This window comes from Nostoc sp. (assembly GCF_036917095.1).
Lineage (GTDB): Bacteria > Cyanobacteriota > Cyanobacteriia > Cyanobacteriales > Nostocaceae > Nostoc.
The window spans coordinates 1-46,693 of the sequence record NZ_JBALFH010000004.1 but is presented as its reverse complement, the minus strand read 5'-3'; the positions used below and the strand labels follow the sequence as shown (position 1 = coordinate 46,693).

Annotated in this window: 33 protein-coding genes and 2 pseudogenes; 18 read left to right on the top strand and 17 right to left on the bottom strand. The window is 40.9% G+C overall.

The genetic code is table 11. The features are described 5' to 3' along the window. Nucleotides 1-200: hypothetical protein (locus V7L01_RS01415; protein WP_335031217.1), on the top strand; the 200-nt coding region annotated here is incomplete at its 5' end. A gap of 306 nt (nucleotides 201-506) precedes the next feature. Here V7L01_RS01415 and V7L01_RS01410 read toward each other — a convergent pair. Then, a complete protein-coding gene (locus V7L01_RS01410) occupies nucleotides 507-6,206 on the bottom strand; it encodes a PAS domain S-box protein (protein WP_335031215.1) in 5,700 nt (1,899 codons plus the stop codon). A 954-nt stretch (nucleotides 6,207-7,160) separates the two neighbouring features. On the opposite strand from V7L01_RS01410, the gene V7L01_RS01405 reads away from it, so the two are divergent. Then, the gene (locus V7L01_RS01405) at nucleotides 7,161-7,703 is read left to right on the top strand and encodes an Hsp20/alpha crystallin family protein (protein WP_335031213.1); all 543 of its coding nucleotides are present in this window, start codon (nucleotides 7,161-7,163) and stop codon (nucleotides 7,701-7,703) included. A 762-nt stretch (nucleotides 7,704-8,465) separates the two neighbouring features. Here V7L01_RS01405 and V7L01_RS01400 read toward each other — a convergent pair. After that, entirely contained in the window at nucleotides 8,466-8,825 is a 360-nt protein-coding gene (locus tag V7L01_RS01400; RefSeq protein ID WP_335031211.1) for a Rieske (2Fe-2S) protein, read from the bottom strand. A gap of 303 nt (nucleotides 8,826-9,128) precedes the next feature. On the opposite strand from V7L01_RS01400, the gene V7L01_RS01395 reads away from it, so the two are divergent. Then, nucleotides 9,129-10,976 carry a vWA domain-containing protein gene (locus V7L01_RS01395; protein ID WP_335031209.1) on the top strand — a complete coding sequence of 616 codons (1,848 nt, stop codon included), beginning with the start codon at nucleotides 9,129-9,131 and terminating at the stop codon, nucleotides 10,974-10,976. Nucleotides 10,977-11,130: 154 nt separating this feature from the next. On the opposite strand, the gene V7L01_RS01390 is transcribed toward V7L01_RS01395, so the two are convergent. The 6 genes from V7L01_RS01390 to V7L01_RS01365 all read right to left on the bottom strand — a co-directional run bounded on the left by V7L01_RS01390 (nucleotide 11,131) and on the right by V7L01_RS01365 (nucleotide 17,701). Beyond that, nucleotides 11,131-11,928: a peptidylprolyl isomerase gene (locus V7L01_RS01390; protein ID WP_335031207.1), complete on the bottom strand. Its 798-nt coding sequence runs from the start codon at nucleotides 11,926-11,928 to the stop codon at nucleotides 11,131-11,133. A gap of 477 nt (nucleotides 11,929-12,405) precedes the next feature. Further along, complete coding sequence (locus V7L01_RS01385) at nucleotides 12,406-12,918, bottom strand: calcium-binding protein (RefSeq protein ID WP_335031205.1); 513 nt, start codon at nucleotides 12,916-12,918, stop codon at nucleotides 12,406-12,408. A gap of 547 nt (nucleotides 12,919-13,465) precedes the next feature. Further along, entirely contained in the window at nucleotides 13,466-14,164 is a 699-nt protein-coding gene (locus V7L01_RS01380) for a DUF6745 domain-containing protein (RefSeq protein WP_335031203.1), read from the bottom strand. Continuing rightward, entirely contained in the window at nucleotides 14,164-14,505 is a 342-nt protein-coding gene (locus V7L01_RS01375) for a hypothetical protein (RefSeq protein ID WP_335031201.1), read from the bottom strand. The genes V7L01_RS01380 and V7L01_RS01375 overlap by 1 nt, the downstream gene beginning before the upstream one ends. Before the next feature lie 80 nt (nucleotides 14,506-14,585). After that, the gene (locus V7L01_RS01370; protein WP_335031199.1) at nucleotides 14,586-16,625 is read right to left on the bottom strand and encodes a LysR family transcriptional regulator; all 2,040 of its coding nucleotides are present in this window, start codon (nucleotides 16,623-16,625) and stop codon (nucleotides 14,586-14,588) included. 26 nt (nucleotides 16,626-16,651) lie between these two features. After that, the gene (locus tag V7L01_RS01365; protein ID WP_335031197.1) at nucleotides 16,652-17,701 is read right to left on the bottom strand and encodes an LLM class flavin-dependent oxidoreductase; all 1,050 of its coding nucleotides are present in this window, start codon (nucleotides 17,699-17,701) and stop codon (nucleotides 16,652-16,654) included. A gap of 575 nt (nucleotides 17,702-18,276) precedes the next feature. Here V7L01_RS01365 and sfnG point away from each other — a divergent pair. Both sfnG and V7L01_RS01355 read left to right on the top strand, forming a co-directional pair. Continuing rightward, nucleotides 18,277-19,374, top strand: coding sequence for a dimethylsulfone monooxygenase SfnG (sfnG, locus tag V7L01_RS01360; RefSeq protein ID WP_335031195.1), 1,098 nt, complete (start codon nucleotides 18,277-18,279; stop codon nucleotides 19,372-19,374). Nucleotides 19,375-19,685: 311 nt separating this feature from the next. Next, nucleotides 19,686-20,894, top strand: a complete 1,209-nt coding sequence (locus V7L01_RS01355) for an SfnB family sulfur acquisition oxidoreductase (protein WP_335031193.1) — start codon at nucleotides 19,686-19,688, stop codon at nucleotides 20,892-20,894. Nucleotides 20,895-20,958: 64 nt separating this feature from the next. Here the strand turns inward: V7L01_RS01355 and V7L01_RS01350 are convergent. Beyond that, a pseudogene (locus V7L01_RS01350) lies at nucleotides 20,959-21,312 on the bottom strand (iron uptake porin); the annotation flags it as partial. 186 nt (nucleotides 21,313-21,498) lie between these two features. On the opposite strand from V7L01_RS01350, the gene V7L01_RS01345 reads away from it, so the two are divergent. Together V7L01_RS01345 and V7L01_RS01340 are read left to right on the top strand one after the other, a co-directional pair. Continuing rightward, entirely contained in the window at nucleotides 21,499-27,018 is a 5,520-nt protein-coding gene (locus V7L01_RS01345) for a trifunctional serine/threonine-protein kinase/ATP-binding protein/sensor histidine kinase (RefSeq protein WP_335031191.1), read from the top strand. 490 nt (nucleotides 27,019-27,508) lie between these two features. After that, the gene (locus V7L01_RS01340; protein ID WP_335031189.1) at nucleotides 27,509-28,486 is read left to right on the top strand and encodes a bestrophin family protein; all 978 of its coding nucleotides are present in this window, start codon (nucleotides 27,509-27,511) and stop codon (nucleotides 28,484-28,486) included. Between the two features lie 133 nt (nucleotides 28,487-28,619). Here V7L01_RS01340 and V7L01_RS01335 read toward each other — a convergent pair whose 3' ends face one another. Then, nucleotides 28,620-29,786, bottom strand: coding sequence for a helix-turn-helix domain-containing protein (locus V7L01_RS01335; protein ID WP_335031188.1), 1,167 nt, complete (start codon nucleotides 29,784-29,786; stop codon nucleotides 28,620-28,622). Between the two features lie 442 nt (nucleotides 29,787-30,228). Here V7L01_RS01335 and V7L01_RS01330 point away from each other — a divergent pair, with 442 nt between their 5' ends. Beyond that, nucleotides 30,229-31,167 carry a GIY-YIG nuclease family protein gene (locus V7L01_RS01330; protein ID WP_335031186.1) on the top strand — a complete coding sequence of 313 codons (939 nt, stop codon included), beginning with the start codon at nucleotides 30,229-30,231 and terminating at the stop codon, nucleotides 31,165-31,167. 30 nt (nucleotides 31,168-31,197) lie between these two features. On the opposite strand, the gene V7L01_RS01325 is transcribed toward V7L01_RS01330, so the two are convergent. Next, nucleotides 31,198-31,821: a hypothetical protein gene (locus V7L01_RS01325; RefSeq protein WP_335031184.1), complete on the bottom strand. Its 624-nt coding sequence runs from the start codon at nucleotides 31,819-31,821 to the stop codon at nucleotides 31,198-31,200. Between the two features lie 269 nt (nucleotides 31,822-32,090). Then, nucleotides 32,091-33,056 (bottom strand): DNA polymerase III subunit delta', encoded by a 966-nt coding sequence (locus tag V7L01_RS01320; RefSeq protein WP_335031183.1) that lies wholly within the window; start codon nucleotides 33,054-33,056, stop codon nucleotides 32,091-32,093. A gap of 224 nt (nucleotides 33,057-33,280) precedes the next feature. Here V7L01_RS01320 and V7L01_RS01315 point away from each other — a divergent pair, with 224 nt between their 5' ends. Beyond that, on the top strand, nucleotides 33,281-33,886 hold the full coding sequence (locus tag V7L01_RS01315; RefSeq protein ID WP_335031181.1) for a DUF411 domain-containing protein: 606 nt from the start codon (nucleotides 33,281-33,283) through the stop codon (nucleotides 33,884-33,886). 207 nt (nucleotides 33,887-34,093) lie between these two features. Here V7L01_RS01315 and V7L01_RS01310 read toward each other — a convergent pair whose 3' ends face one another. Together V7L01_RS01310 and V7L01_RS01305 are read right to left on the bottom strand one after the other, a co-directional pair. Next, the gene (locus V7L01_RS01310; RefSeq protein WP_335031179.1) at nucleotides 34,094-35,041 is read right to left on the bottom strand and encodes a tetratricopeptide repeat protein; all 948 of its coding nucleotides are present in this window, start codon (nucleotides 35,039-35,041) and stop codon (nucleotides 34,094-34,096) included. A gap of 244 nt (nucleotides 35,042-35,285) precedes the next feature. Further along, nucleotides 35,286-35,675 carry a hypothetical protein gene (locus V7L01_RS01305; protein ID WP_335031177.1) on the bottom strand — a complete coding sequence of 130 codons (390 nt, stop codon included), beginning with the start codon at nucleotides 35,673-35,675 and terminating at the stop codon, nucleotides 35,286-35,288. A gap of 228 nt (nucleotides 35,676-35,903) precedes the next feature. Between V7L01_RS01305 and V7L01_RS01300 the strand changes: the two genes are divergently transcribed. Further along, nucleotides 35,904-36,026: a hypothetical protein gene (locus V7L01_RS01300; RefSeq protein WP_335031175.1), complete on the top strand. Its 123-nt coding sequence runs from the start codon at nucleotides 35,904-35,906 to the stop codon at nucleotides 36,024-36,026. Here the strand turns inward: V7L01_RS01300 and V7L01_RS01295 are convergent. Continuing rightward, nucleotides 36,023-37,978, bottom strand: a complete 1,956-nt coding sequence (locus tag V7L01_RS01295; protein ID WP_335031173.1) for a Rieske (2Fe-2S) protein — start codon at nucleotides 37,976-37,978, stop codon at nucleotides 36,023-36,025. The genes V7L01_RS01300 and V7L01_RS01295 overlap by 4 nt on opposite strands. 138 nt (nucleotides 37,979-38,116) lie before the next feature. On the opposite strand from V7L01_RS01295, the gene V7L01_RS01290 reads away from it, so the two are divergent. Together V7L01_RS01290 and V7L01_RS01285 are read left to right on the top strand one after the other, a co-directional pair. After that, the gene (locus V7L01_RS01290; RefSeq protein WP_335031171.1) at nucleotides 38,117-39,028 is read left to right on the top strand and encodes an SGNH/GDSL hydrolase family protein; all 912 of its coding nucleotides are present in this window, start codon (nucleotides 38,117-38,119) and stop codon (nucleotides 39,026-39,028) included. Nucleotides 39,029-39,299: 271 nt separating this feature from the next. Then, nucleotides 39,300-40,604, top strand: a complete 1,305-nt coding sequence (locus tag V7L01_RS01285; protein WP_335031169.1) for an O-acetylhomoserine aminocarboxypropyltransferase/cysteine synthase family protein — start codon at nucleotides 39,300-39,302, stop codon at nucleotides 40,602-40,604. Here the strand turns inward: V7L01_RS01285 and V7L01_RS01280 are convergent. Next, nucleotides 40,594-40,749: a hypothetical protein gene (locus V7L01_RS01280; protein WP_335031167.1), complete on the bottom strand. Its 156-nt coding sequence runs from the start codon at nucleotides 40,747-40,749 to the stop codon at nucleotides 40,594-40,596. The two genes, V7L01_RS01285 and V7L01_RS01280, sit on opposite strands and share 11 nt — an antisense overlap. Here V7L01_RS01280 and metX point away from each other — a divergent pair. Next, entirely contained in the window at nucleotides 40,737-41,816 is a 1,080-nt protein-coding gene (gene metX / locus V7L01_RS01275) for a homoserine O-acetyltransferase MetX (protein ID WP_335031165.1), read from the top strand. The genes V7L01_RS01280 and metX overlap by 13 nt on opposite strands. Nucleotides 41,817-42,260: 444 nt before the next feature. Beyond that, complete coding sequence (locus tag V7L01_RS01270; protein ID WP_335031163.1) at nucleotides 42,261-43,454, top strand: family 10 glycosylhydrolase; 1,194 nt, start codon at nucleotides 42,261-42,263, stop codon at nucleotides 43,452-43,454. 472 nt (nucleotides 43,455-43,926) lie between these two features. Here the strand turns inward: V7L01_RS01270 and V7L01_RS01265 are convergent. Then, a pseudogene (locus tag V7L01_RS01265) lies at nucleotides 43,927-44,267 on the bottom strand (sensor histidine kinase). Between the two features lie 185 nt (nucleotides 44,268-44,452). Here V7L01_RS01265 and V7L01_RS01260 point away from each other — a divergent pair. From V7L01_RS01260 to V7L01_RS01245, 4 genes are all read left to right on the top strand, one after another. After that, a complete protein-coding gene (locus V7L01_RS01260) occupies nucleotides 44,453-44,728 on the top strand; it encodes a UBP-type zinc finger domain-containing protein (RefSeq protein WP_335031161.1) in 276 nt (91 codons plus the stop codon). Between the two features lie 115 nt (nucleotides 44,729-44,843). Beyond that, a complete protein-coding gene (locus V7L01_RS01255; protein ID WP_335031159.1) occupies nucleotides 44,844-44,984 on the top strand; it encodes a hypothetical protein in 141 nt (46 codons plus the stop codon). Between the two features lie 6 nt (nucleotides 44,985-44,990). Beyond that, nucleotides 44,991-45,479, top strand: a complete 489-nt coding sequence (locus tag V7L01_RS01250) for a TIGR00725 family protein (RefSeq protein ID WP_335031157.1) — start codon at nucleotides 44,991-44,993, stop codon at nucleotides 45,477-45,479. Between the two features lie 414 nt (nucleotides 45,480-45,893). Then, complete coding sequence (locus tag V7L01_RS01245) at nucleotides 45,894-46,349, top strand: DUF1392 domain-containing protein (RefSeq protein WP_335031155.1); 456 nt, start codon at nucleotides 45,894-45,896, stop codon at nucleotides 46,347-46,349. Nucleotides 46,350-46,693 lie beyond the last annotated feature (344 nt).

Genomic DNA, 46,693 nt, shown 5'->3' with positions numbered 1-46,693 from the left:
ATGGGAGAAATGATTTTGCTGTCTGGCGACCCAATAATGGTACTTGGTATGTAATTCAAAGCTCTACAGGTCAAATTACTACTCAACAATGGGGGGCAGCTGGTGATATTCCAGCCCCTGGCGATTATGATGCTGATGGAAGAAATGATTTTGCTGTCTGGCGACGTAATAATGGTACTTGGTATATATTAAGGAATTAACAATATTGAGCAAGTAAGAAATATCGTTTCTCAGTTTTTTCTTACTTGCGCTCTGTTCGATAATTAAATCCTTTAAAACAAGTTCGCAAGGTACGCAGGGACTCTGCCAAACCCAAATAGCTACCCCTGTTTGAAACGCCTAACTCTGAATCAACAGAGCCTAAAAGGAGACAATATTGCACTCACATGGGCAAACGCGATGTGCCTGGGAACTTCGGAGTTCAATTGGATCTGTTCTTCCAAGATAACAACGATGGTGCTGTCGCACCTCGTTGTGAATCTCTCGGCTTCTAGCCGGGTAGAGCGTCAATAACTAGATAATACTCCTGTAATACTCGTCAATTCCATAATTTTCTCAAACTGAAAATCATGAGCTAAATTCTTGATAAAATTTTCCAGTGCAACATTTTCTGAAGGGATTTGCTCAATCAATTCTAGAATCAGGTCATCACTACATTGGGCTGCGGCAGTGTATACCTGTTTCACCCATTCAGCCGACATTTCAGATAATAGAGTCACTAAATCCGTAAGCGTTAGCATTGATTCTATTTTGTGTTGGTTTGCGTTTGCTATCTGATAGCCTTCTTCTTGATAAATATATTTAACTCCTAAATATTCGCTCAATTTTTCTAGTAATTGTTCCTCTCGGAAGGGCTTGTTAATATAATCATCACAACCGGCTTTGCTCATTGCCTCTCGCTGTTCCTCAAAGGCATTAGCAGTTAAGGCGATGATAATAGTCTTGCGATTTGGGATTGAGATTTCTTCTCTAGCTTTAATAATTTTTGTGGCTTCATAGCCGTCCATAATCGGCATCCGCATATCCATTAAGATTAAGTGTGGTTGCCATGTCTGCCAGAGTGCGATCGCTTCAGTGCCATTTATTGCTTCCTGTACTGCAAAGCCGATAGATGTCAAAATTTTCATTAGCACTAAACGGCTATCTGTAGCGTCATCAACCACCAAGATCCGGTATTCGCTTTGATCGGGCGCTAAACTAATAACTTGGCGTCTAATTTGCTCGATCTGAATTTCGCTGGCTGCGGCTAAATCGATTTGAATATCAAACGCAAATTTACTTCCCTTGCCAATAATGCTGGAGACGCTAATATCTCCCCCCATTAGTTGCACGTATTTGCGGCTAATTGCTAAACCTAGTCCTGTACCTTGTTGCGATTTCCTTCCGGTTTCAGTTTGCCCAAAAGCTTCAAACAGCAAGTCAATTTCTTGTGGGGCAATACCGCGTCCAGTGTCTTGTACCTCAAAGATTAAGCAATGGGATGAAGAAGCAGAGGGGCTTTTAGCAGGGAGCAAGGGGGAAAATGAAGAATTACCTGTTTCCTCTTTCTTCTCTACTCCCCAATCCCCAGTCTCCATCCCCACCCGCAGCGTTACCCTCCCTGTATCGGTAAATTTGATTGCATTTCCCAGCAGGTTAAGCAACACTTGACGCAGTTTACTTTCGTCAGCTTGGATGTATTGGGGAAGGTAAGATGTATATTCAAAGACCAATTCTAATCCTTTGGAGGTGGCGCGGAAGCGTAACATCTCTTCCAGGTTTTCTAAGAGGCAAATTAAGTCAAAACAGTTGAGATTTAATGTTATTCTGCCGGCTTCGATTTTAGTCATTTCCAAAATGTCGTTGATTAAGTTGAGGAGATGTTCGCCAGCACGATTGATGATTGTTAGGTTTTGCTGATGTTCAGTAGATAAAGCACGATCGTGACTCATGATTTGGGTAAAACCGAGGATGGCGTTGAGTGGGGTACGCAGTTCGTGGCTCATGTTGGCGAGGAATTCGCTTTTGGCGCGGTTGGCAGTATCAGCAACGATCGCAGCTTCTTGCAATGCTTGTGACTGTCTTTGGGTTTGGGCGAGCAATTGTGCTTGCTGTAAAGCCACACCCAACTGATTGCCAATTTGAACTACGATGTTGATTTCTCCTGATTTCCATTGACGGGGAGCGGAATTTTGATAACTCGCCAATAATCCCCAAAGCTGATTACCATATAAAATCGGGACAATAATGTAGGCTTTAGCCTGAAAGCGCTCTAAGAGGTTGATATAAGAAGGATGAAACCCAGCGTTGTAAATATCTGGCACAGAGCGGAAACTTCCACCTTGAGTTCTTTGCAGATAAGGATCTTCCACCTGGTTATCCGCGCTATCCAAAATTTTTGCTAGGCAATGGCCCTCTTGTAAGACACCTTCTGTGAGATGGGGGTCATTGTTGTGTTCTTCTATCAGAGAAATCCAACCATTACCCACCGATTCGGAAACAAATTCGCCATTCCACTGGGGATTGAAACGATAGACAACAACGCGATCGCAGTTTAGCACTTGCCGTAATTCTTGGGTTGTAGCTGCAAATATAGTCTCTAAATCTAGTGTTTCGCGCATCCTTTGAACTACTTGGGCGATCGCTCTTTCCCGTTCTGCACCCTCATACAAGGCTTCTTCTGCCAATTTCCTCTCGGTAATATCTGTAATTGTACCGATGTAACCTTTAATTTCTCCATTATCTCCAAATTCTGGCAAAGCATGGCAAATTACCCAGATGACTGTACTATTTTCCCGCAAGAAGCGATGTTCGTATTTATATGATGACCTAGCGACTGTTGCTTGATTCCATGCCAACAGTAGCTGCTCGCGGTCGTCTGGATGTACGGCATTTGCCCAACCTGTTCCCAAAGAATCTTCTAAACTACATCCAGTAATCTCACTCCAGCGTTGATTAAAATATAAGACATTGCCATCAACATCAGTGTGAAAGATACAAGCAGGTGAGGCTTCGGCTAAAAGTTGATATCGCTGCTGACCTGACTGCAAAGCTAATTCTGCTAATTTGCGATCGCTAATGTCTGCCCAATAACCAACACATTCTATAGAGTTACCAACTTCATCACGGATTAACCTCATCTTTTCGTAAAACCAGTGATAAGTTCCATCAGCGTGTAACCATCGGTATTCGTAAGAGCTATACTCTCGCTCAACAAGCTCTTGAAATTTCCCCAAGATGAGTTCAACATCTTCTGGGTGGACATGATGGAGCCAGAAACTGGGATTTTCGAGAAATTCCTGCGCTTCGTACCCAACCATTGTCTTAACGTTTTTGCTAATAAAGGTAGTGCTAAAAGCTCCTGAGGTTTTTTTGCTGCTATAAATAACCACAGGGCTAGAAGTGAGCAGATATTGTAAGCGTTCGTTGGCTAAACGCAGTTCTTGTTCGACGTGTTTGCGTTCGCGCAGCGCAGCTTCCAGTTCGCTAATTTCTACTAAAACTGTCCCCACACCAGAGGGGCGATCGTTCTCACCAGGAATCGGAAAATAAGAAGCTAAAAAGTGACGGATGATATCTGGTTGTTTAATTGAGGCGCTGCTTAATTCTTGATTGAGAATGGGTTGGCCAGTCAACAGAACCTGTTGATAGGTTCCTTCTACTAAGGGAGCGATGTGGGGTAAGACTTCATGGATGGTTTTGCCAATATGATCTTGCTGGGGTAGTCCATTAATCTCCGCTAGTAGTTGGTTGATTTGCACAAACCGCAGCTGGTTATCTACAATGTTCATGCCGACGGGAGCGCTGCTAAAAAAGGCATTGAGGCGAGCTTCTCTGAGTGCTAGTTTTTGTTCTAGGGTTTTGCGCTCAATCAACCCACCTAACTGAGCAGCAACAGCACTTACTAGCAACAGCAAACGTTTATCTATCAATACTGAGCTACGTTTAAAAAATACTAAAACAGCTAATACTTGCTTTCCTGCCAGTATGGGAACACCAAAACTAGCTTTTAATCCTACTTTGGCAGCTTGTTGCGATGCCTGCGGCGGGCGCAAAAAAACTGACTGTGCAACTTCCGAAACATCCTCTATCCATTCTGGTTCCTGACTCTGCCAAACCCTTCCTGGTAGTCCCACTCCCAGAGCAAATTTCACAGTTTGGCTTTGGCGACAGAATTGTTCTAAACTACTTTCCTCACCATACCAGCCCAGACTGTGTTCTAAAGTACCATCTTCATTAGGTATCCATGCTTCACCAAAATCCCAACCAATCGTGTGACAAATTAAGCGCAAAACCACTGCTAAAGCGCTGTTGACATCATTGGCGCGAGTGATAGCTTGGGTTGTTAACAACAGCAAACGGCTTTCATTTTCTGCCTGCTTGCGTTCAGTAATGTCTTTCGCTGTGCCCAGTACATACCATTGTCCATCAATCTCAATCATTTCCGCACTAAACAGTGTTGTCTTGATTTCTCCTGTTGAAGTGCAGACATCAACCTCATAGTTGCGGATGGCTTTTGTTTGTTGCAGCGTGTGGGCCAGGAAATTATATTCTTCTGGATTCGTCCAAATATTCAATTCTTCATCGGTGCGATCGATAACCTGAGAACGAGAATAACCAAAAAATCGACAAAAGCTGTCGTTCACTTCGACATAGCGTTTATTGAGAACAGTAATTAAGGCAATTGGATCGGGAGATGACCGAAAAGCTGATGCTAACTTTTCTTCAGAAGCCCGCCGCGCTGCTTCTGCGCGTTGGCGTTCTTTTGCCTCCAACACCAAGGATACTAAATTACCCAGAGAACGAGCGAAATTTTGGTCTTCTAGCGTCCAATGATGAGCAACTCCCACAGCCTCCATACATAAAACTCCTACAGTTTTGCCCTCAAGCCTAATGGGTGTATCAAGTATGGAGGTAATGCTTAATCTTGAGTAAAATGCAGAAAATTCTCTAGTTCTGGGATCGGTATGGGCATTATCTGCGGCGATTGGTTGGTCTTGCTGCAAAGCTGCAAAATAAGCTGGATAGTCTTCCGCTGCCAAGGAAAGTCCTTGGCTATGTTGATTTCGGCTAGCCTCAAATAGGTCAAAACACTCGATTTTCGTGCCTGTTTCCTCATACAGCCAGATACTGGTTCGTTCCACCCCAATATTTTTGACAGATGTTTCTGTGATTTTACTCAAAGCGGCTTTCAAGTCACCCTGATAAAGCGTCTGATTTTGCGCGAGTTTGGTTAGCACTAGGTTATGATTGCGGAGCTTAATCGCGCTTTCTTGGAGTAATTTTTCTATACCTCTACGCTGTGTAATATTACTAGCAGTGCCTGTCATGCCTATAACCACACCCTCTTCGTTGCGTAAGGCGATCGCATTAAACATTAGATAAAGTAAAGTACCATCTTTAGCTATACAAGTAGTTTCATGCTGAAAGATAGTCTTTCCCTGAAAAACACGCTCAAAGGCTACTTTATCTTTAGCAACTTGTGTAAACGAGATGAAATCAGTTAAGGCACGCCCGATCATTTCCTCGGGTTCGTAGCCATAAATCTGCTTGACTGCCGGGTTGACAAAGGTAATTAGTCCATCAATATCCACCGACCAGATCATATCCTGGGATGTCTCCACTAGGTGGCGATACTGACTTTCGCTCTTTTTCAGAGCGGCTTCGACTAAAAGGTGTTCGCTTTGGTAAACTTCTCTACAAATGGCTTTGCCAATGTTAACGGGAATTTCTTTGAAAATTTTTTCTATTCGTTTGTTCCGAATATTTAACTCAACAGCAAGCTGTTGACGCTCTCTAATCTCCTCTTGTAGTTGGGCATTTTGTTCTTTTAACTGTTTTTTTAGCCTTTGGAGAGTAAGTTGATTTTGTACGCGTAATAAAACTTCTTGAGTTTTGAATGGTTGAGTAATATATTCAACATCGCCTAAATCACAAATGTTTACTTCTTGAGATAATTCATCTAAAATACCGAAAAAAATTATCGGAATCTCTTGAGTTTTCTGGTTAGCTTTTAAACGTTGATAAACTTCATAACCATCCATCTCTGACATAAGAACGTCTAGGAAAATCAAGTCTGGGGGAGAAACTAGCGCCGTATGGATTGCCAATTGTCCAGAAAGGGCACTTTGCACCTGATAACCTTGGTGTTGAAGGATGTCTACTAAAAAATGTAAATTCTCTAGCCGATCGTCAACTAATAAAATCTTTATTTTTTGAGCATCCATATCAGTTACTAAGTTAATTTTCAATCAGGAGTAATTTGTTGCATCAAACTGAACATGAAATCAGAAAGTAAAACTCTTTTACAAGATTGTAATTGAAGAAGGCAGGAGGCAGAGGGCAGGAGGAACAAGTCACTTATGAGATTCAGGCTCCTCCTGACTTGGGGTCACTGAACAAAAGTACAGTGGGGGTCTTAAACCCAAGTTCACTCCGGTTACGAGCTTCAGTACTGGAATCAGAATTCCCTTCTGCCTCCTGCCTCCTGCCCTCTGCCTTTCTTGATAAAATCATCGTCGCCACCATACTTGGATGCAGGGTGTAGGGTTTTGGTGCCAAAAAAAGGTAGGAGGTGAAGCAATGCGATCTTTTCCTTCTAGCGCTAGCCTCTCCCATAAAGGCTATGCATTACCTAGAACTTTCTTAACATAAATGTAAGGCAGACGCGGAGAGAATAACAGAAATAAATAACGACGGTATGATTGACAAAATAGATACAAAATGCATGTAGAGGATATAGCGCGATCGCATAGTGTGCCGGAGGCGATCGTTAACTAGTAACATAACATTAGACAGAGAATACCAAAGTATAAGTTATCACTTACATTTTCCACGTAATTACAATACAAAATTTGGCGTAATATCATGTCTGCTTAACTAGTTATTATTCCGGGCATCTATGCAAAAATCCTAAAACTCTCTTTCTCCCTGCTCCCTGCCCCCTACCACCTATTTTTTATACGGTAAATCCAACTTATCTATGTACGGTTTACCCAACTGTTTTTTGATTTTTATTTTATTAAATTACTTACTAGAGAGAACAAACAAAGCAAATAAAGCTTCTCTCCAAAAAAACTAGAGGTTCGATAATTGCTTAAATATCTGAAACCTCTAAATAACCTCTAAAACTTTGTTTGATTACCCAAACGTGAATTAGAAAGTTAAGGAGATATTGAGATATGGCACTTATTCGTTGGGAACCATTCCGAGAAATGGAAATTCTGCGTCGTCAAATGGATCAACTCTTCTCTGAGCTTACAGCAGCCGAGCGCGGCAACTCCGAGATTTCTGCATCACCAAGAACAGCGTGGATTCCTGCGGTTGAATTACATGACAAAGGTTCAGAGTTGCTATTAAGAGTTGAGATTCCAGGAGTGGAAGCTAAAGACCTGGATGTTCAAGTAACTCAAGATGCAGTTTCGATTGCTGGCGAGCATCGTTACGAAAAACATTTCCAATCTAACGCTAAAGTTCATTCTGAATTCCGCTATGGCAACTTCACTAGAGTAATTCCTCTGCCAAGCAAAGTTCAGAATCAACAAGTTAAAGCAGACCTGAAAGATGGCATTCTAATTTTGACTTTACCCAAACTGGAGCAAGAGCAGACCAAAGTATTCAAAGTGAATTTAGGTCAATCGGAAAGTGCTACAGCTTCTATAGAAGCTGGCAATGGTAACACACAACCCAACATTACATCAGGGCAAAGCGTTCAAACTGCTTGAGGAGATATTCTATTCTCTCATTCAAAGAAAATCGGCGGTAATCTCATAATTTAAAGGAGTGTTCGGGATAGCCGCCCGCCGATTTAGTCATTAATCATTAGTCATTAGTCCTTGGTATTAATGACTGATGACTTCGATTTCCCCACGGCAATTCAAGAAAACAAGCGTTTGCGGTAGCCTGTCGAAAAGACTTGCGATGTTTTCGTAGTCGTGAGATGAGTTAATAGTTTCTATATCTCTGTATTAGGTAAATATTAATAGAAACCCCAGCTAAACTCATTGGTTGGGGTTTTTGTTGCTTAAGAGGTTGTTTGAAAAGTGGTATGTTCTGATTTTAATCAAATTGTTACCCCCCTTAATCCCCCCGATATATTGGGGGGAAATAAGAAAATCCGGTTCCCTCACGCCACATGCTTCAAGTCGAGCGTTGCCCGCCCAACGCAGTGGCTCCCCTTTATAAAGGGAGGGTTAGGGTGGGGTAAAAAATATTTGATACATCAATCATGACTTTTTAAACATCCTCTAACTCCTAAAAGAATGGATAGCCTAATTTACATCTTACTCTGGGCTATATCGATCGAATGAGGCGTTGAGCAAACTATAAAAGCGGAGCTTGCTTTTTTGTCAAGCCTCCGTCTCCGATATTTCTATCGTCCTTCAAAAATGAATAGGCAAGATATTGGGAAAAGTTTGAGTAAAATTTTTTAGCCTACTCGCAACTTCAGATATTTGCCCAATGGCAGTAAATTGAGCCAGAGGGTGCTATTCCTCTTGCACATCAACCCAGATACTGCCTTCTTCCACACGAATAGGAAACACTGGCAATGCTTTTTGTTGTGAAACCAACGAAAGTACCTTGCCTACACCAGGCGGCCAAGCACACCATCCTTGTACCTCACCAGTCCGCAGGTCAAAAGCACTGCGATGGAAGCTACAAACTATTGCCCCACTTTCAGTTATTTTCCCACTTTTCAACGGTAATTTTAAGTGGGGACAGTTGTTATCTACAGCATAAAGCTGATTTTCGTGATTCAAAACCAGAATTTTCCGGTTGCCAACTTTCACCACTTGTCGGGTACCTGGGGAAAGTGCTTCGACTGCAAGAACTTTAGTCCAGCTCATTAGGTTCTCCTTTCCTAATTAATCTGCTTGCTTTCAGTTTCCCGCAATTGTGACCACTGCGATCGCCTTTCAGTATTGGTGAGTGGGAAAGTATAAAGTCACTAGAACGCAAACTTTTCCCGAAAGAGCGATGTCTACGACGGGCTACGCTGACGCTTAAGGATATATAAACTATAAATTCTTACATTAAATCCTAGTTTTACACTGAATTATTTTATTTCTGGGTAAACTAAAGAGAGCACTTCCTATCTAGGCATCATAGGGCTTGTAGCTTATAATAGACAGTTTTGAGGGATATAAAAGATGATTAAGACAAGTTACGAATTTGACCAGTCTATCCTCCCCGCAGGATCTTCATTAAAGACTAATATTTTGCTACGTTTTCGTGCTGACATAGCTGAATCTCCCCGACGTAACCTTAACCTTTCTCTTGTAATTGACCGTTCAGGCTCTATGGCTGGCGCTCCCTTGCATCATGCACTCAAAGCCGCTGAGTCTGTGGTGGATCGACTGGAGCCAGATGACATTCTCTCAGTAGTTGTCTACGACGATGAAGTGGACAGCGTTGTGCCACCCCAGGCTGTGACTAACAAGGGCGCACTGAAAAACTCTATCCGCAAGGTGAGAGCAGGCGGTATTACCAACTTATCGGGGGGATGGCTCAAAGGCTGCGAACATGTCAAGACGCGACTCGATCCGCAAAAAATCAACCGTGTTCTTCTGCTTACCGATGGTCACGCCAATATGGGCATTCAAGATCCCAAGGTACTGACAGCGACATCGGGGCAAAAAGCTGAGGAAGGTATTACCACAACTACTTTAGGTTTTGCTCAGGGTTTCAATGAAGACTTACTGATTGGTATGGCAAGGGCCGCCACGGGCAACTTCTACTTCATTCAGAGCATCGACGAAGCAACTGAAGTATTTAGTATTGAGCTAGACAGTCTCAGAGCAGTAGTGGGACAGAATCTCAAGGTGACACTTGAGTTGGCTGATGGTGTTAGCCTCGTTGATACCTTAAGTCTTGCTAAAGTTAGCCAGAATGGCGCTGGTCAACCTGTCCTCACCTTGGGAGAGCTTTACGAGGGCGAAGACAAACTTCTCGGTTTGAGTTTGATGATATCAAGCGCTCAAGTTGGTGAGTTACCTGTAATGAAACTGCATTACAGCGCTGAGGTTGTGCAAAACGATCTGATTCAAACCGTGTCAGGTACAGTCGATGTCGTTGCCAAAGTTGGTACCGTTGAGGAAGCAGCTTTTGCCTCTACAAGCCATATTATTCTGGAATTGAGTCGCCTCACCATCGCTAAGGCCAAAGAGACTGCTCTCGATCTCGCTGAACATGGCAGACATCAGGAAGCTGAACAAATCCTCCGTGTGCTTGTGCAAGATTTGCGGGATAAAGGATTGAACGAGAATTTTGAAATTGCTGAGGAAATCGATCAGCTTGAGTATTTCGCGGGTCGGATCGCCCAAAAAGCTCTAGGCAATGCCGGACGGAAAGAGATGCGGGATCAAACTTACCAGACGATGACGCGCAATCGCAGCGATCTGGTGGGTCGCGGTGTCACTACTGGCGATGATGTGTACGCGATGCCGATTGTTAATGAAGTCGGTTCAGGTGTTGAATTGTCTTGCGTTCGTGAAGGGGGTAAACTGCGGGTCAAAGTCATGTCCCAAGGCTACGATTCAACCAAGAACGTCCAGTTTCCCCGGGCCATTCGTGCCGAGGGAGCACGCTATGTTGTTGAAGGATTGGAACCCTCAACCGATGGTAGTTTCTACCGTGTACGTGGTAGAATAACCCGTTTGGCTCAACCCGGTGAAACAGATATCTTCGTTGCCCCTAGACAATCGTATGTAACTAACACAGGCAAAGCTTCCAAAGGCCCTGCCAGTGCCGCCGATCTTCCCACAACTGATAGTGTAGGGCACAGCATTTTAGTTCAGTGTGTCAAAGATGGCAGCAAGCTGCGTGCTAGGGTGGTTTCCGACGGATATGAACCGGATTGGAACATGCGTTTTCCGCGATCGGTTCGCGAGGAAGGAATGCTTTACGTCGTTGATGAAGTCAAAACAGCACCTGATGGCAAATCTTATATTGCGTGTGGTGAAATTAAGCGATTTGTGCAACCCACTACAACCAATTGAGTAGCCTTTTCAAGGTGACTCATAAAATCTTTGCTTTCCTCTGTGCGTCTCTCTTGCCTCTGCGGTTCAATCACTTGTCAACCGCAGAGTATGCAGAGCAGATACAGGTTTAGGGATGGGGGAATAATACGCAGTTGTCTAACGATGACACTTCTTAATTTTGAGTTGGGATGATTCCCATCCAGGTTTTTTCTTCCGGTGACAGTTGATTCAGTTGTTGTTGAAACCAAGTTTCAAAATTTTCTTGCAGTAATCGTTGGCGCATAAAATTGTCCAACTGTGCAGTTATAAACTTTTCCACACGTACAATTATCCATGATTCTCCAAAGGGTACGGGTGGTTTAACTATACCCACTTGACTTGTGCAAAGTAACTTAGCAAAATTGGGGTTGATAGTACCAAGTTCCACTGGCCCGATGATGCCATTTGTATCAGCTTCTGTCCCTTGAGAATATTCACGCGCCAGTTCAGCAAATGAGTTTTCTCCTTCTGTAATTCGGAAAAATAGTTCGTTGGCAGTTCCTCTGCTTTCAGTCCGAATTAAAGAATAAATCACCCGATCGAAATTTCTTTTGTTTTTGAGAAAGTAAGATTCTAGTTGATGTCCCCAAGTTATCTGCTTGAACTTTTCAACTCTGAGCTTTCGGGTTGCGAAAAGTTCTAATTGTTCTTGAGTCAGAGAGTAACGTAAACACCAATCTTGGATTTCTTGCTCGGTTGTCAAATCCCAATGCTGATAAAATTGCTCTAGAGCATGAGATGTTTCTGCTTCTGTGCAGGTGATTGGTGCGTTGGCGTAGCCCGTCGTAGACATCGCAGATTCGATAATGTTCTGAGATAAAAATTGCGGAATTAGGTTGTAACTAGCCAAAAAGGAGATAATTTCTTTAGGTAAGACCGAGATGCAGCTACGCTTCTCGCAGACATCATTTATTTGTAAAGCTGTAGTCATATTTCAATACTTTTTTGTTGAAATATTTGATAAGTTCAGTACAAGAAAAGAAAGAATTAGGGAAATCTGGGTTTGTTCCGGTTGCCGCAAGGTAGGTAATTGAAAGGTCAAATGCAAGGATTGCGAGATGCCAAATTCTCGTTAAGAACTTTGAGAGAACTCTCGCTCATGCGACTGCCAAGGTTAATCTTTGTTTCATTCGGCTGATGCTTCAGAGGCTTGCAGCCTCTTCTTAGATGTCAAATGGGTGTCTATATCGTTTTGCTCAATCCATCAATGGGCTTGAGCTATTTTCCCTGCCCGTTAGTCTAAACTTCAGTCATAAAAAAGCAGAGTGTTACACTAGGCGCTCTAGCTTTTAGAGGCTACTTCCACTTAGGGCTTCAGCAACACCTTTTGCACCTTTAACACTCTGCTACTGAAGAATAATCTACTTATTGTCAGCCATTACTTAACTTGACAGTGCCAAACAGCTTTCTAAGCCAATATAAAGTCTAGGCTGGGGATGACCGACGTAGGATTTTGCACATACGCAATCAAACTACCTTGATACAAGATGTCCGTTCCTACTCCAAACGGCTTCACCGAGTAGTCACTCAAAATGCCAGTAACTTGGAATTTGTCACCTTCCTGCCAGGAGAAGTCTGTAATTGTGTCATAACCTAATCCTGAGTCAAGAACGAAAATGTCAGCTCCTGCTCCACCGGTTAAATTGTCATAGCCAGACTCGCCCTTGAGCACGTCGTTGCCAGACTCGCCCTTGAGCGTATCGTTGCCAGTATAGCCAAGCAACGTGTCGTTGCCAGTATAGCCAAGCAACGTGTCGTCGCCCGTCCAACCATCTAGCTTGTCATTGCCCGTCCAACCATCAATGTAATCATTTCCTCCACTACCGAAAACGTAATCATCACCCTCGTAAGAATATATATAGTCATTTTCGAGAGTTCCGTAGAGATTATCATTTCCATATGTGCCATAGATGTTCGCCATTTTCAATCTCCTTTTATTGTTGATAGTGAGTTGGTTAAGTTAAACTCAGCAAATGTAATTTTTTGTCTGGATTCCAGCACCAAATTACTTCAAAGAAATCTTCCATCACCTCATTGGTGCGTGGTCAGTAATATTACTGTTGCCGATGAGTTTTAGAATATCCGACATATTCATGCCACACATCGACCTTTTCTGCTTATTTATATGCAGTTTGGATACCTAGAGAATGCACAAATGCGATCGCTCTATTGCAGAAAACTGCATAATTAACGAATATTTGCTTGAGAATTGCTACTCGTGGTGTATTTATATTGTTGGCTTATTCGGATCGATTTCATGAACGGATAAGCTTTTTCTGTCTAAAAAATTTTTATACAACTGCGTATTATTACCCCATCCCTAAACCTGTATCTGCATTCATAGAGCGCTCGCAATACTAATACTTGTCTGGTTTTGGGGGAAAGGGACTCATGTTAAAGGGGAAAAAACTTTATTTGCACAGATGCAAGAATTATAACTAATCAGCCGGACATGATATTAGTCTTAATTACGCCTCGATCGCAGGGTTATAATCATCTGGGTTATTAAAGCCTGCAATCCAGGCGGCTGCCTGATGGCAACTTCGCATGTGAGGGGGAACGCGCAAAACATGAATATGTCCTGTGGATGGGCAAGTGACTTTCAAGACCATCAGCGGTTCGTCATCCTCAAAAGGAATGTAGACTAGTTGACGTTCCCCACCTGCATCGCGATCGCGATCGCGGATCAACCCTCCCACTTGCTGCAATAATGTCTCGTATCCCAAACGTTCAATCAGCACGCGGCGCAACTCAACATTCTCAATATTGAGAATATCTTGCCCCGTCAGAGATTGGGATTCAAAGGCAATCTTATCTGTCACCTGCACGCCTCGCCAGCGTAAGACAAAACCATGTCCCGCAGATAGGCTGGTAATCCCACTTCCGGCCAACTCGATCCAAGAAGTGACGTGGAGTCCTTGAGAAAGGGTAGTGAGGTTTACACAGTCGCTGATATCAATACTTTCACAGGTGAGATTTTCGGGTAGATTGTAAAGATCCAACGCACCGCTTAAATCCAGATGTCCCAAAACGCGCATACCATCCCAGGCGCGATGCTCAAGGATGAGTTTTCGAGCACGTTCAGCTGAGATAGGCTCGTGGCTTTCCTTTGGGTGCTGCAAAACTGGTTTATTCGGCACCCGTCCTTTCGACATGATTTTGAGCATTAGTCCATCACCTCGACGTAAGCATCAGGGCGATATTCACGTTGTTTCCAGACGCGGTAAAGCCCTTGGGGTAATTCAATCGCCCGATGTTCTTCATGAACTAAAGTGGCACTTGGTTCTTTAACCTCAAGAAAAAGGTCGCTACCATGTACCCACAACTGAACAGCATTGGATTGCTGAATGCGATGGCTGTGTCCTGTGATTTCACCATGAGCGAGAGTAGCACCTACACGCTTCTGAGCACTGACAGGTAAGCTAGCAATACGTCTGATTAGAACGTCGCCATGTCTGTAGAGAACACTAGCTTGGTTAGTTTGGGAGTTATTGCTGTCGTTAAACATCTTTTTATCATAACAATAACTTCGCCAATTTACGAGGATTGACAGTAACTATCTGAAAGAGGAAAAGACAGTCGCAAAGATTATAATTTATCGTAGAGAACTTTCATGTGTCGGCTAAACTGTTCCTCTACAAAATAGCTGCTAGAAAATTCACTTGCAAAAGAAACCTGATGAAAGTGATAATCTAGATTCAACAAATTGTAGACAAGTCTTAAGAAATAATCATCTATCCAGAAATCTACATCAAATAGTGAAATGCCATATTTTCCTTCCAACCTGCGATTTAAAGTTTTCAGTAACCAAGACCATTGAGGTTTAAGGGTCGGGTCGATGCGGTTACCAAAGACAGGATTAAAAAACTGATTTACTTGAGCTGTTCTCACATCAATCATTTTAGTTAATAAATCTGCCGCCTGGATTGGAGATGAATTAAACCAATAGTTAGCAACTACTAAATCATGTAAATAAGCAACGACAATTTTCGGGTTTTCTTTAATGAACTGCGAACGACAGACAATTCCTCTAACTGATGGAATTCTTAAACTAACCGTCTGAGAGAGAGGCAGCTTTTTGACAAAAGCATATCCTTCTAAAATGGAGGCAAAAGTGTGACAACATACGTAAGCATCTATAGTTTTATTTGCCAAACTCTTACTTGCTTTACGAGGGTTTTCATTCACTAATCTGCAATCTTTACTGACATCCATATCATAGAGGTCAAAAAGAGTAATGATAAACCTATGAGCATTTGAACCAAATAAGGTGGAAATTCTTTTACCTTTCAGTTCCTGAACAGTGTTGATAGAAGAATCTTTATGCAAAACAATATTTATATCTTGACCTAAAAGATTATACGAAGCAATTCCAATCAATTTAGAACCAAAACTTAAATCATCGAAAAATTGGCTTCCATTATTCAAGAGAGAAATATCATCTAAAATACAAATATCTAGTTCTCCCCGTTTCATCTGTCGGTTCATTTGTTCCCCAGAATTAAACGGCAGAATTTGCAACTCGAAATCTCGGTTAATTTCAATATTTTTGAAAATAGGCTGTTCAAGTGATGAGGATGCTCTCTGTAAATCAGAAATATGCTTAGTCCCATACCCAGCAACAAACTGCCCTATGGAATCACTCTGAATACCTATCCTAAGAATATTATTATTATCCTCTTTGGAAGAACAGCTACCTAAAATTAGATTTATATTAGGCAAACTATCTAAGTTATGTCGATCGAGTCTAAAACTTCTTACCAAACTCTCTGCGGATATTAACAATTCACTAAAGCGAGGAACATGGAGATAAATACCATATTCATTAACATCTTGAATAGTCAGAGTTAATACTTTGTATTGAGATGTTATATCAGCTTGACAGAAATCAGGTAAAATCGTTAATTTTTGATTTTCTGAAGCATATTTAAGTAAATCTTGATAATTATCTAGTACCTTTACACCACTTAATTTATTCATCAAGTATTCATTTTTAGATAGCTCCTGATGAATATCATCTAAAAGTACAATCTCAGCTAGATCGATATCATTTATTTTAATTAAGCTATGCTCATTGAGATATTTACTTGCCCCAAAGGAGACAAGCAGCATTTTATGAGTTGTTAATCTAGTACAATGGTGTTCTTCCTTATATCCAGAGCAACTGTTGAGCAAGAGATCCATCTCTATAGCTTGAGAATTTGAGAAAAATATGCTATTTGTAACCGTTATCTCTTTGATATTTCTCCCTGCAAAACAAAGCTGAAATCTCTGTGTATATTGTTTTAACCAAACTTCTAAGATTAAATTAGTAGCCCCCAATATCAAATCTTCGCCTTCAGCACTAAATGTTGCTTGAAATTCTTCTTGGAGATTTTCTACAGTTTCTACTACATTTATTGTCTGAGAAATCAATTTCTTGCCTTTATTAGTCAAGCATATAGAGCCAGGAGAGCGATTTAGCAAAACTACTCCGAAACAATCCTCTATTTGCTTGACTTTTTTACTAATTAATGCTTGACTATAACCTAATTTTTGTGCTGCTTTAGAGAAGCTACCACAGTCATCTACTGCTTTTAAAATTTTGATGTGATTGAGGGTAATATCTTCGAGTTTAATCTTGTTCATACTAAGAAAGGCAAGATTTTTATTACTTACAACGGAATTAAGCTGTTCTGCTGTGTATATTCGGAAATCACTAGTTTATGGAAGCGAATAGTGTCTTCCAACATAGATTCAAATTTGAGTACTATTAAGTCAACGCCAACCGCTTCGTATTCTTTCAGGCGGTTAATAACCGTATAGCGATCGCCAACGAGTTGAGCAGATAAACCGAGATTGGCTTCAATGGTTTGACTGATATCTAGTTTGTTGTGGGCAACTACGTTAGGATCGATTTGCTCTTGAAAGTAGTCGATCTGCTGCCGATCGGCAGAACGATAAATTGCTTCTAATCTGGCTTCAGCTTGGGCAGTATGTTCGCCAACGATCGCAAACGCACTCATTGCTACTTTAATCTGTCGCCCGTAGCGATCGCTAGCTAATCTTTTCACTTTTTGCACCAATGCTGCCGTTTTTTCAGGATCGTCAGCATTGATAAATAAATAATCTCCCAGACGAGCCGCTAGATTAATAGCTCGATCTGATTCACCAGCAATGAAAATAGGTGGTATTGGTCTAGGCTTATCCGCGAGAATACCACCCTTAATAGTGTAGTATTTGCCAACATAATTAAAGTCTTCGACTGTCCACAGCCCCTTGATTACATCAATATACTCTTCTAATCGCGCGTAGCGATCGCTGTGGGGTAGCCAGATATCTCCATAGCTTTCTACTTCTAATTTCCACCAACCTGCAATACCACTGAGAGCAAATCTGCCGTTACTAAGTTGATTTTGAATGTTTGCACTCAAATTGGCAACGACCGCAGGCAATTTAAAACCTGGTTGTACAGCCGCAACAATCTTGATATTCTTGGTGTTCAAACTTGCTAAAGCTGCTGTAATCCAGGCATCAGCGACATTATAGTTCGGCCCGTGAATTGCATTCAAGTAATGTTCGGGAATGTAATAGAAGTGATAACCTAATTCGTCTGCCTGAACTGCCAGTTTTACCAAATCTTGTGTGGATAAATTAGCCTCATGGTTGACAACTCGCAACCATCCACCACAGACCGGCGACCAAATTCCAAACTGAAGTGGCATAATTTTTTCCTGTGCCTTTTTTTACGAGTTATCCAATAAATACGGCAACTCTACCCGTTTACCGTGGTTTAGTAGTTCACACTATCACATTTATTTCTGCTGTGTATAGTTGCAGATTACACATGAAAAAAAGTTGTTTATCACGATATGGAATAGTAGCGATACTTTGTCGAATTTTGTATTTATGCTTGCTCTGACTGGATCGAGATGATAACTACCAAGTATAAAATAATAATTAAACACCAAGGAAAATTGGGCTGTATTCCATTTTGGAATACAGAAATGGAATTTAAGTATATAGAATCACGACATCGGAAAAATTGTTGTGATAAAGTCTGATTCATTAAAAACTACGGCAGTACGATCGGGTTATGGTATATTACCACCATCAGATCCTGAGATTGTCTACTTCTAAACTCAGAGTAGTTTCCAGCCGCTCTCAAGCTTTCGATTTTGACTAAAATTTTGCCCGATCGAGTTTTAGCTGGTTTGTTAGCGATGACAAATTAGGCTTTGTTGCTTCACTTGCAAACTTAGACAAATAACCAAGCAATTTCAATTACAAACGTACAATTATGGTAGATATTAAGTTCGCATACTGGATTCCCAACGTTAGCGGGGGGCTAGTAGTAAGTAAAATTCCCCAACGAACAGATTGGACTTATGAATATAATGCTCAACTGGCTCAAACAGCTGAAGAAGTCGGGTTTGAATATGCTCTAGCACAAGCCAGATTTATCGCCAGCTACGGCGCTGAGTACCAGCTAGAGGCATTAACAACCGTGTCAGCCTTAGCTCCAGTCACCAAGAAATTAAAGCTAATTGCGGCAGTTCACCCTGGATTGTGGCATCCGGGAGTAGTTGCCAAAATCGGTGCCAGTATTGATTTTCTCTCTAACGGACGGTTTGCTCTGAATGTAGTTAGCGGCTGGTTCAAAGATGAATTCACTATATATGGCGAACATTGGTTAGACCATGACGAACGCTATCGTCGTTCAGAGGAATTTATCCGCGTTCTCAAAGGTTTGTGGACTGAGGATGAGTTTCACTTTAAGGGCGACTTTTACCGGATTAACGGCGGTTGGGTGAAACCTAAACCAATTAATCAGAATCCACACCCGGAGATATTCCAAGGTGGTAACTCCAAGGCTGCACGGCGCATGGCTGGCCGGGTGTCTGATTGGTATTTCATGAATGGTAACACCATAGAAGGTGTGAAAGAGCAGATTGAAGATGTGTCTGCATTAGCGAGTCTTGAAGGACGCAAAATTAAGTTTGGTTTGAATTCCTTTATTATCGTGCGAGATACGGAAGCAGAAGCCCATGAAGTATTGCGTGATATTATTGCCCAAGCCGATGTAGAGGCGGTGAAAGGATTTGGCGAAGCGGTGAAACAGGCGGGATCTTCTAGTCGTGAAGGTCAGGGAATGTGGGCGAATTCCAATTTTGAAGACTTAGTGCAGTATAACGATGGCTTCCGTTCAGGCTTGATTGGTACGGCTGAACAAGTAGCTGAAAAGATTCGCCAGTTCCATGAAGTGGGAGTTGATTTAATTCTTGGCGGCTTCTTACACTACACAGATGATTTGCCAGCATTTGGTAAGACAGTAATACCAATTGTGCGCGAACTAGAAGCTAATCGTCGTTCAGCTGATGAATTAGTTGTGGTGTAGCTGATTATCGATTAACTACTTGCAGAAGTAGTTGTGTAATTTATCCGGACTTTACAGCTATTTTCAGGTAAATAGACCGCGCGGTAGGGGCGCAAGGCCTTGCGCCCCTACGACTGGTAAATGTTCAATGGTTAAGCCCTCCCTACAAAAATTCAGATTCAATCTGTTAGAAGTTACGCAAAATAACTTTCAAACTCTAATTCATACGTGTTACGGAGACTTTGCTTAAGCCGCAAGTGTCTTGCTCTGTGCTTGGAATGGTTTGTTTTTCCGTTGTCAGTTGTTTAATCACAATCAAGAAGGAGTTATATATGACATCAGTAATTAATACTGAACAGAAGGCGCATATTATTCGGGACGATCGAGAAGCGATCGCGATCGCCCACGAATTAGCAGCTGAGTTTGCTAAGGGAGACTCAGAACGCGACCAAAATCGGCGTTTACCTGCTGAAGAAGTAGAAAAATTTTCTCAAAGTGGATTGTGGGGAATTACAGTCCCGAAAGAGTATGGCGGTGCTTTTGTATCGAATGCCACCTTGGCAGAAGTAGTTAAAATCATCTCCGAAGCCGACTCTAGCCTTGGTCAAATTCCCCAAAATCACCTCTATATGGTGGAAGCAGTTCGCTTGGATGGCACAGATGAGCAGAAAAAGTTCTTCTTTGATTTGGTTTTACAAGGTAAACGGTTCGGTAACGCCTTCTCGGAAATTGGCACTAAGTCTGTCACTGATGTGCAGACAAAATTAACACCAGATGGTTCTGACTACGTACTCAACGGACGCAAATACTACTCTGCTGGGGCATTACTAGCACATTGGGTTCCCGTCATTGCCAGCAATCCAGATGGTAAGACAGTGGTGGCATTTGTCGAAAGAGATGCTCCAGGATTGACGCTACTTGATGACTGGACGAGCTTCGGACAGCGTACCACTGCTAGCGGCACTACCATTATTGAAAACGTGAAAGTTAAAGCAGAATATGTAATTCCGCACTACTTATCCTTTGAACGCGCAACACCAATGGGTGCGATCGCGCAAATCATCCAAGCCGCCGTTGACGTAGGAATTGCCAAAGCCGCAGTCCGTGACACCATCTACTTTGTCCGCAACCATACTCGCCCTTGGGTTGACAGCAATTTAGAAAAAGGATATGAAGACCCGCTAACGCTCTATAACTTAGGCAATGTCCAAATTCAAGTTCACGCTGCGGAAGCATTGCTGCGACGTGCCGGTGAGTTTATCGACATTGCCAACGAGTCAGGTTTAGAAGAACCCAAAGTAGTTGAAGCATCGATCGCAGTTGCAGAAGCCAAAGCATTGGCGACGGAAGCAGCATTACTAGCTACCAACAAGTTATTTGAACTAGCAGGTACTAAATCCACATTGGAGCAATTCAACTACAATCGCCACTGGCGAAATGCCCGCGCTCACACACTCCACGATCCCGTCCGTTGGAAATACTACGCTGTTGGCAACTACTTCCTCAATGGTGTCTATCCCCCACGCCATCCTTGGCTGTAATTGCCGCATTCTCTATTGGGGCAAGGCATTCAGAAATAATCTTTACCTAAATGCTTTGCCCCTGATAAATCCACGTAATCACAAAGATGGCTTCTGCAGAAAGCTTTGTAGTTGTTGAAAACTGATTTGCTTCTAGTTCCGCAGTCCTAGCTTCTAAATTATCAACGCGACCCCGTAAAGTTGCTAGTTCAGCAGTAAATTCTTCTTGCAGTCTTTGTAGGGTAGTTAAGTCTTGTTTGGTAACTAAGTCAGATGTCGCTGTTGCAATTAGCTCGTTGATCCGAGATAAACAAGCATTTAAGCCTGCTGCAAATTCATAGCGAGTGATAGCGCGGTTTCCCCGATAAGTACTATTTGGATAGCCCGCAATACATCCATAACGCTCAACTAAAGACTGAAGTGCGCCAAATGCCCAATCATTCTCAGCCCCATACTTGCCCGTTTCTCTGCCAATGTGAATCAGAAACGCGGTCATTTGATTATTCTGGAGAATTTTCTGTTTGCATGAATCTAAAGTGAAGCCACAATAATGTTTACGACCTGAGATCAAACTGGGCTTACTGATTTGGGAACAATAAATTGGAAATCACCAGAAATTAGTAGCATGGTCAGCACTCTTGTAAGTATTCCCGGATACTACGCAATAGAAGAAATCTATAATGGTTCGAGAACTCTAGTTTATCGTGGGTTTCGAGAGGCCGACCACAAATCTGTGGTGATTAAACTACTGAAAAATCCTTATCCCAGCTTCAGCGAATTGGTGCAGTTTCGCAATCAATACACCATTACCAAAAATCTCAATTCACCTCTAATCATCCAAACCTACAGCCTAGAATCTTACCAAAATGGCTACGCATTGGTGATGGAAGATTTTGGCGGGATTTCTCTTAAAGAATATTTTACTCCTGTAGAGACGTTGCATACAACGTTTCTACAGGAGTTTTTACAGATAGCGATCGCACTGTGTAATATTTTAGAGATATTGTATCGCGAGCGGATTATTCATAAAGACATCAAACCCGCCAATATTTTAATTAATCCCGAAACAAAAGAAGTTAAAATAATTGACTTTAGTATTGCATCTTTACTACCACGGGAAACGCCAACACTCATGAGATCCGATGTCTTAGAAGGCACACTGGCTTATATTTCCCCAGAACAAACAGGCAGAATGAATCGAGGGATTGACTATCGTACAGACTTCTATTCTTTGGGTGTAACTTTCTATGAATTACTTACAGGTAAATTACCTTTTCAATCAAACGATCTGATGGAATTGGTACATTGTCACATTGCTAAATCAGCGTCATTAGTAGATGAAATTAACCCACAAATTCCGTCTGTCCTTTCAGAGATTGTCAGGAAATTGATGGAAAAAAATGCGTCAGACCGCTATCAAAGTATGTTGGGTCTGAAATTTGATTTAGAAAATTGTTTAACTCAACTCCAAGAAACTAGTGAAATTAAGAGTTTTCCAATTGCGCGACGGGATATGTGCGATCGCTTTATTATTCCCGATCGACTCTATGGACGCGAAACTGAAATAGCCACTCTACTGCAAGCATTTGAGCGAGTAAGCAAAGGTGCGACTGAAATGATCTTAGTCGCTGGTTTTTCAGGAATCGGAAAAACTGCGGTTATTAACGAAGTTCATAAACCAATTGTGCGCCAACGTGGTTATTTTATCAAAGGGAAATTTGACCAATTTCAACGGAATATTCCTTTGAGTGCTTTTGTGCAAGCCTTTCGAGATTTAATGTGGCAATTGTTAACTCTAAACAACGCTCAAATCCAGCAATGGAAAAGCCAGATATTAGAAGCTGTTGGGGAGAATGGACAGGTAATTATTGAAGTCATCCCGGAATTATCAAGAATTATTGGCGAACAACCACCCGCACCAGAATTATCAGGAGATGCGGCCAAAAATAGATTTAATTTATTATTCCAAAAATTTACCCAAGTTTTTACTATTGCTGAACATCCATTAGTGATGTTTTTAGATGATTTGCAATGGGCAGATTCAGCATCTCTGAACTTAATGCAGCTATTGATCGCCGATTCAGGTCATCTTTTGTTAGTTGGTGCATATCGTGATAATGAGGTCAATCCAGCACATCCATTAATATTGACTTTGAGCGAGATTCAAAAAACGCAAGCAACGATTAATACAATTACTTTAACACCACTGAGTCAAGGGCAATTGAATCAGTTAGTAACTGACACACTTAAATGTACAGAAAAGGTAGCATCACCTATTTCTCAATTTATCTATCAAAAAACTCAAGGTAATCCGTTTTTCACAACACAGTTTATCAAAGTATTACATCAAGAAAAATTCATTAAATTTGACTTTGAATTCGGCTGTTGGGAATGTGATATTACACAAGTAAATCAGCAAGCGCTTACAGATGATGTTGTAGCATTCATGGTATGTGAATTACGTAAACTTCCTGAATCAACTCAACAATTATTACAGTTAGCTGCTTGTATTGGAAATCAGTTTGATTTAGGAACTTTGGCAATAGTTTCAGAAAAATCAAAAATAGAAACGGCAGCTATTTTATGGAAAGCTTTACAGGAAGGATTAATTTTACCTACTAGTATTACTTATAGTTTCCCTGAAGATTTATTATTAGACAATGGCGATAAAATAACAAATAATATAGACGCGCAAACAGATGACTTGAGCTTAGAGCAAAAGACAGTTACATACAAATTTTTGCACGATCGTATCCAACAAGCTGCCTCTTTTTTGATTCCCAAAGAACAGAAACAGTTAACCCATCTCCAAATTGGGCAATTACTTTTAAAAAATACATCATTAGCCCAGCAATCAGAGCATATTTTTGAGATTGTTGGCCATTTAAATTATGGAATTCCACTCATTAACCAGCCAAGTAAACGTCAAGAATTAGCTAAACTAAATCTCAAGGCAGGTCGCAAAGCCAAAGAAGCAATTGCTTACGGTGCAGCTCTACAATATTTCAATCAGGGCATTCAATTAGTAATTAGTGATGGCTGGGAAAATGCTAATGATTTAACGCGAGATTTATATCAAGCTGCTGCCGAAGTTGCGTTTATCAGTAATGAATTTGAGCAGATGGAATCGCTGATTAAAGTAGTGATACAACGAGCGCCAAGTTTTTTAGATAAAGTAAAAGTTTATGAGATTCAGCTCCAGTATTATCAGGTACAAGGGCAGCTGATTAAAGCAATTGATATTGGGTGTCAAACTCTCCAACAGCTTGGAATACCCTTATTTGAATCTGTTACTCCTTCAGATATTCATCAAGCTATAGAAAACACTTTATTAACGCTGGGAGAGCGCCAAATTGAAAGCTTAATCGATCTACCTTTGATGACCGATCCTCAAGCTTTAGTTGCCCTAAAAATTATGATCGGTCTCACTCCCTCTGTCCATCAGGCTGCTCCCCATCTATTTCCAATTATTGCCTGCGAACAAGTTAATTTATCGCTTAAATACGGCAATGCAGCACTTTCAGCACCAGGATATGCTGACTTTGCCATTGTTTTAAATGCGGTATTAAATCAACTAGAAAAAGGCTATAAGTTTGGACAGTTGGCTTTAAAAATTGTAGATAAATTTGAAGCAAAATCTCTGAGAAGTATGACTAGTTTTAAAGTAGCTGCATTTAATCAATTCAACAAGCTACCTGTCCGAGATACTATCAATTTATTAAAAGAATCTTATACTTTTGGACTAGAAGTCGGAGATTCTGTACACATGATTGTATCAACTTTTTCCCGATTTCTCTATACTTATTTGATGAGTGCAGAAAATTTAAAAGCTTTACTAGAAGAAATCAAAATTTTTGAGTCTAGTTTTGCAACTAGTGAAATTTTTTCGATTCGATTTAGTATTCTTAGAGCAACGATTGAATTCATAACTGAATCTAGTCATTATTCAGATTTATTAATTGATGAATACTGGAATGAAGAAAAAATTTTACCCGATCTACTAAAAGAAAATGATGAATTTACACTCCATGAATTTTATCTAATTAAGTTAATTATTAGCTACTTGTTTGATGATTCTCTAGCGGCAGTTAGCAATGGAGACAAAGGAGAGCGCTACCTTAAAGGTGGTGCCGGAATGCTATCTGTGTCTGTTTTCCATTACTACGATTCTTTGGCTCGTCTATCTGTTTATTCTAAAGCTAAATCTTCTGAACAAGCAAAATTACTCTTGAAGGTTGACGAAAATCAGAAACACCTAAAAGTTCGAGCCATAATTGCACCGATGAATTTTCAGCATAAATTTGATTTGGTAGAGGCAGAGCGTCATTGGGTCTTAGGTCAGCGATTTGAGGCAATTGACTTATACGATCGCGCGATCGCTGGAGCCAAAGAAAATGAATACATTCAACAAGAAGCTCTGGCTAACGAACTAGCAGCTAAATTTTACCTTGATTGGGGCAAAGAAAAAGTGGCTCAAGCATATATGCAAGAAGCTTACTACTGCTACGCACGCTGGGGAGCTAAAGCCAAAGTTGCCGATCTGGAAAAACGTTATCCCCAATTACTTGCCCCCATCTTAGAGCAAACCCATTTTCCTTTCTCAAGTAACGAAACCATTTTTGTTTTGGAGAGTGTCACTCCTACTAACTATATTTCCAGTAATAGCAGTGTCTCTTTAGCTTTAGATTTAGCTAGCATTCTCAAAGCTTCCCAAACTATCTCAGGCGAAATCGAACTCGAAAAACTGCTTTCATCATTGCTGCATATCGTTATTGAAAATGCCGGAGCAGATAAATGCGTGTTAATCCTTGTGGAGTCAGGTAATTTACTGATTAAGGCATTGGCAGAACTTACTAATAGTACTAGCGCTATAGAGGGGAAGGGAAATACCAAAGTGAATTTTTCCTCAATGTTGCTTAACTCACAGCCCATTGAAGAGTCAACGTCTGTGCCAGTTGGCTTAATTAATACCGTCAAAGGCAGCTTACAACCAGCAGTAATTGTTGATGCTACAGTACATCTGCAATTAATTAATGACTCTTACATTCAGCAAAAGCAGCCCAAAAGTATTCTGTGCAGTCCAATTTTATATCAGGGTAAATTGCTGGGCATATTGTATTTAGAAAACAATTTGGCAACTGGAGCGTTTACTCATAAGCGGGTTGAACTATTGAATATACTCTGCGCTCAAGCCGCCATTTCTCTAGAAAATGCCCGAATCTATCAACAAGCTCAACAAATATTACTGGAAAACGCCCAACTTTACCAACAAGCAAAACTTGCACTAGTTGATTTACAACAGGCGCAATTACAAATCGTGCAAAGTGAAAAGATGTCTGCACTGGGGAACTTAGTCGCCGGAGTAGCTCACGAAATAAACAATCCCGTCAGTTGTATTATTGGCAACGTTGATGCTGCCGAACATTCCATCAACGATCTATTTGGGCTAATTGACCTTTACAATGATAAATTCCCTCAACCTGGTGCCGAAATTGAAAAAAAACTAAAGACAATCGAACTAGAATATTTACGCGAAGATTTACCCAAGTTAATCAGAGCAATGAAAGATGGGGGCGATCGCATCAAATCGATTAGCAAAAGTCTTCGCACTTTCTCCCGTGCTGATAGCGATCTCAAGCAGCAATTTAACTTGCATGAAGGAATAAACAGCACTCTCCTGATTTTACGCCATCGTCTCAAGGCTAACGAACATCGTCCAGAAATTTCAGTTGTCACCGACTATGGCAATATTCCCCAGATTGAATGCTTTCCTGGTCAATTAAATCAGGTATTTATGAATATTTTGGCGAATGCTATTGATGCATTAGAAGAATCAAATATTTGTAAGAGTTTTGCTGAGATTCAAGCTCATTATAACCGCATTACAATTCAGACAATGGTAGAAGGTGAACAGGTGAAAGTGACTATTGCTGATAATGGGGCGGGGATGAGTGAATCAGTCAAACAAAAAGTATTTGACCATTTATTTACCACGAAAGGTGTTGGTAAAGGAACGGGATTAGGATTAGCGATCGCTCAGTCTATTATTGTAGAAAAACATGGTGGAACTTTGGATGTGAATTCTACCCCTGGTGCAGGAACAGAATTTGTGATTATCTTACCGATTCTGGCTCAGGCTCAATAATGTGGTACATATAGCACGATAAAACTTAATTATTGATTGAGGTTGTGTGCTCGCAATCTCAAGACAAATAAAGCATAAATCAACAGATGAATCGTCAGTGCTCTATTTTTTTTGAAAAATTTTAGACATCACAACTTTTCGGATATTTCCTTGTTTTTTGCCCTGTCAACGAGAAAAAGTAAGTATTTACTCTAAATTAATCTAGGATTTGCCTAAATCTCTGATAAAAAAGGGAAATAGCACGAATTTTAACCAATATAAGCAGAAACCCAACTTTATGGCGAAGAATTAAAAGACAGTGATAAATTTTACTACCTAAAGAGGGTTCACAGAAATAAATTTCAATGTTAAAACTATAATTTATGTTGATTATAGTTGCACGACGGTCGCTATCGGGAAACCTACATATTGCACCTATTTTGCTTAAGCAAGATAACTTTAGCTAAAAAAATTAGTTTACCAATTGATGTAATCGTCAAATCTTACCAATATGAAACGACCTAACTATTTTCAAAAGAATTCCAAAAACTCTTTAAGAGAAAAATATCACCTTTACAAAGGCGAAAAATTGAACTGGCTTCAAGTAACGCTTCGACTTGAAAGGTCAATTATTTCTATCATTCTTCCTTGGGTACTTTTTTGTACTGCATATGGTGTTTTAATATCATTTTTCTATCATTTAGGATTGCCAATAGCATTTTTAGATTCAAACAGTATTATTACTAATGCTGTTTTAAGTTTTAATATTGGCTTTACATTACTATTAGTTTTTCGCACAAATACAGCCCATGACAGATTTTGGGAAGGTCGTCAACTATGGGGATCTTTAGTTAATACATCTCGGAACTTAACTCGTGGAATTTGGATAATAGTTAAAGAGAAGACACCCCAAGATAGAGTAGAAAAAGAGGCAATAGTTCGGTTAGTAACTGCTTTTGCATTTGCAATGAAGTTACATCTAAGATCGGTACCTTTAGACACTCAATTAGCATCCTTAATGTCTGAAAAAGAATTTTTACAACTCCAGGATACTAATCATCCCCCCCTACAAATTGCTTACTGGATAGGAGATTACTTACAGGATCGGTACGATCGGAATTGTCTAAATGTCTATCAACTGACTACTTTACATAACTGCGTAGATGAGTTAGTAGATATTCTAGGTGGTTGCGAACGCATTTTAAAAACGCCATTACCTTTGATATATACTATTAAACTCAGACAACTGTTATTAATTTTTTGTCTGATCTTACCTTTGGAAATTGTTAGCTTGTTGAATTGGTGGACTGGTATAGCAATGGCTTTTGTAAGTTTTACCTTATTAAGTATTGAACAAATTGGTTCAGAAATTGAAGAACCTTTCGGATTTGACCCTAATGACTTACCTTTAAATACGATTTGCAATACAATTTCAAACAATGTTGAAGAATTAATCAGACTAACTTCTAATAATGTTCGTTCTTCCTAGATTTATAAATAAGTACTTTATAAAGTATATAAATAAATTCCGTGTATGCACTCGTCTTTTACTATTTTTATATGTACAACCTATCGATACTTTAAAAGTAACCGACCTATATTTATCGCTGTTTAAATGACTTTCATAAATTTTTCAAGATGATGTGTTTTTTTGAGTCAAAGCTGATAACACCTTGTTCTTGTAGTTTGCCCATCAATCGGGTAATTGTGACTCTGGTGGTACAGCAGGCGCTAGCAATATCTTCATGAGTGAAGCGAATATTCAGGCGAGTTCCCTCTGACACTGTTTGACCAACTTCTTGTTTCAACAGTTGCAATAGATAGTGCAAACGCTCTTGTACCAGTCGTCTTCCAGAAATGGCTAAAAAAAATTCTGTTTGTCGCAACCGCTGACTGATTTTTGGTAAAAGGGTGTGGTTCAGCGTCGGAGAAACTGCTATCTCTGCTACGTCAATAGACACTAACTCGACATCAGAAAGGGCTATTGCTTGGTAAATCTTTAGAGATGTCATACTAGAGCCAAAAACCATTCCTGTTGCTGCCAACCCCATCAACACTTCTTCACCAGTTTCACAAAAGGTACTTAACTTAACCACACCCTGAGAAACGTACCAAATTACTAATGGGTTGAGGGGAATAGTTTCTCTTTTGGAATATTTCTCCACAAGGCGACTTTGGATGAAATCGCTTTCATTTTTGACTAGTGCTGATTCTGATTGCTGACGCTCACTAATGTTACGTAGAAGCCAGCGTAAATAAATTGCCTTGCCCTGCTGATTGCGGACAGTTGCCACTGTCAAAGCTGCATCAAATGACTCGCCATAACGTTGATGCAAATGTACTAGTAATTCTCTGGTTCTGTCCGAGTGGCTTAAGTAGTTGAGTTCGCTACGAAGGTACTGACGTTCTTCTAAGGGAACAAAGTTAATCAATGGTTTACCCACCAGAAAACTTTTTGAAACATTGAGTAACTTAGCTGCCGCATGATTAGCTTCTTGGATTATCCCTTCTGCATTAGTTACTAAATAACCATCAGGTGCAAACTCAAATAAATCCTGATAGCGTTGGCGTTCTGCTTCTAGCAAATTTCGAGTTCCGATCAGTTCTTCATTTTGCTGACACAGTTCCTCCATCGCTAACTGCACTATCCTCGATCTGCTATGAAGTTCTTGAAAAACTTGCGGCAGCATATCCGGTGGAATCGAAGGCAAGATACTAGCAGTTTGGTATAAATCTGCTACACGCTTGTGCAAGACTTCTGTGCGTTGAAGGAATAGTTCTATATTCATCTTAAATCCCCGCTATTTCCTTGCAGAGTTTAAGCAAATATGTCTACTACGTAAAAATAATGAGTGACTTTATTTGCTGGATAAAATTAGTAACAGATACCATAATACAGCAATGTAGGTTCGCTATCAAAAGAAAATTTGTTCCAAGGAATTATCGGACTTATAGCTATTTACCAAAGTAAACCTGTTAACGGGTTTAGGGGAGCGATCGCCAACGCCTTCACTTTCCTTTTTTTCCTCTAAGAAAATTTTGGGTATCTATTCACACAAGCAATACTTATCTTCTCAGATGAAGGAGCGATGCCTACGGTTCTTACCAGCCTCCGTTTGACTCCATTGTATTTACATTCTTCAGATCGACATTACACTAATCCAGAGATAGATACATTTTTGAAAAGTTGAAGCACACTTGTAAAAGCAACTTTAACTATTCAATAATGGTATGACAATGTGGCTAAAATATGGCGTAGATAAAGATGGCATATTGATATGTATTGAAGATATCAGCAGGGGGAGGACTTCACTTAAGTGTCCTTACTGTAATGGTGAGTTAACTGCTAAAAAAGGCAAGTTAAAAGAGCATCATTTTGCTCATAATGACGAAACCTGCCGCCCGATAGCTAATCGAGAATTCCCTACTTTGGCACTTTATGATAATTTCAATATTAATTTATCTGGGAAGGATTTGGCACAGTTAAAACTGCTCTGGAAGGAGTACGGAGCTAAAAATTACCCGATCGACTCCTACTTAGTTACTCCAGGGTTGATAAAAGCAGAAATGTTGAGAAAAAATGTTTACATTCGACCGCCTGCGTATGAATTCACGAATTTGGGAAAAATCCCCATCGGAACGCTAGAGTTAAAATTATTTAACGAAGTGCAAGAGCCATTGTTATTTAAAAAACTCTTGAAACTTGAGCTAGCTTTTAAACACGCCGAGTACAAAAATGCCCCAGATTTGGCATATCGGCTCACTGATTTAAAACTCTACCGCGCTCAACTTCAACGTATTCTATCCTGCACACTATATTTTTTAGAAATACAAACGAATATTGACACTTTGTACAAGATAGGAGTAACCCAAAGACCCATTCTCAAGCGAGTAGCAGAAGTAGAAAGAGATTTAGTTGCACACTATCAAACTGTTGCGATTAAGGTACTGGGAAGCTGGGCGCATCGGGAGAATATTGAACTGTATTTTAAACACCGCTATCGAGACTTCAATCATCCCATCGGAAGTTTAACTGAGTATTATAAGTTTAATGCTGAGGATACCAAAATGGTACTGTATGACCTGCAACAAATGCAAGTTAAAATATTATCTCAAGATGAAATAAATATTCTTGAAGAGAATACTAGCTTGATTCAAGTTGCTGTGTAAAAGTTTATCCTTTCTTAAAAATAGATTCGCTTAATAAATGTTTCGCCAAGACTTCACTGTCTCTTTGCCAATTTTGCTATCAACAGTTTGGCCTCCTTCCAAGACTAGTCTGATGTCTAAGTTCTCATCTGGAGCATTTTTCAAGGCAGTAGCTAATTCTTGACTGACAGCAAACGTGCCGGTTGAACCGTCTAATTGAAAAACTTTTCCCCTGACCTTGAGCAAAAGTTTATCAACTTTCCTGGTGGTGACAAACTGAAGAAAGTCAGGTCTGGGATACACACGCCCTGCGGTGTAGAAGAAAGAAGAGCTGGCGCGATCGGAATTTACAGTTACAAGGACTCGAATGCTTGAAGGAGTCCATAAACTAATAACTTGCTTTGAACCTCCACGGTATAAATTACCACCCAATAAATTCCGATCGAAAACCCCAAGCAACTCACCTTCAAAAGGGTCAACGATTCTTACAGGTTTCGACCAAGGGACATCCATATCGGGGGACAGTCCTGCTGATTTGACTACTGGCAAATTGTTTGATGCTTGGGCAAGACTAGCTACCTCTTGAACAGTGAAAGCAGGACAAACTTGAGGCGAAAGCACAGCCAAGCTAGTCCCTAAAAGTAGAACTGGAATTGTCTGCGGTAAGTTCATCATAAGTCAGGGGTACAATCTTCAAAAACAATAATCGAACAGCTTTTATTAGTCATCCCCCGCAAGACTTTTGTTTGCTATGAAGCTTTGACAATTGAGCAAATTGCAGTGTCTTGGGGCAATGTCTCTTAACTCGCCGCATTCTCTTGGAGACGCTTTGCGTAGCTTACTTTAAATAATACACCAGTACTAAGATTTTAGATACTTAAGTAATATCATTTAATATTGCTAAAGGGTTTGAGGTTTTTCTACAAGAGTTAATAAATGAGATTTTATTTTTGACAAACAGATAAAAGCAGACATTCCCAAACTAACTTTGGTTGAGCGTAAGAAAGCAAGTATTTACGAGCTTGTTCTAGCTGGTTGATGATGCTGGGTTGATGCCACTGCTGCCAGTAGAATTGCTGAAGATAATCAACTAACCACAGTTGGGCTTCTGTATCTAAATCTTTATCAATTTTTTTGGCTAACTCCAAGGCTTTGCGGTAGGAAGCAGGGGCTTTTTTTAAGTCTTCGAGTAATTCAGAGGGAATAACTTGTAATTGTTCGTAAGATGCGATCGCACTTCCGGCACTGCCAGCTGCTATGCTCAATACTGCCTGATTTTGCAAAATTTCCTGATGACCAGTTTGCGTAAGTACAACAGCCAAAGACTGGGCATCTAAGCGATAAAAAGGAATGCGTTGACAGCGTGACACCAAAGTTGGCAAAACAGACTCAGGTGTAGGCGCAATTAAAATTAACGTCGCCTGTCCCGGTTCTTCTAGGGTTTTAAGTAAAGCATTCGCAGCGGCTTCTGCCATTGTTTGCGCTTCTTCCAGCACTACCACATTCCTTGGTGCTTCCAAGGGTGGACGACTGAGAAACTTGGTAATTTCCCGAATTTGCTCTAGCCGAATTACAGGTGGGGCCTTGGGCTTAAGTCCTTTCTCGGCGGCTTCTGCTGCTGTTAATCTTTGTCCCTGGTGTAGGTACGTCGCTTCCACCCATAACAAAGCTGGATGGTTACCTTGACGCAAACGGTTTTGTAAAGCCGCAGTGGCTCCCATCTCGCTAGAAAATAGCAATTCCACAAAACACCTAGCTGCTAAACTCCTTCCTACACCATCTGGCCCCACAAATAGATACGCTGGAGCAACGCGGTTTTGTCTGACAGCCTGAGTGAGTAATTCTATGGCTTGCTGTTGTCCTACAAGTGGTGCAAATGGGTTAATAGTTAAGTACCTTCGCCAAAACAAGAATATGAAAACAGAGGGCTGATGTAATAGAGTTGTTGTCCAGAACGACAACTTAGAAGCTACAAAATGCCCATATTTGACATACTAGCACTGTTGGAATGACTTCTACCACGTAAGGGCCGTAGCCTTTTTAAATGCAGAGGGGCGCAAAGTACGCAGAGTTTTTTTGAAGGGAATTTGTTACAACAAATTTATGTAATGTTGTTGTATTTAGGAAGCCTCAGATGTCGCACAAACAATTTATTTATTACTGGCAAAAATGGTTACTTTCCATCTTGGTACGTGCAGTGGTAGTGATTTGTCTAACAGTAGGGGTGTTGGGCATCTTGGCAAGCACTGCTCCTATGAGTAATGCTCAAGCTGTTTTTGCTGGTTCTGTTGCAGCTAATGCTCAACTGGTAAGTAGCACTCAGCGTATTCAAGATAAACAGACACCATTAAACTCAACAGCGCTAAATGCTACCGTATATCACAGTCCCGATTGTAATTGTTGTGGCGGGTGGATTGACCATTTAAAGGCAGAAGGTTTTAAAATCACAGACTTTTCCACATCTGACATCGAAACAGTCAAACAAAAGTACAACGTGCCAGATAACTTATCATCTTGCCACACAGCAATTGTTAATGGATATGTGATTGAAGGACACGTCCCAGCAGACGACATCAAACGTCTGCTTCAAGAAAAGCCAAATGTTGCTGGTTTATCTGTTCCTCAAATGCCTGTAGGTACTCCTGGGATGGAGATGGGAAATCGAAAAGACCCGTTTTCTGTGTTTTCTTTTGACCGCAAGGACTCAGTTGCAGTATTCAATAAGTATCCGTCTTCTTGATGTAAACTTTTCCTAGTTCAATAAGTGATTTTTTCCCTGTCTTTGCGTAGCATCTCGGAGAAAAAACGCCAAAATAAAAGTATTTTTTACTATACTTTGACAGGGCTAGAGTTAGGAGTTCTGAGTTATATCAAGTTCGCTTTATTACTTAAATTTAAAACTCTCCGCGTCCCCGCGTCTTTGTGTCAGCACCAGTTGATGTGATTTTTACTGTTTAGAACCAGCTTTCATCAACTGTGACAAATGGCTTAACCATTTCCCAAACCAGAAACCAGATGTTGGGCTTGGAAGATTTTGAGAAAGAAGCTCAATGGCATGGTTACAATCTTGCAGGCTTGCATCGAGTCCCATTGCGTGATATATTTCGCGGGCATTGTAAAAAGCATCGATCGCTTCTGATTTCCGATTGATTTTTTCTAATACCAGACCCAAATTAAACCAGGCGTTTGCTTCCCCATTCCGGTCATTAAGATCCTTTCTAATCTCTAATGAATACTGATGAAGCTCAACCGCTTTTTGGTACTGTCCCAGAGCTTTATAAGCGCTGCCCAACCCACTCAAGGACATGGCTTCTCCATTGCGATCGCTGATGAATTTTGCCAGTTCTAACCATCGCTGGTAAAACTCTATTGCCAGTTGGTACTGTCCCAATGATTCATAGGTATTGCCCAAACTTCCCAGGCAAATGCATTCCCCAGTCCAATCGCCTATTTTCTTTGTTATGGTCAACCACTGGTGATACAATTCAATCGCTTGCTCGTATTTGCCCAGGTATTCATAAGTATTGCCCAAACTTCCCAAGCAAATGCCTTCCCCAGTGCGATCGCCTATCTTCCTGGTGATACTCAACCACTGGTGATAAAATTCAATCGCTCGCTGATATTTACCGAGTGATTGGTAAGCGTTGCCCAACCCAGATAAAGATTTGGCTTCCCCCAAGCGATCGCCTATTTCTCTAGCGATATCCAACCACTGCTGATAAAACTCAATTGCCAGGTGGTACTCACCAATTGACTGGTAAGCATTACCCAAACTTCCCAAACAAATTACTTCTGCATTGCGATCGCCTGTTTCTCTGGCTTTGTGCAAGCACTGCTCTTCAAACTTAATGGACTCAATGTTATTTAAGCTCCCGGATCTAATTACTTCTGTCATTCTCTGTAGAAACCGAAATTTTTGGTTTATAGGGTGTTGATTATACAATTTTCTGTGCCTTAAGCACACTATCAGTGCAACTTGTACAAATTATCTCAAAATCTAGAAATTGTACTTTAATATTGAACTTTTTTTATACACCGCTAAAACCGTGTATAAAAGTGTTTTATTTATATTGGTAACAAGGGCACGAATACAGTATAGTGGCAAATTTCGCTTTCTAAAAAGATATAAACAAAACCAATCAATCAGCAGCCGCATAATCAGGCAATGCGTTGAGTTCTAAATTAACAGCACTTAGATAATTTTGGTCGTTTAAAACTTGTGATGGTAATTTATCTGCATTAACAGCAGCCTTCACCAAATCTTTTGCAATAATATTTCTGTTCAGAGTTTTAAATACCAGCGCTTCTCCACTAGGAATACCGTGCTGTTTCAGACCTCCCTGATAAGCAAAACTAACTAGATTGAAAGGCTGGAGGTAACTAACAGAAGTAGAGTTTCTGGATAAATTGTTAGAGTTAATAGCTATTTCACTACTATTGTTAGTAGCTGTTTGAGCGCCAGCGATTCCAGGTACAAGAGTAATAGAAGCAAAAATCAAGGCAGAATTTATTAAGGTAACAAGTTTCATAAGTTTATTCTTAGGTAAAATGCGATCGGTCTTCTTTACTAATACAGTCCTATTTATTATTAATCTCAGCTTCCTTCAGTCAGGTCACCCGATCGGTTGATATATGACTCACCCTTTTGGGTGAGCTAATTGAGCAACACTAAAGAGCAATGGAAACTCAGTTAAGTAATAGAAAATATCAACCAATTCGTTCTGTCTCTAGACTTAACTGAGGCGAGTTGAACATTTATGCAATTTTTAATTCGCCTCTTGAGTTTCCCTAAAATGCATAAATTGCCGCGATCGCACAATTTTTTTTATCAGGCGATCGCGGCAATTAATTATCAAGTTTCCCCAAATGACCTAAATTAGGATTCTTCAAACAGGCGATCGCCTTTATGCAACCGATAAGCAATTTGATAAGTTTGTCCTTGCGATCGCATTGTTGGCGCGTGTGCTGCTAAATAACGAGCAGCAGCAACTAGCACATGAATAGCAGCAGTTTCACTTAACAGCGAGTATTGTCTAAAAGCTGCTTCTATTTCCTGAATCACATGAAACTCCCGATTTTCCCGCAGCATTAACTTACCCAACATTGCCATCAGCCGCTCGGCAGAACCGCCACTATACAAATAATCAGCCACTAACTGACCTGTCTGATTTACTTGTTGTTGGCGATTTAATAAATCTGGTAGTTGCTTGAGCAATTCTTCAGGATTTTGAGCAGGGTTTTTTGGTTCTGGGAGTCTTGCTGGTGGCACATTCAAAAAACGATTCAGATATACACTCATCGCAGCATCAAACACACCTCGTAGTAATTCAAGTGTTGGCACTCGTCGTAATCCTTGATGCACTGCATTGGCAAAAGTAAACGGATGGTGTGCCGAATTCCAATCCCCAAAGTCGTTGTTAGTGTGGAAGCGAGCTACCCGCAATGCTGCTGTGTAAGTAACTACGCTTGCCAATTGTTCTTCAGTACAGCCTGCTTCCAGAGCAGTTAGAAGAGAGTTGCTAATTTTCTGTGGGTCTTCCCCTAACAAAATCGGCACCAATTCCTCCTCACCTGACCAAGTTCCATGTCGAGGTCGTCCTGCTGCCAAAGCCGTAGGTAACTGCTCAAAGGCAGACTCCAGAATTGCTACCAAATCCACAGGGTAGCGCCAGGAATTTGATTCTTCCATCCGGGAAGCAGTTGCTAAAGCAGAAACTAGACTCGCCAAAACTGACTCTGCCCCTTGCCAATCAACGGCATCCAGGGCTTCTAATGCCTTATTAATGAAGTCAACTGTATGACCGCTATCGATGTAGCGGTGGTCTGTAGCAGATGTAAAGAGCATATCTGCAATTTGCTGAGAATTAGCTCCCGTCCGAATTGCAGATATCAGACATCTTTCTGCGGCTTCACTATCCCGCACCTCAATAAACTGGCAAAACCAGCTTTTCAGGGTACTGAGGTCAACGGTAGAATTGGGTAATGGATGAACAACAAAATGGGGCGGCGCACCTGCACTATCGCTAGCTACTGCTGAAAGTCCTTGGAAAAGGGCGCGGGGTTTGTCTTCTGCATCCAGATAAGGCAGCAAATTCATCATACAAGTATGGATGGTTAAGCCTGTACTCCAGCCTGCTTTGTTATAACGGGTGCCAAATTCCAGTCCCACCTGAAATGGTTCGGTAATATCTGCCCCTATGTCTAATAGTGCGATCGCTGATTTGGCAATAACTAAAGAAATACTTTGTTCTAAACCATCCTGAAGACGTTGGCTGTGGTGGGTATGGAGGTCAACTGGGGGATCTAGATTTACCCAAACTTCCCCATCGCGGATTTCTACACCAAAGGAGGGAACATCATCTGCCCAAGAGTCAAATGTTCCGCCACTAGCGAGGTCGAAGCGGGCATAGTGCCAAGGGCAAGTCACAATCCCATCTTTGCAAGTGCTTCCGTGGAGAGGAAAGCCCATATGCGGACAACGGTTATCAATTGCATAAACTTGATTGTCTGAGTAAAACAGAGCAATGGTGTGTTTTTCGCTGCGAACCAACAAACTACCTGCTGCTTGAACATCTGCAAATTTAGCAACACGGATGTATTTGTCTTTATGGGTTGGGGCTGCAAATTTTTGAATCATTTCCATTTTCAACCAAAGGGATATAAAACTCCTACTACCACTCTGGCGAACTTTCAACGGTTTGAGCAGCGATGCAAGTCTAATTTTTGTTAACTGTAGGCATTCGCCAAGAAAAATCAGCGATCGCCTTCTCGTTTCTTGGCGAGATGTTACAAAACACAACAGCGTTACATTAAGACAATAGGCAAAATCCACACCTAAAGGTATCCGGTTTTGCTCACCAGCTCTGAAGCTAGCTTGTTAACTTAGAGAAGTGCTTAATCTTTCTTTACTCACAAAAATATCATCAACAGTTGTAAAAACTATTGCCTTTAGGGTTTGCAGAAAACTTTAATGCAAAGAAAAAAGTGGCTTTTAAGAACAGGACTTGCTCTTTTAATTTTTATCATGGTTGTAGCGGCAAAATTTATGGATAAAGCTCATCCCATCTCAGAACTTTATGTATTTGGGGATAGTCTTTCGGATACAGGGATGGTATTCCGGGCGACAGGAGGAATGTACCCACCCAATCCAACTTACTTTCAGGGGCGTTACTCCAATGGTCGGGTTTGGATTGAGTATCTTGCCGAATCCCTCCATCTATCCTCCAAGCAAACTAATAATTTTGCTTACGGAGGATCGACTACTGGCAGTGTTGGTAATAGCTATGTACCTAGCTTGCTAAATCAAGTGCAGTCGTTTACGCAGACACATCAAAAGACGAATCCAGATGCTTTGTATGTGTTGTGGGCAGGGGCAAATGATTATTTGCAAGGGGTAAGCAGTGCAAATGTTCCTGTTAAAAATCTGACAACGGCAATCAACTCTCTAAGTGATGTGGGCGCTAAAAAAATTCTGGTTGCAAATTTACCAGATTTAGGACAGTTACCTGCCACTAGAAACAGTGCGAATTCTGTGAACCTCAGTGCATTAACACAAGCACATAATCAAGGCTTGAGGCGATCGCTTAAAGTACTAGGTCAACAGCATTCCGATCTGGAGATTGTAGTATTAGATGCTAACGCCCTGTATCGAGATGCGATGTCTGCGACGGGCTACGCCAACGCCAATCCGGCAGCCTTTAAATTTACCAATGTTACCAGTCCATGTTTGTCTGGTTCTAACACCTGTAGTAACCCAGACCAGTTTTTGTTCTGGGATGGCATTCATCCGACAACTGCGGCTCATCGCATCATTGGGGAAACTGCTTTTTCAACGATTCAAGAAGCAGGGATGATTAATCCTCATTCGATGTTGGTTCCCTAACTGAGTCGATCGGTTTTTGCAGGGATAAAATTATTTCTGTCAAAAATGCTTTAAATTACAGCATTTTTCATCTATTTTAAGCAGAATCTTAGGTAGGGGCGCATAGCTAGCTGTGCGCCCTTACAGTATGGTTTAATTAACTAAAAATAACTTTAAAATACGGTAAGCTTTAAGAATTACCGTAGATTTCTCTAACACAACGCTCAAATAGTATATTACTTTCTTATATAATTCTTTCCTTCTGCCTCCTGCCTTCTCTTAATAACTGCTTATGTCTGAACAATATCGTTTTGAAACCCTGCAAGTTCATGCTGGACAAGAGCCGGCTCCGGGAACTAATGCTCGTGCTGTCCCAATTTACCAAACTACTTCCTATGTTTTTGACGACGCCGACCACGGAGCGCGGTTGTTTGCTCTCCAGGAATTTGGCAATGTTTACACCCGGATCATGAACCCGACGACGGATGTATTTGAAAAGCGGATTGCTGCCCTAGAAGGCGGTGTAGCAGCATTAGCAACAGCTAGCGGTCTAGCGGCGCAGTTTCTGGCAATCACTACCATTGCTCAGGCTGGGGATAATATTGTTTCCACTAGTTTTTTGTATGGGGGAACATATAACCAATTCAAAGTATCTCTACCACGGTTGGGTATTAATGTCAAGTTTGTCGAGGGAGACGATCCAGAAAGTTTTCGTCAGGCGATCGACGATCGCACCAAAGCGTTATACGTTGAAACCATTGGCAATCCTCAATTCAACATTCCCGACTTTGCCGCTTTAGCTCACATTGCCCACGAAAACGGCATACCTTTAATTGTCGATAATACCTTTGGTGCAGGTGGATATTTAGCTCGACCGATTGAACATGGTGCAGATATTGTAGTGGAATCTGCAACTAAATGGATTGGTGGACATGGTACTTCCATTGGTGGCGTAATTGTCGATTCGGGTAAATTTGATTGGGGTAACGGCAAATTCCCCTTGTTTACTGAGCCAGCACCCGGCTATCATGGGCTGAATTTTCAAGAAGTATTTGGCCCTAGTGGAACATTTGGCAACATTGCCTTTATTATCCGCGCCAGAGTCGAGGGGTTACGGGATTTTGGCCCGTGCTTGAGTCCATTTAACGCCTTTCTTTTACTGCAAGGATTAGAAACTCTCTCTTTGCGTGTAGATCGGCATGTGAGCAATGCCCTAGAATTAGCTCGGTGGTTAGAGCAGCAAGAGCAAGTATTATGGGTTAATTATCCAGGGCTTCCCAATCACCCATATCATGAACGAGCGAAAAAGTATCTCCGGCATGGCTTTGGGGGAGTTTTAAACTTTGGCATCAAAGGTGGATTGGAGGCAGGTAAAGCTTTTATCGATCGTGTAAAATTGGCGAGTCATTTAGCAAATGTTGGCGATGCTAAAACCCTCGTCATTCATCCCGCTTCCACAACCCATCAACAGCTAAGTGATGACGAACAGCTTTCAGCAGGTGTGACACCCGATTTGGTGCGAGTATCGGTGGGAATTGAACATATCGACGACATCAAAGAAGATTTCCAACAGGCATTCGGGCAAGTTAGGAGTTAGTTTTCAATAAATGGGGAATGGAGAATGGGGAATGGGCATTGGTTATTAATTCTTCTTCCCTTGCTTCCCCTGCTCCCCCTGCTCCCTGCTCCCTGCTCCCTGCTCCCTGCTCCCTGCTCCCCACTCCTAGATATGATTTACTCAAACTTCATTTCACCGCAAACCCAGTTTTACCAGCTTACGGAGCCATTTCAACTTGAAGGCGGCGAAACATTAATTGGGGTTCAGGTTGCTTATCGCACTTGGGGACAGTTAAATGCTCAAGGCGATAATGGGGTACTAATTTGTCATGCGTTAACTGGTTCGGCTGATGCCGATGATTGGTGGGAACCTTTGTTTGGTTCAGGGAAAGCTTTCAATCCAGAACGCGATTTTATTGTATCCAGCAATATCTTGGGAAGTTGTTACGGCACAACCGGGCCAACTACTATCAACCCAATAACGGGAAAGCCTTATGGCATATCCTTCCCTAAAATTACCATCCGAGATATGGTTCGCCTGCAAGCTGTACTATTAGAATACCTGGGCGTTCAATCTCTGCGGTTAGTAATTGGCGGTTCGCTCGGTGGGATGCAAGCACTGGAGTGGGCATTATTATATCCAGAAAAGGTGGAAGGAATTGCACCCATTGCTGTTTCTGGCAGACATTCCGCTTGGTGTATTGGATTAAGTGAAACCCAAAGACAGGCAATTTATGCCGATCCAAACTGGCAAGGAGGGAACTACACCCTGGATGCCCCCCCAAATCAAGGACTAGCAGTGGCGCGGATGATGGCGATGTCTACTTACCGTTCTTGGGATAGTTTTACAATTCGCTTTGGGCGGCAGTATGATGCATCTGAGCAGTTTGCTATGGCTAGTTATTTACAGCATCAGGGTAAAAAGCTGACAGAGCGATTTGATGCCAACACTTACATTACCCTCACCCACGCAATGGATGGCCATGATGTTGCACGCGATCGCACAGTTCCTAATTTATCAGGTTATGAATCTGTTCTGCAAAGCATCCAGCAACCGACTTTAGTTGTCGCCATTGATTCTGACATCCTTTATCCTCCAGTAGAACAACAAGAATTGGCGAATTTAATCCCTAATGCTCAACTGGCTTGGCTGAAATCAACCCACGGGCATGATGCATTTTTAATTGACATGGATGCATTGAATAAAATACTAATCTCTTTTCAGCAAAGTTTAGATTTCTCAGCCTCCTAAGTTGGCGTATTGAAAAAAGCTTGGCGTTTCGAGTTCTGAAGTGGAATGATGCAGTTGAAAAGGCGAGCGCACTTTTAGGCATTGGGTTTATTTTTACTGTTCTTTGCGTTGTTAATATAAATAATTACCAACAATAAATAGCTAAGGGAATTAGTGCGCTCGAAAAGTTACACTACAATTTGGAACATTTGCTAGTGTCATGAGCGTGATGCTAAGGGACTCCTAAATAAAAAAATATACAACTATTTATTGTGGGGTGGGCGTCTCGCCCGCCCATAGTCAAAGGCGGTATTGGAGTGATGATTGGCGTGTTGGTGGGAAATCTGAGGTGAAGATTCGGTTTAAGAGCTTTTGTGTTAGAAAAGCTATTGCAGAGGGAAAACTTAAAGCAAAACTAGGCTATTGAGTCTCAGTATATTGTCAAAAATTAAATCGGGGTTTTATATGCCTAGTCAAAAGAAAGAGCCAAGTGGATGTGGATGCTCAAATATTCCGATATCTATAATCCTAATTATCTTAGGAGGTGGTTATTGGTGGTTTAGCCAGAGAGGACATCTAGAAATAAGCAAGTTTTTAGATAATAGCAAGAAGATAAATATACATATTTTTAACCCTCCTATAACTAGCTCTCCAACTATCACTCCAACGGCTTCTACAGCCCCGCCAGCCTCTTTAAAAATTACTCCAAAATTAGCTGATAATAACAAAATTTTACCAAAAACAATACCAGAAGTAAAAACCCCATTGCCTCAAACGCCTTGGGAGAAGAAAGCAATTAGAGGAATTTACTTAACTCGCTACCAAGCCACCAATAATGCTGATGAACAAACGATTCGTGAGAGAGTTCGTTACTATCGCTCTCAAGGAATTAATACAATTATTCACGGTGTTTGGGGCAATGGCTGTACGATGTATAATAGCGAAGTTATGCAGCAAACTTTTGGGTATAAAAGTTGTCCAAACCAGTTTCAAGAGCAATGGTTAAATTGGTTGATAGACGAAGCACATAAACAAGGAATGCAAATTCACGCTTATTTTGAAAAGGGGATTAAAATAGATAAAAATAGCCCCATTTTTGATTTGGCAATTAACCGGAAATGGATTGTTCCAGGAGTGGATAAATCCTACTCTGGAATCGATCATTATCTACTTGATGTGGAAATTCCTGAAGTTGCTAGTCTGTTTAAAAATATATTAGTAGAGTTTGTCAAAAAATATCCAAACATCAATGCAGTTCAATGGGATGATTATCTAGGTTATTATGCTGAATTACCAGGAAAAGTTGACCGCACTGCAAATTTAACTAAATTTGTGCAACAAATGGTAACTTCAATGAAAACAACTAATTATTCAGTGAGTTTTGATATTTGCCATCATAATCCCTATTGGGCTAAAAAATATTTTGCAGCTGACTGGGAAAAATGGGGTGTAGATCGCGTATTTATTCAAGCTTATAATGATAGTAATTTTGTTGAAGAATTAAATTACGCTCAAAAATATGCTGGAGTTGCAATTACAGATCGGCAGTTTGGCCGTTTAAAAGAATTAGTTGATAACCCAAAAATCAAAAGCATTTTAGTTTTTCCGTTTTCAGGAAATCCAGAAAAAACAGCTTCTATCTTAAAAAACTCGCTTTGAACTAGGAGTAAATTTTCTAGTTGGGGGACAATAGCTGGACTGGTGAAAGGGAGCGTTTATGCTAGATATAGCTTAAATATACGCTTTTACGGAATGTAGCGCAATATTTTCCAGAAGCCAGTAAATAATGGACTATAACAAAATTCCGATTGCTACCACCTACTGTTAGATGATTCGCCATTGGGTGCAGTTCTGAATCTGGCATCTACCGTACAATAAAAAACTGCCCTAGACGTAAGCCAGAGCAGTTTTTCATAGAAGTAGATTATATAGGGGACTTTTACTGTTGTCCCCAGTTTATGCATAGTAAATACCGTTATATAATACTATTCACCTCAAGTTTCGTACTTTATGCAAAAAAAAGAATAATTTTGAGAGCTAATTCCTAAAGAAAATCTAAAGAGAACTGAATCTGGCTTTACTCAGGTTAGACGATCGCTCGTTTAGACGATTTCGCGGCTTTCAAGTTTTGTTACTGTATTGGAATCGTAATTATAAACTCGGCTCCTGCTCCTGGTGCTGAGATACAGTGGAGTTGCCCACGGTGATTTTTGACGACTATCTGGTAGCAAACTGACAACCCCATGGCAGTGCCTTTACCCACTAGCTTGGTAGTAAAGAAGGGTCAAATATATGATTACGTACTTTGTCGGTCATTCCAGAACCATTATCAGCAATGCGAATTATGCACTCATCCTCTTGAACAAGGGTACGAATATAAATTTTGGGGATTGAGGATTTGGAAAGCTCTTTTCCCATTTCCCAGTCCTTAGTCCCTAGCCCCTCTTCCAGAGCATCAATGGCATTAGTCAACAGATTTATAAATACCTGATTCAACTGTCTAGGGAATTTGGAATAAGACTAGGCACTTATAGATTCAATGGATTTGCTCTTATCAAGCGTGCCATTTAGATATGAACTTTAATGCTTAACTGACAAAATTAGCTGTGTTTCCCTACACTAATCTATACTCTGATTAACGTGTCATTCAAATCCCTATGAGCTGCGAACATTTAGATAATGTTACTACGGAGACTCTGATTTCTAAAGCAAACTACCCAGTGTTTCGTTGTGAAGAGTGTATCCGGATAAACAGTCGGTGGGTGCATCTCCGTATTTGTCAAAGTTGTGGCAAGATGCTGTGCTGTGATTCTTCTCCTCATCAACATGCCCGGCGGCATTATGAGGAAACTGGACATACAGTGATTAGCTCGGCGGAGTTAGGAGAACAGTGGTTATGGTGTTTTCAAGATGAGCAGGCAAAGAACTATTAAACTGAGCGATGTGCTGCGATCGGGATACTGTTGGCGAACGGGCATCCTACGATAGGCGTTGGCGCAGCGATCGCTTTTTTATTAAGACAGGATATGGCAAAGGTTGGGGGGAAACGTGAGTCTTAAACGGCAGATGTTACAGATGACGATCGCTGGCACTGCCCCAAGGGCGCGATTCCTATCTTCCCAACGCCTCAGCCAATCGCTCTTTCGTGGAGACGGATTTCACTTGTCGCTGAAAACTAGTATCATCTGAAATTTTATGCGGAAAATTATTATTGGGGTTATGGGGAGGGGAGAAAATGCGACAGCAAATGATTTACAAAATGCTTATATACTAGGTCAACTTATTGCCAAACAAGGATGGGTTTTACTCACTGGTGGTAGAAATGTGGGGGTAATGGATGCAGTAAGTAAAGGTGCAAAATCTGCTGATGGTTTAACTATTGGTATTCTTCCGGGTGAGAATCAAGATGGTATTTCCTCTTGGGTGGATATTGCTATTTTCACAGACATGGGTAATTCAAGAAACAATATTAATGTTCTTAGCAGTTCTGTGGTCATTGCTTGCGGTATGGGTGCAGGAACTGCTTCAGAAATTGCTCTAGCTTTGAAAGCAAATAAGCAAGTAATTTTGTTGAATAATGATGAAGAAAGTAAACTTTTCTTTAAAAAACTGTCACCAGAAAATGTTTATATTGTGGAGAGTGTGGATCGAGCGATCGCTACTGCCAAAACAATTTTATACTAATTGCTAAATCAGTAAAGTCTTCTCACATGAGGAGAGGCTTAAGTAAAAAACTAGGAATGCTCTTAGATGTTGACCCCCTCTGCGAATATATCAATGGTTTGATGTGGCGGACTGATGAAGATTTTTATACCAAGATAGCTACAATGTAAAACTGCTCTGGAGGCAAGCCAGAACAGAAGAGAATCATCGGAGGCTGGTTGGGAAATTGATAGTTAGTGTTGTCCCGGTTCAGTATAGGACAAAAGCCAGATTTTTTTGGCATTAGGCTTGTCGTTAGGCCTTACTCCTTTAGCTCGCTCCAAATAGCTATGCGTCATAGTAGCTTACTAAAATGCTGCTGTGACTGGATCTTGAAATTACATCCGGATTACACAAGTGCAAAGTAGTTTATGTATAAAAAAGAGATTGCTTTGCATGATTAACCAAATTGTCACTTTAGAATCTTGTTGGCATAGTTCTAGTCCGTGGGGAAAAGCCATGCCATCATTAGCAGTTCAAATCCTGGAAAAAGTCTTGTTATCAAGCTCTGATATATCAGGTTACTGTTGTGGTGTCCAATGGGAGAGACAGGAATGGATTTATGCGATTGTCTGCTGTCGTGAAATACTCTACTTGCCTCAAGAAGAAATTTTTGGAACAAAGTTAGTGGAAAAAGCCACAGTTGCTACACCAGTTTTTGAATTAGGAGATGTGGTAGAAGTTGATTTTGGTGAAAAACCAACACGTCGTATTATTCAAGGGATTTTTTGCCTGAAAAACAATTGGCTTTATGCAGTAGAGTGGCATTCCCCAACCTTGTCAGAAATGGAATTGGCTCAAAGTAGAATTATCTGGCTTGCGGATGTGGATTTAGTAAAAGTGAAGGGATGACTAACTCCTAGAGTTATAAATACTCTCAGTTTTCCTAATCCCATTTACGGCTGAGTTTTTAATATACTGACTGTGACTATACTACGATGGAAAAGAAGGATGTTATTTCTAAATTGCAATTTCTAGCAGGGATCAAGGGATTTACTAATTTTGTCTATCTTTGCTCAACGTTCAGTATTCATCCGCCATTTTCTAAAACTTGCATCTGTAAATGTTCTTTCAAATCTAATGGTTCCGTTGGCAGGGCTAATATAGGACTAGTATTTGATTTCTGAAAAAGATCCGTACATTTGAAGAGTGTCAAAATCAAAGGTAGTGTGTCGGAGAAACCATTCAAACATCCA

What these genes read in the sequence shown, in the direction of transcription:
- V7L01_RS01410 (WP_335031215.1), bottom strand. Translation starts at nt 6,206, where the DNA reads ATGGATGCTCAAAAAATAAAGATTTTATTAGTTGACGATCGGCTAGAG.
- V7L01_RS01405 (WP_335031213.1), top strand. Translation starts at nt 7,161, where the DNA reads ATGGCACTTATTCGTTGGGAACCATTCCGAGAAATGGAAATTCTGCGT.
- V7L01_RS01400 (WP_335031211.1), bottom strand. Translation starts at nt 8,825, where the DNA reads ATGAGCTGGACTAAAGTTCTTGCAGTCGAAGCACTTTCCCCAGGTACC.
- V7L01_RS01395 (WP_335031209.1), top strand. Translation starts at nt 9,129, where the DNA reads ATGATTAAGACAAGTTACGAATTTGACCAGTCTATCCTCCCCGCAGGA.
- V7L01_RS01390 (WP_335031207.1), bottom strand. Translation starts at nt 11,928, where the DNA reads ATGACTACAGCTTTACAAATAAATGATGTCTGCGAGAAGCGTAGCTGC.
- V7L01_RS01385 (WP_335031205.1), bottom strand. Translation starts at nt 12,918, where the DNA reads ATGGCGAACATCTATGGCACATATGGAAATGATAATCTCTACGGAACT.
- V7L01_RS01380 (WP_335031203.1), bottom strand. Translation starts at nt 14,164, where the DNA reads ATGCTCAAAATCATGTCGAAAGGACGGGTGCCGAATAAACCAGTTTTG.
- V7L01_RS01375 (WP_335031201.1), bottom strand. Translation starts at nt 14,505, where the DNA reads ATGTTTAACGACAGCAATAACTCCCAAACTAACCAAGCTAGTGTTCTC.
- V7L01_RS01370 (WP_335031199.1), bottom strand. Translation starts at nt 16,625, where the DNA reads ATGAACAAGATTAAACTCGAAGATATTACCCTCAATCACATCAAAATT.
- V7L01_RS01365 (WP_335031197.1), bottom strand. Translation starts at nt 17,701, where the DNA reads ATGCCACTTCAGTTTGGAATTTGGTCGCCGGTCTGTGGTGGATGGTTG.
- sfnG (WP_335031195.1), top strand. Translation starts at nt 18,277, where the DNA reads ATGGTAGATATTAAGTTCGCATACTGGATTCCCAACGTTAGCGGGGGG.
- V7L01_RS01355 (WP_335031193.1), top strand. Translation starts at nt 19,686, where the DNA reads ATGACATCAGTAATTAATACTGAACAGAAGGCGCATATTATTCGGGAC.
- V7L01_RS01345 (WP_335031191.1), top strand. Translation starts at nt 21,499, where the DNA reads ATGGTCAGCACTCTTGTAAGTATTCCCGGATACTACGCAATAGAAGAA.
- V7L01_RS01340 (WP_335031189.1), top strand. Translation starts at nt 27,509, where the DNA reads ATGAAACGACCTAACTATTTTCAAAAGAATTCCAAAAACTCTTTAAGA.
- V7L01_RS01335 (WP_335031188.1), bottom strand. Translation starts at nt 29,786, where the DNA reads ATGAATATAGAACTATTCCTTCAACGCACAGAAGTCTTGCACAAGCGT.
- V7L01_RS01330 (WP_335031186.1), top strand. Translation starts at nt 30,229, where the DNA reads ATGACAATGTGGCTAAAATATGGCGTAGATAAAGATGGCATATTGATA.
- V7L01_RS01325 (WP_335031184.1), bottom strand. Translation starts at nt 31,821, where the DNA reads ATGATGAACTTACCGCAGACAATTCCAGTTCTACTTTTAGGGACTAGC.
- V7L01_RS01315 (WP_335031181.1), top strand. Translation starts at nt 33,281, where the DNA reads ATGTCGCACAAACAATTTATTTATTACTGGCAAAAATGGTTACTTTCC.
- V7L01_RS01310 (WP_335031179.1), bottom strand. Translation starts at nt 35,041, where the DNA reads ATGACAGAAGTAATTAGATCCGGGAGCTTAAATAACATTGAGTCCATT.
- V7L01_RS01305 (WP_335031177.1), bottom strand. Translation starts at nt 35,675, where the DNA reads ATGAAACTTGTTACCTTAATAAATTCTGCCTTGATTTTTGCTTCTATT.
- V7L01_RS01300 (WP_335031175.1), top strand. Translation starts at nt 35,904, where the DNA reads ATGCAATTTTTAATTCGCCTCTTGAGTTTCCCTAAAATGCATAAATTG.
- V7L01_RS01290 (WP_335031171.1), top strand. Translation starts at nt 38,117, where the DNA reads ATGCAAAGAAAAAAGTGGCTTTTAAGAACAGGACTTGCTCTTTTAATT.
- V7L01_RS01285 (WP_335031169.1), top strand. Translation starts at nt 39,300, where the DNA reads ATGTCTGAACAATATCGTTTTGAAACCCTGCAAGTTCATGCTGGACAA.
- metX (WP_335031165.1), top strand. Translation starts at nt 40,737, where the DNA reads ATGATTTACTCAAACTTCATTTCACCGCAAACCCAGTTTTACCAGCTT.
- V7L01_RS01270 (WP_335031163.1), top strand. Translation starts at nt 42,261, where the DNA reads ATGCCTAGTCAAAAGAAAGAGCCAAGTGGATGTGGATGCTCAAATATT.
- V7L01_RS01260 (WP_335031161.1), top strand. Translation starts at nt 44,453, where the DNA reads ATGAGCTGCGAACATTTAGATAATGTTACTACGGAGACTCTGATTTCT.
- V7L01_RS01250 (WP_335031157.1), top strand. Translation starts at nt 44,991, where the DNA reads ATGCGGAAAATTATTATTGGGGTTATGGGGAGGGGAGAAAATGCGACA.
- V7L01_RS01245 (WP_335031155.1), top strand. Translation starts at nt 45,894, where the DNA reads ATGATTAACCAAATTGTCACTTTAGAATCTTGTTGGCATAGTTCTAGT.